The 56058-nt window shown below is 45.4% G+C and carries 63 protein-coding genes, 9 tRNA genes, 5 rRNA genes, 1 pseudogene and 2 other annotated features (2 of these 80 running past the window's edge); all 78 genes and pseudogenes read right to left on the bottom strand.

Annotated elements, in window-relative coordinates; all coding sequences use genetic code 11:
* Window positions 1–218, bottom strand: the 5' portion of a protein-coding gene (locus GNE05_RS00880; RefSeq protein ID WP_007615256.1) for an energy-coupling factor ABC transporter ATP-binding protein. The gene continues 628 nt to the left of window position 1, outside the view; 218 of the gene's 846 nt are visible here — the first part of the coding sequence; its start codon is at window positions 216–218; its stop codon lies beyond the left edge, outside the window.
* Window positions 219–349: 131 nt separating this feature from the next.
* Window positions 350–712 (bottom strand): 50S ribosomal protein L17, encoded by a 363-nt coding sequence (rplQ, locus tag GNE05_RS00875; RefSeq protein ID WP_003156550.1) that lies wholly within the window; start codon window positions 710–712, stop codon window positions 350–352.
* 77 nt (window positions 713–789) lie between these two features.
* Window positions 790–1734, bottom strand: a complete 945-nt coding sequence (locus GNE05_RS00870; RefSeq protein WP_003156549.1) for a DNA-directed RNA polymerase subunit alpha — start codon at window positions 1732–1734, stop codon at window positions 790–792.
* Window positions 1735–1910: 176 nt separating this feature from the next.
* Entirely contained in the window at window positions 1911–2306 is a 396-nt protein-coding gene (gene rpsK / locus GNE05_RS00865; RefSeq protein WP_007410409.1) for a 30S ribosomal protein S11, read from the bottom strand.
* A gap of 20 nt (window positions 2307–2326) precedes the next feature.
* Window positions 2327–2692 carry a 30S ribosomal protein S13 gene (rpsM, locus tag GNE05_RS00860; protein WP_003156545.1) on the bottom strand — a complete coding sequence of 122 codons (366 nt, stop codon included), beginning with the start codon at window positions 2690–2692 and terminating at the stop codon, window positions 2327–2329.
* A 22-nt stretch (window positions 2693–2714) separates the two neighbouring features.
* Window positions 2715–2828 (bottom strand): 50S ribosomal protein L36, encoded by a 114-nt coding sequence (rpmJ, locus tag GNE05_RS00855; protein WP_003156543.1) that lies wholly within the window; start codon window positions 2826–2828, stop codon window positions 2715–2717.
* Window positions 2829–2861: 33 nt separating this feature from the next.
* Entirely contained in the window at window positions 2862–3080 is a 219-nt protein-coding gene (gene infA / locus GNE05_RS00850; protein ID WP_003156508.1) for a translation initiation factor IF-1, read from the bottom strand.
* Window positions 3058–3292: pseudogene (locus GNE05_RS21100) on the bottom strand (KOW domain-containing RNA-binding protein); the annotation flags it as partial. The pseudogene GNE05_RS21100 and the gene infA, both read right to left, overlap by 23 nt.
* 112 nt (window positions 3293–3404) lie before the next feature.
* Window positions 3405–4151 carry a type I methionyl aminopeptidase gene (map, locus tag GNE05_RS00840; protein WP_007410408.1) on the bottom strand — a complete coding sequence of 249 codons (747 nt, stop codon included), beginning with the start codon at window positions 4149–4151 and terminating at the stop codon, window positions 3405–3407.
* On the bottom strand, window positions 4148–4801 hold the full coding sequence (locus GNE05_RS00835; protein WP_007410407.1) for an adenylate kinase: 654 nt from the start codon (window positions 4799–4801) through the stop codon (window positions 4148–4150). The genes map and GNE05_RS00835 overlap by 4 nt, the downstream gene beginning before the upstream one ends.
* Before the next feature lie 51 nt (window positions 4802–4852).
* Window positions 4853–6148 (bottom strand): preprotein translocase subunit SecY, encoded by a 1296-nt coding sequence (gene secY, locus GNE05_RS00830; protein ID WP_007410406.1) that lies wholly within the window; start codon window positions 6146–6148, stop codon window positions 4853–4855.
* Between the two features lies 1 nt (window position 6149).
* Window positions 6150–6590 (bottom strand): 50S ribosomal protein L15, encoded by a 441-nt coding sequence (rplO, locus tag GNE05_RS00825; RefSeq protein WP_003156499.1) that lies wholly within the window; start codon window positions 6588–6590, stop codon window positions 6150–6152.
* 30 nt (window positions 6591–6620) lie between these two features.
* Complete coding sequence (rpmD, locus tag GNE05_RS00820) at window positions 6621–6800, bottom strand: 50S ribosomal protein L30 (protein WP_003156497.1); 180 nt, start codon at window positions 6798–6800, stop codon at window positions 6621–6623.
* A 13-nt stretch (window positions 6801–6813) separates the two neighbouring features.
* Window positions 6814–7314, bottom strand: coding sequence for a 30S ribosomal protein S5 (gene rpsE, locus GNE05_RS00815; RefSeq protein WP_003156493.1), 501 nt, complete (start codon window positions 7312–7314; stop codon window positions 6814–6816).
* 24 nt (window positions 7315–7338) lie between these two features.
* Window positions 7339–7701, bottom strand: a complete 363-nt coding sequence (gene rplR / locus GNE05_RS00810; RefSeq protein ID WP_003156492.1) for a 50S ribosomal protein L18 — start codon at window positions 7699–7701, stop codon at window positions 7339–7341.
* 34 nt (window positions 7702–7735) lie between these two features.
* Complete coding sequence (rplF, locus tag GNE05_RS00805; RefSeq protein WP_003156490.1) at window positions 7736–8275, bottom strand: 50S ribosomal protein L6; 540 nt, start codon at window positions 8273–8275, stop codon at window positions 7736–7738.
* A 30-nt stretch (window positions 8276–8305) separates the two neighbouring features.
* Entirely contained in the window at window positions 8306–8704 is a 399-nt protein-coding gene (gene rpsH / locus GNE05_RS00800) for a 30S ribosomal protein S8 (protein WP_003156489.1), read from the bottom strand.
* Window positions 8705–8735: 31 nt separating this feature from the next.
* Window positions 8736–8921 (bottom strand): 30S ribosomal protein S14, encoded by a 186-nt coding sequence (gene rpsN / locus GNE05_RS00795; protein WP_003156488.1) that lies wholly within the window; start codon window positions 8919–8921, stop codon window positions 8736–8738.
* A 22-nt stretch (window positions 8922–8943) separates the two neighbouring features.
* Window positions 8944–9483, bottom strand: coding sequence for a 50S ribosomal protein L5 (gene rplE, locus GNE05_RS00790; RefSeq protein ID WP_003156487.1), 540 nt, complete (start codon window positions 9481–9483; stop codon window positions 8944–8946).
* Window positions 9484–9509: 26 nt separating this feature from the next.
* Window positions 9510–9821: a 50S ribosomal protein L24 gene (rplX, locus tag GNE05_RS00785; RefSeq protein WP_003156486.1), complete on the bottom strand. Its 312-nt coding sequence runs from the start codon at window positions 9819–9821 to the stop codon at window positions 9510–9512.
* A gap of 36 nt (window positions 9822–9857) precedes the next feature.
* A complete protein-coding gene (rplN, locus tag GNE05_RS00780; RefSeq protein ID WP_007410404.1) occupies window positions 9858–10226 on the bottom strand; it encodes a 50S ribosomal protein L14 in 369 nt (122 codons plus the stop codon).
* 40 nt (window positions 10227–10266) lie between these two features.
* Window positions 10267–10530 (bottom strand): 30S ribosomal protein S17, encoded by a 264-nt coding sequence (rpsQ, locus tag GNE05_RS00775; RefSeq protein WP_003156484.1) that lies wholly within the window; start codon window positions 10528–10530, stop codon window positions 10267–10269.
* Window positions 10531–10552: 22 nt separating this feature from the next.
* Entirely contained in the window at window positions 10553–10753 is a 201-nt protein-coding gene (gene rpmC, locus GNE05_RS00770) for a 50S ribosomal protein L29 (RefSeq protein WP_003156482.1), read from the bottom strand.
* Complete coding sequence (gene rplP / locus GNE05_RS00765; RefSeq protein WP_003156478.1) at window positions 10743–11177, bottom strand: 50S ribosomal protein L16; 435 nt, start codon at window positions 11175–11177, stop codon at window positions 10743–10745. Before rplP ends, rpmC begins: the two co-directional genes overlap by 11 nt.
* A gap of 1 nt (window position 11178) precedes the next feature.
* Window positions 11179–11835, bottom strand: a complete 657-nt coding sequence (gene rpsC / locus GNE05_RS00760) for a 30S ribosomal protein S3 (RefSeq protein WP_003156476.1) — start codon at window positions 11833–11835, stop codon at window positions 11179–11181.
* A gap of 3 nt (window positions 11836–11838) precedes the next feature.
* Entirely contained in the window at window positions 11839–12180 is a 342-nt protein-coding gene (gene rplV / locus GNE05_RS00755; RefSeq protein ID WP_003156475.1) for a 50S ribosomal protein L22, read from the bottom strand.
* Between the two features lie 16 nt (window positions 12181–12196).
* Entirely contained in the window at window positions 12197–12475 is a 279-nt protein-coding gene (rpsS, locus tag GNE05_RS00750; RefSeq protein WP_003156472.1) for a 30S ribosomal protein S19, read from the bottom strand.
* Window positions 12476–12532: 57 nt separating this feature from the next.
* The gene (gene rplB / locus GNE05_RS00745; protein ID WP_003156470.1) at window positions 12533–13366 is read right to left on the bottom strand and encodes a 50S ribosomal protein L2; all 834 of its coding nucleotides are present in this window, start codon (window positions 13364–13366) and stop codon (window positions 12533–12535) included.
* Between the two features lie 31 nt (window positions 13367–13397).
* Window positions 13398–13685 (bottom strand): 50S ribosomal protein L23, encoded by a 288-nt coding sequence (gene rplW, locus GNE05_RS00740; RefSeq protein WP_003156467.1) that lies wholly within the window; start codon window positions 13683–13685, stop codon window positions 13398–13400.
* Window positions 13685–14308, bottom strand: a complete 624-nt coding sequence (rplD, locus tag GNE05_RS00735) for a 50S ribosomal protein L4 (protein ID WP_007615239.1) — start codon at window positions 14306–14308, stop codon at window positions 13685–13687. The genes rplW and rplD overlap by 1 nt, the downstream gene beginning before the upstream one ends.
* Window positions 14309–14335: 27 nt before the next feature.
* Window positions 14336–14965 carry a 50S ribosomal protein L3 gene (rplC, locus tag GNE05_RS00730; RefSeq protein WP_007410402.1) on the bottom strand — a complete coding sequence of 210 codons (630 nt, stop codon included), beginning with the start codon at window positions 14963–14965 and terminating at the stop codon, window positions 14336–14338.
* Window positions 14966–15004: 39 nt separating this feature from the next.
* A complete protein-coding gene (gene rpsJ, locus GNE05_RS00725; RefSeq protein ID WP_003156464.1) occupies window positions 15005–15313 on the bottom strand; it encodes a 30S ribosomal protein S10 in 309 nt (102 codons plus the stop codon).
* A gap of 248 nt (window positions 15314–15561) precedes the next feature.
* Window positions 15562–16527: an alpha/beta fold hydrolase gene (locus GNE05_RS00720; RefSeq protein WP_014416749.1), complete on the bottom strand. Its 966-nt coding sequence runs from the start codon at window positions 16525–16527 to the stop codon at window positions 15562–15564.
* Between the two features lie 103 nt (window positions 16528–16630).
* A complete protein-coding gene (gene tuf, locus GNE05_RS00715; RefSeq protein WP_007410400.1) occupies window positions 16631–17821 on the bottom strand; it encodes an elongation factor Tu in 1191 nt (396 codons plus the stop codon).
* Window positions 17822–17940: 119 nt separating this feature from the next.
* The gene (gene fusA / locus GNE05_RS00710; RefSeq protein WP_007410399.1) at window positions 17941–20019 is read right to left on the bottom strand and encodes an elongation factor G; all 2079 of its coding nucleotides are present in this window, start codon (window positions 20017–20019) and stop codon (window positions 17941–17943) included.
* A gap of 52 nt (window positions 20020–20071) precedes the next feature.
* The gene (gene rpsG / locus GNE05_RS00705) at window positions 20072–20542 is read right to left on the bottom strand and encodes a 30S ribosomal protein S7 (protein ID WP_003156447.1); all 471 of its coding nucleotides are present in this window, start codon (window positions 20540–20542) and stop codon (window positions 20072–20074) included.
* 39 nt (window positions 20543–20581) lie between these two features.
* The gene (gene rpsL / locus GNE05_RS00700) at window positions 20582–20998 is read right to left on the bottom strand and encodes a 30S ribosomal protein S12 (RefSeq protein ID WP_003156445.1); all 417 of its coding nucleotides are present in this window, start codon (window positions 20996–20998) and stop codon (window positions 20582–20584) included.
* 115 nt (window positions 20999–21113) lie between these two features.
* Complete coding sequence (locus GNE05_RS00695; RefSeq protein ID WP_003156443.1) at window positions 21114–21362, bottom strand: 50S ribosomal protein L7ae-like protein; 249 nt, start codon at window positions 21360–21362, stop codon at window positions 21114–21116.
* 168 nt (window positions 21363–21530) lie between these two features.
* Window positions 21531–25130, bottom strand: coding sequence for a DNA-directed RNA polymerase subunit beta' (gene rpoC, locus GNE05_RS00690; protein WP_007410398.1), 3600 nt, complete (start codon window positions 25128–25130; stop codon window positions 21531–21533).
* A 62-nt stretch (window positions 25131–25192) separates the two neighbouring features.
* Window positions 25193–28774, bottom strand: coding sequence for a DNA-directed RNA polymerase subunit beta (gene rpoB / locus GNE05_RS00685; RefSeq protein WP_003156440.1), 3582 nt, complete (start codon window positions 28772–28774; stop codon window positions 25193–25195).
* Window positions 28775–29018: 244 nt separating this feature from the next.
* Complete coding sequence (locus GNE05_RS00680) at window positions 29019–29624, bottom strand: class I SAM-dependent methyltransferase (RefSeq protein ID WP_007410397.1); 606 nt, start codon at window positions 29622–29624, stop codon at window positions 29019–29021.
* A gap of 91 nt (window positions 29625–29715) precedes the next feature.
* Window positions 29716–30087, bottom strand: a complete 372-nt coding sequence (gene rplL, locus GNE05_RS00675) for a 50S ribosomal protein L7/L12 (RefSeq protein ID WP_003156436.1) — start codon at window positions 30085–30087, stop codon at window positions 29716–29718.
* 41 nt (window positions 30088–30128) lie between these two features.
* The gene (gene rplJ, locus GNE05_RS00670; protein ID WP_007410396.1) at window positions 30129–30629 is read right to left on the bottom strand and encodes a 50S ribosomal protein L10; all 501 of its coding nucleotides are present in this window, start codon (window positions 30627–30629) and stop codon (window positions 30129–30131) included.
* Window positions 30630–30692: 63 nt separating this feature from the next.
* Window positions 30693–30835: a sequence feature (ribosomal protein L10 leader region), on the bottom strand.
* 48 nt (window positions 30836–30883) lie between these two features.
* Window positions 30884–31582, bottom strand: coding sequence for a 50S ribosomal protein L1 (gene rplA, locus GNE05_RS00665; RefSeq protein ID WP_003156431.1), 699 nt, complete (start codon window positions 31580–31582; stop codon window positions 30884–30886).
* A 94-nt stretch (window positions 31583–31676) separates the two neighbouring features.
* Window positions 31677–32102: a 50S ribosomal protein L11 gene (gene rplK, locus GNE05_RS00660; RefSeq protein WP_003156430.1), complete on the bottom strand. Its 426-nt coding sequence runs from the start codon at window positions 32100–32102 to the stop codon at window positions 31677–31679.
* A gap of 167 nt (window positions 32103–32269) precedes the next feature.
* Entirely contained in the window at window positions 32270–32803 is a 534-nt protein-coding gene (gene nusG / locus GNE05_RS00655) for a transcription termination/antitermination protein NusG (RefSeq protein WP_003156423.1), read from the bottom strand.
* A 167-nt stretch (window positions 32804–32970) separates the two neighbouring features.
* A complete protein-coding gene (secE, locus tag GNE05_RS00650; RefSeq protein WP_003156422.1) occupies window positions 32971–33150 on the bottom strand; it encodes a preprotein translocase subunit SecE in 180 nt (59 codons plus the stop codon).
* 32 nt (window positions 33151–33182) lie between these two features.
* Window positions 33183–33332 (bottom strand): 50S ribosomal protein L33, encoded by a 150-nt coding sequence (gene rpmG, locus GNE05_RS00645; protein ID WP_003156421.1) that lies wholly within the window; start codon window positions 33330–33332, stop codon window positions 33183–33185.
* An 85-nt stretch (window positions 33333–33417) separates the two neighbouring features.
* Complete coding sequence (gene sigH, locus GNE05_RS00640) at window positions 33418–34074, bottom strand: RNA polymerase sporulation sigma factor SigH (protein WP_003156415.1); 657 nt, start codon at window positions 34072–34074, stop codon at window positions 33418–33420.
* 62 nt (window positions 34075–34136) lie between these two features.
* The gene (gene rae1, locus GNE05_RS00635; RefSeq protein ID WP_003156414.1) at window positions 34137–34649 is read right to left on the bottom strand and encodes a ribosome-dependent mRNA decay endonuclease Rae1/YacP; all 513 of its coding nucleotides are present in this window, start codon (window positions 34647–34649) and stop codon (window positions 34137–34139) included.
* A 6-nt stretch (window positions 34650–34655) separates the two neighbouring features.
* Entirely contained in the window at window positions 34656–35405 is a 750-nt protein-coding gene (gene rlmB, locus GNE05_RS00630; RefSeq protein ID WP_003156413.1) for a 23S rRNA (guanosine(2251)-2'-O)-methyltransferase RlmB, read from the bottom strand.
* A complete protein-coding gene (locus tag GNE05_RS00625) occupies window positions 35389–35820 on the bottom strand; it encodes a Mini-ribonuclease 3 (RefSeq protein ID WP_160182332.1) in 432 nt (143 codons plus the stop codon). The genes rlmB and GNE05_RS00625 overlap by 17 nt, the downstream gene beginning before the upstream one ends.
* A gap of 4 nt (window positions 35821–35824) precedes the next feature.
* Window positions 35825–37225, bottom strand: coding sequence for a cysteine--tRNA ligase (gene cysS, locus GNE05_RS00620; RefSeq protein WP_003156411.1), 1401 nt, complete (start codon window positions 37223–37225; stop codon window positions 35825–35827).
* Window positions 37222–37875, bottom strand: a complete 654-nt coding sequence (gene cysE / locus GNE05_RS00615; RefSeq protein WP_003156410.1) for a serine O-acetyltransferase — start codon at window positions 37873–37875, stop codon at window positions 37222–37224. Before cysE ends, cysS begins: the two co-directional genes overlap by 4 nt.
* A 74-nt stretch (window positions 37876–37949) precedes the next feature.
* Window positions 37950–38183, bottom strand: a binding site (T-box leader).
* Window positions 38184–38185: 2 nt separating this feature from the next.
* Window positions 38186–39637 carry a glutamate--tRNA ligase gene (gene gltX / locus GNE05_RS00610; protein ID WP_160182331.1) on the bottom strand — a complete coding sequence of 484 codons (1452 nt, stop codon included), beginning with the start codon at window positions 39635–39637 and terminating at the stop codon, window positions 38186–38188.
* Window positions 39638–39728: 91 nt separating this feature from the next.
* Window positions 39729–40205: a 2-C-methyl-D-erythritol 2,4-cyclodiphosphate synthase gene (gene ispF, locus GNE05_RS00605; RefSeq protein WP_003156407.1), complete on the bottom strand. Its 477-nt coding sequence runs from the start codon at window positions 40203–40205 to the stop codon at window positions 39729–39731.
* Complete coding sequence (gene ispD / locus GNE05_RS00600) at window positions 40198–40896, bottom strand: 2-C-methyl-D-erythritol 4-phosphate cytidylyltransferase (RefSeq protein ID WP_011996188.1); 699 nt, start codon at window positions 40894–40896, stop codon at window positions 40198–40200. Before ispD ends, ispF begins: the two co-directional genes overlap by 8 nt.
* A 12-nt stretch (window positions 40897–40908) precedes the next feature.
* Window positions 40909–42009, bottom strand: a complete 1101-nt coding sequence (locus GNE05_RS00595) for a PIN/TRAM domain-containing protein (RefSeq protein ID WP_003156403.1) — start codon at window positions 42007–42009, stop codon at window positions 40909–40911.
* Between the two features lie 113 nt (window positions 42010–42122).
* Window positions 42123–43205 carry a DNA integrity scanning diadenylate cyclase DisA gene (gene disA, locus GNE05_RS00590; protein ID WP_007615225.1) on the bottom strand — a complete coding sequence of 361 codons (1083 nt, stop codon included), beginning with the start codon at window positions 43203–43205 and terminating at the stop codon, window positions 42123–42125.
* A 3-nt stretch (window positions 43206–43208) separates the two neighbouring features.
* A complete protein-coding gene (radA, locus tag GNE05_RS00585; protein ID WP_160182330.1) occupies window positions 43209–44588 on the bottom strand; it encodes a DNA repair protein RadA in 1380 nt (459 codons plus the stop codon).
* Window positions 44589–44681: 93 nt separating this feature from the next.
* Window positions 44682–47114: an ATP-dependent protease ATP-binding subunit ClpC gene (gene clpC, locus GNE05_RS00580; protein ID WP_007410388.1), complete on the bottom strand. Its 2433-nt coding sequence runs from the start codon at window positions 47112–47114 to the stop codon at window positions 44682–44684.
* Window positions 47111–48202, bottom strand: coding sequence for a protein-arginine kinase McsB (locus GNE05_RS00575; RefSeq protein WP_003156398.1), 1092 nt, complete (start codon window positions 48200–48202; stop codon window positions 47111–47113). Before GNE05_RS00575 ends, clpC begins: the two co-directional genes overlap by 4 nt.
* On the bottom strand, window positions 48202–48759 hold the full coding sequence (locus tag GNE05_RS00570; RefSeq protein ID WP_007410387.1) for a protein-arginine kinase activator protein McsA: 558 nt from the start codon (window positions 48757–48759) through the stop codon (window positions 48202–48204). Before GNE05_RS00570 ends, GNE05_RS00575 begins: the two co-directional genes overlap by 1 nt.
* Window positions 48760–48772: 13 nt before the next feature.
* Entirely contained in the window at window positions 48773–49237 is a 465-nt protein-coding gene (gene ctsR, locus GNE05_RS00565) for a transcriptional regulator CtsR (RefSeq protein WP_003156396.1), read from the bottom strand.
* 227 nt (window positions 49238–49464) lie between these two features.
* Window positions 49465–49580 (bottom strand): 5S ribosomal RNA (gene rrf, locus GNE05_RS00560).
* Between the two features lie 50 nt (window positions 49581–49630).
* A 23S ribosomal RNA gene (locus GNE05_RS00555) occupies window positions 49631–52560 on the bottom strand.
* A gap of 175 nt (window positions 52561–52735) precedes the next feature.
* Window positions 52736–54285, bottom strand: a 16S ribosomal RNA gene (locus tag GNE05_RS00550).
* 166 nt (window positions 54286–54451) lie between these two features.
* A tRNA-Ala gene (locus GNE05_RS00545) sits at window positions 54452–54527 on the bottom strand.
* A gap of 4 nt (window positions 54528–54531) precedes the next feature.
* A tRNA-Pro gene (locus tag GNE05_RS00540) sits at window positions 54532–54608 on the bottom strand.
* A gap of 15 nt (window positions 54609–54623) precedes the next feature.
* A tRNA-Arg gene (locus GNE05_RS00535) sits at window positions 54624–54700 on the bottom strand.
* A gap of 11 nt (window positions 54701–54711) precedes the next feature.
* Window positions 54712–54797: transfer RNA gene (locus GNE05_RS00530), tRNA-Leu, on the bottom strand.
* A gap of 14 nt (window positions 54798–54811) precedes the next feature.
* A tRNA-Gly gene (locus tag GNE05_RS00525) sits at window positions 54812–54886 on the bottom strand.
* 24 nt (window positions 54887–54910) lie between these two features.
* Window positions 54911–54992 (bottom strand) — tRNA-Leu (locus tag GNE05_RS00520).
* A 6-nt stretch (window positions 54993–54998) separates the two neighbouring features.
* Window positions 54999–55074: transfer RNA gene (locus GNE05_RS00515), tRNA-Lys, on the bottom strand.
* A 36-nt stretch (window positions 55075–55110) separates the two neighbouring features.
* Window positions 55111–55186, bottom strand: a tRNA-Thr gene (locus GNE05_RS00510).
* 5 nt (window positions 55187–55191) lie between these two features.
* A tRNA-Val gene (locus tag GNE05_RS00505) sits at window positions 55192–55267 on the bottom strand.
* 23 nt (window positions 55268–55290) lie between these two features.
* Window positions 55291–55406: ribosomal RNA gene (gene rrf, locus GNE05_RS00500) — 5S ribosomal RNA — on the bottom strand.
* Between the two features lie 50 nt (window positions 55407–55456).
* Window positions 55457–56058: ribosomal RNA gene (locus tag GNE05_RS00495) — 23S ribosomal RNA — on the bottom strand; it runs 2328 nt beyond the window's last position.
* The 16S, 23S and 5S rRNA genes sit together here with 9 tRNA genes alongside, the layout of an rRNA operon.

The raw sequence follows: 56058 nt of genomic DNA, 5'->3' as shown, positions 1-56058 counted from the left end.
AGCTTGATGCCGCCGACTTCAATTTCTCCGGCCTCAGGCAAAATCAGCCCGTTCAACGCTCTGGCCAAAGTCGACTTCCCTGAACCGTTGTGGCCTACGATAGCAAGCCATTCTCCTTCGTATACCTCCAGACTCACACCGTCCAGCGCCGGTCTTTCTGCATCTTTGCGGTATCGGAATAGAATGTCTTTTACGGATATAAGCTGTTTTTGATCCACGGGCGCCTGACCTCCTCTCAGCTATAGCTCTGCTTGTCTGTCTCATGATAAAAAGTTCTGATATCTAAAAAAAGGGCATAGATCCAGTTAGAAACTGTCCCGCCCTTCTTTAGATACACAAAAATATGTGATTAAACCAATTCGATGATTGCCATTGGTGCACCGTCACCACGGCGAGGACCAAGCTTCATAATACGTGTGTATCCGCCTTGGCGCTCCTCGTAACGAGTTGCAATGTCAGAGAATAATTTTTGAAGTGCATCTTGGTTATTTTCTTCATTAGCAACCTCGTTGCGAATGTATGCAGCAGCTTGACGACGAGCATGCAAGTCACCGCGCTTACCAAGAGTGATCATCTTTTCAACAACAGAGCGAAGTTCTTTCGCACGTGTTTCAGTTGTTTCAATTCTTTCGTTGATGATCAAATCTGTTGTAAGATCACGAAGCATAGCTTTACGCTGTGAACTCGTACGTCCTAGTTTTCTGTATGACATGTGATGTCCCCTCCTTTAATGGAATGCTGTTTCTAAATAAAAAACACACGAAAATCCTAGTTCACATGGAAACTAGATCAATCGTCTTTGCGAAGGCCGAGTCCAAGTTCTTCTAGTTTCGCTTTCACTTCTTCAAGCGATTTGCGTCCCAGGTTGCGAACTTTCATCATATCTTCTTCCGTCTTGTTCGCAAGTTCTTGAACCGTGTTAATGCCCGCACGCTTCAAGCAGTTGTAAGAACGGACAGAAAGGTCAAGTTCCTCAATCGTCATTTCAAGAACTTTTTCTTTTTGGTCCTCTTCTTTTTCAACCATGATTTCAGCATGCTGAGCTTCGTCAGTTAAACCGACGAATATATTAAGGTGTTCAGTTAAAATCTTTGAACCGAGAGCAATTGCTTCCTTCGGTCCAGTGCTTCCGTCAGTCCAAACATCAAGTGTAAGTTTGTCATAGTTTGCAACCTGGCCTACACGAGTGTTTTCTACCTGATAAGATAAACGAGAAACTGGCGTAAAGATTGAATCGATCGGAATCACGCCGATAGGCTGATCGTCTCTTTTGTTCGAATCAGCAGGTGTATACCCACGTCCTCTTTGTGCAGTAAGGCGAACTCGGAAACTCGCATTCTCACCAAGAGTCGCGATATGAAGATCCGGATTAAGGATTTCAACATCGCTGTCGTGTGTAATATCAGCTGCTGTGACAGTTCCTTCGCCCTGTACATCAATTTCAAGCGTCTTCTCTTCATCAGAGTAGATTTTCAATGCAAGCTTTTTAATGTGCAAGATTATCGTTGTAACATCTTCCACAACGCCTTCGATTGTCGAGAATTCGTGCAGTACACCATCTATCTGGATCGATGTTACAGCGGCACCAGGGAGTGAGGATAAGAGGATACGACGTAAGGAGTTACCCAGAGTTGTACCATATCCACGCTCAAGCGGCTCTACGACAAACTTACCAAATTTGGCATCGTCGCTGATTTCAACCGTTTCGATTTTTGGTTTTTCAATCTCGATCATTACTTAAAACCCTCCTTCAAAACGTCGAAACCTCGAATAGAATCATATGAGATTCCATCCGAAATTCCCCATTGTTTAGTCCCGTATGTGCTCAGGCAACGAGTCGGTGCATTCGTTTCATAAATAACTGTATCATAACCCATTATTGACAGGGACACAAAATCTATACAAACAAATTACACGCGGCGACGTTTTGGTGGACGGCATCCATTATGAGGAACAGGAGTTACGTCTCTGATAGCTGTAACTTCAAGTCCGGCAGCTTGTAAAGCACGGATTGCAGCTTCACGGCCAGAACCTGGTCCTTTAACAGTTACTTCAAGAGTTTTAAGTCCGTGTTCGATTGAACCTTTAGCAGCTGTTTCAGCAGCCATTTGCGCAGCAAAAGGAGTAGATTTACGAGAACCTCTGAATCCTAGAGCTCCGGCACTAGACCAAGAAAGAGCATTACCATGAGTATCAGTGATCGTAACGATCGTGTTGTTGAAAGTTGAACGAATATGAGCGATTCCTGACTCAATATTCTTTTTCACGCGACGTTTACGCGTGTTTTGTTTACGAGCAGCAGCCATTGTTTAGGTACCTCCCTTACTTATTTTTTCTTGTTAGCTACAGTACGACGCGGACCTTTACGAGTACGCGCATTGTTTTTAGAGTTTTGTCCGCGAACAGGCAAACCTCTGCGATGGCGGATTCCGCGGTAGCTTCCGATTTCGATCAGACGCTTGATGTTAAGAGAAACTTCACGGCGAAGGTCACCTTCTACTTTCAGTTTGTCAATAACATCACGGATTTTACCAAGTTCTTCTTCAGTAAGATCACGCACACGAGTATCTTCAGAAACACCAGCCTCTTTCAAGACTTGCTGAGCCGTTGTGCGGCCAATTCCGAAGACATATGTTAAAGAAATAACAACACGTTTGTCACGTGGGATATCTACACCAGCAATACGAGCCATTCTCTGGGCACCTCCTTATTAATTATCCTTGTTTTTGTTTATGCTTTGGATTTTCACAGATCACCATTACTTTTCCTTTTCTGCGAATAACTTTACATTTCTCGCAGATTGGTTTAACTGATGGTCTCACTTTCATGTGTTTCCAACCTCCTTCAGTTTCCGGAGTGCTTTATTTGTAACGGTACGTAATCCTGCCACGAGTTAAGTCATATGGAGATAATTCTACCGTAACTTTGTCTCCAGGTAAAATGCGAATGAAGTGCATGCGGATTTTACCAGATACGTGAGCCAAAACCGTATGGCCATTTTCGAGTTCAACTTTGAACATCGCGTTTGGCAGTGTTTCGACAATCGTACCTTCCACTTCAATTACATCGTCTTTCGCCATTCAAGTGTTCTCCCTTCTTCAAATCAGTAACTTGCTCTCTGACAAATTTCAAAAGAGAAAATCTCAGTTATCCGTTTGTCACACGCCCTGTTTCGTTTATACTGTTCTGAACTTCCGGAGATACGCAATCATAAAGGGTGAATGATTGATATTCTTTTTCTAAGGAGAATGAAATGTACGCTTTTCTCCGTCTGCTTTAGTACACGATGATGAATCTTCATTCCGATGACAGCAGCTAGCCGTTTTTTCTTCCGACCAAATGTAAACCTACAATCTGCCCAGGTGCGGAATGAAAAACATATGTCATGGAATTCATTTCATCATCTAGACTTTTGTCAGTATATCAAAACCCGTTTCCGTAATCGCAATCGTATGTTCAAAATGAGCACACTTTTTCCCATCTACCGTTACAACCGTCCAGTTATCAGCCAATGTTTTCACATATCGGCTGCCAGCGTTAACCATCGGTTCTATAGCGAGAACCATACCAGGCTTCAGCCTAGGTCCTTTGTTTGGCGGACCGTAATGAGGAATTTGCGGATCCTCATGCAAGTCTTGACCAACACCATGTCCGACATACTCCCTAACAACTGAAAACTGCTCATTTTCGACATACGTTTGTATTGCGTGGGAAATATTCGACAAACGTTCACCTGGTTTTGCTTCCTTCAAGCCTTTATATAAAGACTCCTCTGTCACTTCCAGCAGTCGTTTATCATCATCACTGATGTTTCCTACCGGATATGTCCAAGCAGAGTCACCATGATAACCATTTAATTTAGCACCGATATCAATGCTGATAATGTCACCGTCACGCAAAACCCTTTTACCGGGAATTCCGTGAACGAGTTCTTCATTAACTGATACACAAATGCTCCCGCGAAACCCATTATACCCCTTAAAAGATGGGATTGCACCCTGCTTCTCAATAAAACGTTCGGCAATTTGATCCAATTCTTTTGTCGAGATTCCTGGTTTAATGTGCTTTTTCATCTCTTCATGAGTCAAAGCCACGATTCGCCCTGCTTCCCGCATGATGCCAAGCTCACGAGGGGTCTTACAGATAATCATTTGCTCAATCCTCCAAGAAGCTCTTTCACATCTTTGTACACGTCGTTAATGTCCTGCTGGCCATTGACGTTGACAAGATACCCTTTCTCAGAATAAAAATCGAGTAAAGGCTGAGTCTGCTTCATGTTGACCTCAAGCCGTTTTGAGACGGTTTCCTCATTATCATCTGCCCGTTGATAAAGGTCTCCTCCGTCTTTATCACAAACACCCGGCGTTTTCGGCGGATTGAAAACCAAATGATAGGTTGTGCCGCAAACACTGCAAATTCTGCGTCCAGTCAAACGTTCCATTAAAGAGTCTTTGTCTACTTTAATGTTAATGACATAATCAATCGGCTTGCCGTATTCCTCAAGAATGTTTTCAAGAGCTTCAGCCTGAGCGACTGTTCGCGGAAATCCGTCCAGAAGAAAACCTCTTTCACAATCATCTTTGCCGAGTCTTTCTTTGACAATGCCGATTGTGACTTCGTCCGGTACGAGCTCGCCTTTATCAATATAAGACTTTGCTTCGAGTCCGAGTGGTGTTTCTTCTTTCATAGCAGCACGGAACATATCTCCCGTTGAGATATGAGGTATCCCATAATCCTCAACAATTCGTTCTCCCTGTGTGCCTTTACCGGCTCCAGGAAGTCCCATTAAGACTAAGTTCATTCGGATTTCCCCCGTCCTCTCTTATTTAGAGGAATGGTTAAAACCAGTCCTCTAATTTTTCATAAATCCTCGGTAATTACGTTTCACTAACTGGCTCTCCAGCTGCTTCATTGTCTCCAAGGCTACCCCGACGACAATTAACAATGATGTTCCGCCAATCTGTGCACTTTGAGGCAATCCAGCGAATTGAATGAAAAAGATAGGAAGAATGGAAATCACGGCTAAGAATATAGAACCCACAAACGTAAGTCGATACAAAATGCTCGTAATTCTATCTTGAGTCATTTTCCCTGGACGAACCCCCGGGATATAGCCACCCTGTTTTTTAAGGTTATCAGCCATTTGTTCAGGGTTTACCTGCACAAAAGCATAGAAGTACGTAAAGGCGATAATTAATGCGACATAAACCGCCATGCCCACCGGATGTGTATTGTCAAAGTTGGCTTGAATCCACTTTGTCACATCGTTTTCTCCGAAAAATGACGCGATAGTACGCGGCGTAATAAGAAACGCAACCGCAAAGATTACCGGAATAACCCCTGCCGGATTCACTTTAAGCGGAAGGTGAGTTGACTGGCCTCCGCCAACAGGTGAACGACCTTGCCCTTTTGCATATTGAATCGCGATTTTGCGTACGGCCTGCTGAATGAAAATAACACCAACAATAACGGCCAAAATCGCAATCACCAGTAAGGCGATTTTTACAATATGAATAAACAGCTGATCGCTGCTGCCGACAAATTGAGTCTCATAAATCTGCCCAACAGTTTTCGGAATACTAGCCACAATCCCCGCGAAGATGATGATCGAAATTCCGTTACCTACTCCATTGGAAGTAATTTGTTCTCCCAGCCACATTAAAAAAGCAGTTCCTCCAGTGAGTACTAAAGCAATAATCAGATATGTCGATATGCCGGATTTTTCAATCAGCATACCGTTTGCCAGGTTATTAAACCCGTAAGACATACCTAATGCCTGGATAAAACCAAGCACAATCGTAAAATATCTCGTGAACTGAGCTAATTTACGGCGGCCGACTTCACCTTGCTTAGACCACTCGGTAAACTTCGGCACAACATCCATCTGCAGCAGCTGAATGATGATTGAAGCAGTGATGTAAGGCGTAATTCCCATCGCAAAAATGGAGAACTGATAAAGCGCACCGCCGCCAAATGTATTAAGGAGATCAAAAACCCCCATCGAACTTTGTGTCTGCAACGCCTGAGCATTTACATATGGCACAGGGATAAACGCACCTATGCGAAAGACGATAAGCATGAGTAATGTAAAAATGATTTTATTCCGAATATCACTCACACGCATAAAGTTGGAGATTGTCTTAAACAAGTTAGATCACCTCAGCTGTACCGCCAGCAGCTTCAACAGCTTCTTTCGCAGAAGCAGAGAATTTATTGGCTTTTACAGTTAATTTTTTCTCTAATTTACCGTTGCCAAGAATCTTTACTCCTGCATTAAGTTTGCTAATAACACCAGTCTCAAGAAGAAGTTCAGGAGTGACTTCCGTTCCTTCCGCAAAACCGTTCAATTTGTCTACGTTCACAATAGCGTATTCCTTACGGTTGATGTTTGTAAAACCGCGTTTAGGAAGACGTTGGAATAAAGGCATTTGTCCCCCCTCGAATCCAGGGCGTACACCGCCGCCAGAACGAGCGTTTTGACCTTTGTGACCTTTACCAGCTGTTTTACCGTTACCAGAACCAATACCACGACCTACGCGATTGCGTACTTTACGTGAACCTTCTGAAGGCTTTAATTCATGAAGTTTCATTAGGACACCTCCTTAGCCTATAATTTATTTTTATTGTTCTTTAACAGAAACTAGATGAGATACTTTATTAATCATACCGCGGATCGCAGCGTTATCTTCATGAACAACAGTTTGGTTTGTTTTCTTTAAACCAAGTGTTCTTACAGTAACGCGCTGATCTTCCGGGCGACCGATTACACTGCGTTTGAGGGTGATTTCTAATTTAGCCATTAATGTTCCCTCCTTATCCTAACAGTTCTTCTACAGATTTTCCACGAAGCTTCGCAACCTCTTCGGCACGTTTAAGCTCACTTAAACCTTGAAGTGTTGCACGGATCATGTTGATCGGTGTGTTAGAACCTAAAGACTTAGAAAGGATATCAGCAACGCCAGCAAGCTCAAGTACCGCACGTACAGGGCCTCCAGCGATAACTCCAGTACCTTCAGAAGCAGGTTTCAACAAGATATTGCCTGCACCGAAACGTCCGATGATTTCGTGTGGAATCGTAGTTCCAACCATTGGTACTTCAATCAAATTCTTTTTCGCATCTTCAACAGCTTTGCGGATTGCTTCAGGTACTTCTTGTGCTTTACCAGTACCGAAACCTACGTGACCGTTTTTGTCACCGACAACGACTAGAGCTGCGAAACGGAAACGACGACCACCTTTAACAACTTTCGCTACGCGGTTAACCGTAACTAAGCGTTCTTCTAACTCTAATTTGCTTGGGTCAATACGACGCATAATCATGTGTCCCTCCTTTTTTTATTAAAATTTCAGTCCGGCTTCACGAGCTGCATCGGCCAGAGCTTTTACACGTCCATGGTATAAGTATCCGCCGCGGTCAAATACTACGTCAGAAACACCTTTCTCAGAAGCGCGTTTCGCAACGAGTTCACCGACTTTAGCAGCAGCAGCGCTGTCACCAGTGCTTTCCACGTTCAAATCTTTATCGAGAGTAGAGGCACTAGCAAGTGTAACGCCATTTACATCATCGATGATTTGAGCATAAATGTGTTTGTTTGAACGGAACACATTCAGACGAGGTCTTTCAGCTGTGCCTGAAAGTTTAGCACGAACACGGGCATGTCTTTTTTGACGAGCAGCATTTTTGCTAGTTTTCGTAATCATCCTTAGGTCACTCCTTTCTTCACTTTAAGCGGTCTTACTTAGCAGATTTACCTTCTTTACGGCGAACAACTTCACCTTCGTAGCGGATTCCTTTACCTTTGTAAGGCTCTGGAGAACGTACAGCGCGGATGTTAGCAGCGATAGCTCCTACACGCTCTTTGTCTGTACCTTTTACAACTACTTTAGTTTGAGAAGGAACTTCGATTTCGATGCCCTCTTCAGGAACGATCTCAACAGGGTGAGAGTATCCAACGTTTAAAACAAGTTTGTTTCCGGATTTAGCCGCACGATAACCGACACCGACTAATTCCAAACCTCTTTCAAATCCTTTAGATACGCCTTCAACCATGTTTCCAAGCAGACTGCGAGTCGTACCATGCAGCGCACGGTGCTCTTTGTGATCAGAAGGACGAGTAACTGTAAGCACGTTGTCCTCAATTTTGATTTCCATATCAGGATGGAAAGTACGAGTTAATTCTCCTTTTGGTCCTTTTACAGCTACAGTGTTGCCTTCGTTCAGCGTTACTGTAACTCCAGAAGGGATCTCAAGCAGTTTTTTACCTACACGAGACATACTAAAACACCTCCATTCTTGTTAAACTTCTTACCAAACGTATGCTAGTACTTCTCCACCAGCTTGTTTTGCACGGGCTTCTTTGTCCGTTAAAACACCTTGTGATGTAGAAATAATCGCGATTCCAAGACCGTTAAGTACGCGAGGTACTTCATTTGATTTAGCGTATACACGCAAACCTGGTTTGCTGATTCTTTTAAGACCAGTGATAACGCGCTCGTTGTTTTGTCCGTATTTCAAGAAAACGCGGATGATACCTTGTTTGCTGTCTTCTACGAACTCAACGTCACGAATGAAACCTTCACGCTTTAAAATGTCAGCAATTTCTCTTTTCAATTTAGAAGCAGGAATTTCAAGCTTCTCATGACGTACCATGTTTGCATTGCGAATACGAGTCAGCATATCTGCAATTGGATCTGTCATAACCATTATATAATTACCTCCTTCCCATTCTTGGGGATTACCAGCTGGCTTTTTTCACGCCAGGAATTTGTCCTTTATATGCAAGCTCACGGAAACAAATACGGCAAAGTTTAAATTTACGAATGACTGAGTGCGGACGTCCGCAGCGTTCACAGCGAGTGTACTCTTGCACTTTAAACTTTGGTGTACGTTGTTGTTTCGCAATCATTGACTTTTTAGCCACGATTTCGCCTCCCTTTCATTGATTATTTCTGGAACGGCATACCTACTTGAGTTAATAGCTCACGAGCCTCTTCGTCAGAGTTAGCAGTCGTTACGATAACGATGTCCATTCCGCGAACCTTTGTTACTTTATCGTAGTCAATTTCAGGGAAGATTAACTGTTCTTTAATACCAAGAGTGTAGTTTCCGCGACCGTCGAAAGATTTCTTAGAAATTCCGCGGAAGTCACGTACACGCGGTAAAGATACAGAAATAAGTTTATCAAGGAAATCATACATGCGCTCTCCGCGAAGAGTTACTTTCGCACCGATAGGCATTCCCTCACGAAGACGGAATCCAGCAATTGATTTCTTCGCACGAGTAACGACAGGTTTTTGACCTGCGATAAACGTTAATTCTTCAACAGCACTGTCGATTGCTTTCGCGTTTTGAACAGCATCACCAACACCCATGTTGATTACGATTTTTTCGATTTTTGGCACCTGCATAACAGAGTCGTAGTTGAACTTCGTCATTAAAGCAGGTGAAATTTCTTTATTGTACTTTTCTTTAAGGCGGTTCATGAGATAGACCTCCCTTCCTTTAAATACTATTTATCTAAGACTTGCCCAGATTTTTTTGCAACACGAACTTTTTTGCCATCTTCCACTTTGTATCCTACGCGAGTCACTTCACCTGTTTTAGGATCGAGCGGCATAACGTTTGATACATGAATTGGCGCCTCTTGATTAGAAATACCGCCTTGAGGGTTTGCTTGAGTTGGTTTAGAGTGCTTCTTCACCATGTTTACGCCCTCAACTAGAACGCGGTCCTTTTTAGGGAAAGCAGCAAGGATCGTACCTTGTTTGCCTTTATCTTTACCAGAGATAACCATTACTTTATCGCCTTTTTTCACATGCATCCTGATCGCACCTCCTTGAGTAAGGCATTTATTTCATTAGATAACTTCTGGAGCCAGAGAAACAATTTTCATGAAGTTGTTTTCACGTAATTCACGGGCAACCGGTCCGAAGATACGAGTTCCACGCGGGCTCTTGTCGTCACGGATGATAACACATGCATTCTCATCGAAGCTGATGTATGATCCGTCAGTTCTGCGTGCTCCGCTTTTTGTGCGAACGATAACAGCTCTTACGACTTCACCTTTTTTGACAACGCCTCCTGGTGTTGCTTGTTTAACCGTGCAAACAATTACATCACCAATGTTAGCCGTTTTACGTCCAGAACCGCCAAGAACTTTAATAGTAAGTACCTCACGCGCACCGGAGTTGTCAGCAACTTTTAAACGAGTCTCTTGTTGAATCATTATTTGTTACCTCCCTTCGGAAAAAGAATTCCGAACTTTATTAGATAATAACAGCTTCTTCGACAACTTCTACTAGACGAAAACGCTTAGTTGCAGATAATGGACGAGTTTCCATGATCTTTACGATGTCTCCGATTTTAGCTTGGTTATTTTCATCATGTGCTTTGAATTTCTTTGAGTATTTTACGCGTTTACCGTAAATAGGATCCTTTTTGTATGTTTCAACAACAACAGTGATGGTTTTATCCATTTTGTCAGAAACAACACGGCCTTGGTAAACTTTGCGTTGGTTACGTTCGCTCATGCTCACGACCTCCCCTCAGTGATTATTTGTTGGCAGCAATTTCTCTTTCACGAATCACAGTTTTCATGCGCGCGATAGCTTTGCGCACTTCACGAATGCGAGCAGTATTTTCAAGTTGTCCTGTCGCTAATTGAAAGCGAAGATTGAAAAGTTCTTCTTTAAGAGACTTTACTTTTTGTTCAATTTCAGCAGTGGTAAGGTCACGAATTTCATTAGCTTTCATTTGATTCACCACCAATTTCTTCACGTTTTACGAACTTCGTTTTAATTGGCAATTTGTGAGATGCAAGACGAAGAGCTTCACGAGCTACCTCTTCAGACACACCAGAAATTTCAAATAAAACTTTGCCCGGTTTTACAACAGCTACCCAGCCTTCAGGAGCCCCTTTACCGGAACCCATCCGTACCTCAAGCGGTTTAGCAGTGTAAGGTTTTGAAGGGAAAATTTTAATCCAAACTTTACCGCCACGTTTCATGTAACGAGTCATCGCAATACGTGCAGCTTCGATTTGGCGGTTCGTGATCCAAGAAGCTTCAAGAGCCTGGATACCGTACTCACCAAAATGTACTTCAGTACCGCCTTTAGCGCGACCGCGCATTTTTCCGCGATGCTCTCTGCGATATTTAACGCGTTTTGGTAATAACATATTATTTTCCTCCTTCCTCAGTTTTCTTCTTAGTAGGAAGAACCTCTCCACGATAGATCCAGACTTTTACACCAAGCTTACCGTAAGTTGTGTCAGCTTCAGATGTTGCATAGTCGATGTCAGCACGTAAAGTGTGCAATGGAACAGTTCCTTCACTGTAGTATTCAGAACGAGCGATATCAGCTCCGCCAAGACGGCCGGAAACCATTGTTTTCACACCTTGTGCTCCAGCACGCATAGTGCGTTGGATTTGTTGTTTCTGCGCACGGCGGAAAGAAATACGGTTTTCTAGTTGACGAGCGATGTTGTCAGCTACAAGCTGAGCATCAAGATCTGCTCTTTTGATTTCAAGAATGTTAATGTGTACACGCTTGCCAGTAAGGCTGTTAAGGGCTTTACGAAGTGCTTCAACTTCAGATCCGCCTTTACCGATTACCATACCAGGCTTAGCAGTGTGGATCGTAATGTTAACGCGGTTTGCTGCGCGCTCGATTTCTACTTTAGAAACAGAAGCGTCAGAAAGGCGTTTGCTAATGAATTCACGAATTTTTAAATCTTCGTGCAGGAAGTCAGCGTAATCTTTACCAGCGTACCACTTAGATTCCCAATCACGAATGACTCCGATACGAAGACCGACTGGATTTACCTTTTGACCCACTACTTATCCCTCCTTCTTTTCTGATACAACGATTGTAATGTGGCTCGTACGTTTGTTGATTTGGCTCGCACGTCCCATAGCACGCGGGCGGAATCTTTTTAACGTTGGGCCTTCGTCAACAAATGCCTGAGAAATAACCAGATTGTTAGCGTCCATCTCGTAGTTGTGCTCAGCATTTGCGATAGCAGATTTTAAAACTTTTTCGATGATCGGAGAAGCAGCTCTCGGAGTTAAGTTCAGGATAGATACTGCTTCGCCTACTTGCTTACCTCGAATCAGGTCCATTACTAGACGTGCTTTACGAGGAGCAATACGGACTGTTCTTGCAACAGCTTTAGCTTGCATTTAAAAGCCTCCTCTCTTAGCGTCTTGTTTTTTTATCGTCACTGGCGTGGCCTTTGTAAGTACGAGTCGGTGCGAATTCGCCCAACTTGTGGCCTACCATGTCTTCAGAAATGAATACAGGCACGTGTTTACGTCCGTCATATACTGCGATAGTGTGACCGATAAATTGTGGGAAAATAGTTGAACGGCGAGACCAAGTTTTTACAACTTGTTTCTTGTCCGTTTCATTTAATTTCTCGATTTTTGTCATCAAGTGTCCATCGACAAATGGTCCTTTTTTCAAGCTGCGAGCCATTTTGGAACCTCCCTTCGTGATTGCACTACGGTCCGAAATGAACCGTAGACAACCCCGTTATTTATTTTTACGACGACGTACGATAAATTTATCAGATTTGTTCTTTTTCTTACGTGTCTTGAATCCAAGAGTCGGTTTGCCCCAAGGAGACATTGGTGATTTACGTCCGATTGGCGCGCGACCTTCACCACCACCGTGCGGGTGATCGTTAGGGTTCATTACAGAACCGCGGACTGTAGGGCGGATGCCTTTCCAGCGAGAGCGTCCTGCTTTACCAACGTTGATCAGTTCGTGCTGCTCGTTACCTACTTGACCGATAGAAGCGCGGCAAGCAGAAAGGATCATGCGAACTTCACCAGAGTTAAGACGTACAAGAACGTATTTGCCTTCTTTACCAAGAACCTGAGCAGATGTACCAGCTGAACGTACAAGCTGTCCGCCTTTACCAGGTTTTAATTCAATGTTATGCACAACTGTACCAACTGGGATGTTGATAAGCGGAAGTGCGTTACCTACTTTGATGTCAGCTTCAGGGCCGGACATGATTTCAGTACCTACTTGAATTCCTTTTGGTGCAAGAATGTAACGTTTTTCTCCGTCTACATAGTTGATTAGTGCAATGTTAGCTGAACGGTTTGGATCGTACTCAACTGTAGCAACGCGTCCAGGTATACCATCTTTATCGCGTTTGAAGTCGATAACACGGTATTGGCGTTTGTGTCCGCCACCTTGGTGACGTACAGTCAATTTACCTTGGTTGTTACGTCCGCCTTTTTTGTGAAGGGGCGCAAGCAAGGATTTTTCCGGCTGGTCAGTCGTGATTTCAGCAAAATCTGAAGTTGTCATGCCACGACGTCCGTTAGAGGTCGGTTTATACTTTTTAATCGCCATTTTGAATTTCCCTCCTTCTTTTTACAGATAATTAAGCTTCAAAAATTTCGATTTCTTTGCTGTCTGCAGTAAGTTTTACGATCGCTTTTCTGCGACGGCTAGTCATACCAGTGTAGCGGCCGACACGTTTTGATTTCCCTTTGTAGTTCATGATGTTGACTTTGTCAACTTTCACTCCAAAGATACTTTCAACTGCATCTTTCACTTCTGTTTTATTAGCTCTTACATCAACTTCAAAAGTATATTTTTTTTCAGTCATTAAATCAGCAGAACGTTCAGTAATGACGGGGCGCTTAAGAACATCACGAGGATCTTTCATTATGCAAGCACCTCCTCTACTTTTTCAACCGCAGCTTTTGTAATCAGAAGCTTCTCGTGGTTGACAACGTCTAACACGTTGATTCCGTTAGCTTGAACAACTGTAACTCCAGGGATGTTGCGTGCAGAAAGAGATACTGCTTCGTTTGCATCCGCAGTTACGATTAAAGCTTTTTTCTCAACAGATAATCCTTTAAGGATAGCTGCCATTTCTTTTGTTTTAACCGTATCAAGAGTAAGATCTTCAAGAACAATAATGTTGTTGTCGTTCACTTTAGAAGACAATACTGATTTGATTGCCAAGCGGCGAACTTTTTTAGGTAATTTGTAAGAATAGCTGCGTGGTGTTGGGCCGAATACGACACCACCTCCGCGCCATTGCGGTGAACGGATTGAACCTTGACGGGCACGACCTGTACCTTTTTGACGCCATGGTTTGCGACCTCCGCCGCGTACTTCAGAACGATTTTTTACTTTGTGAGATCCTTGACGTAAGGAAGCTCTTTGCATAAGAATAGCGTCGAATACTACGCTCTCATTTGGCTCAATTCCAAATACAGACGCGTTTAATTCGATATCACCAGCAGTAGAACCGTTTTGGTTGTATAATGCTACTTTTGGCATGATCAATTTCCTCCTTTCCTAAGAGACTTATTTAGATTTAACAGCACTTTTAACAGTGATTAAAGTTTTTCTCGCACCAGGTACGTTACCTTTAATCAAAAGAAGATTGCGCTCAGCATCTACTTTTACGATTTCAAGGTTTTGGACAGTGATTTGATCTCCGCCCATGCGTCCAGGTAATAGTTTACCTTTGAATACACGGTTAGGATCTACAGGTCCCATTGAACCAGGACGACGGTGGTAGCGTGAACCGTGAGACATAGGTCCGCGAGATTGTCCGTGGCGCTTGATTGCACCTTGGAAACCTTTACCTTTAGATACTCCTGTTACATCTACGATTTCTCCTGCAGAGAAAATTTCAACCTTGACTTCCTGACCAATTTCATACGCATCCATATCCACGCCGCGTAATTCTTTAACGAAGCGCTTAGGAGCAGTTTCCGCTTTTGCAACGTGTCCTTTTTCCGGTTTGTTTGAAAGCTTTTCACGCTTATCGTCAAAACCAAGCTGGATCGCTTCATAGCCATCATTTTCAGCTGTTTTCTTTTGAAGAACAACGTTTGGAGCTGCTTCAATAACAGTTACCGGGATAAGATCACCGTTCTCTGCGAATACTTGCGTCATACCAATTTTTCTTCCTAAGATTCCTTTGGTCATTCGTCACACCTCCTATTAAGATCATTCTATATTTTAGAATTAAAGTTTGATTTCGATATCGACACCAGATGGTAAGTCTAATCGCATGAGAGCATCAACAGTTTGTGGTGTTGGGTTCACAATGTCGATTAAACGTTTATGTGTACGCATTTCAAATTGCTCACGAGAATCTTTGTATTTGTGCACCGCACGAAGGATTGTGTAAACTGATTTTTCAGTTGGCAACGGAATCGGACCAGATACGCTGGCACCAGAACGTTTTGCCGTTTCAACAATCTTCTCTGCAGATTGATCAAGGATTCTATGATCATATGCTTTTAAACGAATACGAATTTTTTGTTTTGCCATTATTTTCCCTCCTTTTCGCCTACATCACGTTAGACAGTTCTCCGTGAGAAAAACCTGATCACCTTGCCATGGCAAAGCGGCCGGGTGTGTCAGCAACCTCTCACTTCATCGCAGTCAAAGACCAACATACACTATTATACAGAAAATAGACGTATGTTGCAAGGTTTATTTAAAGAACCTTGTGGTTTTCACACTTTGATTATTATACAGGTGATACCATGATTAATCAAGGATATGCCTGTTTTCTTTCAGAGATGGAACGATGCGAACCGGCTGACAACTTCGGCAAAGCGATCCGGCTCCTCCAAGTGAGGCGAATGGGCTGAGTTCTCAAACCAATGCCATTCTTTATACGGCACATCAACCTTCTGATAATATTCATAAGACGTCGTCCCCGGGACCGTCAAATCGTATCTCCCTGACATAAAACAGCACGGTATTATAATAGAAGAAACTGATTCCCCGGCATCAAAGAAAATGAGATCCTCCCACAGGTGTTTCAGGCTGAACATTTGACCCCGCACGGCTAAGAAGCTCCCTCTCACACCGTACGGTTCACCAAACAGCATTCGCCCCCCTGCTTTAAGAGCGCCGATCGGATGATGGGTAAAGCCCCCTCCCCTCATCTCGATACAAAGCAGAAACAACGTTCGCTGCAGCTGTTTCTCCCATGGAGGCGCTCCGATAAAGCTCAGCGTCTTTTCCAGCAGGAAATGTTTGCGTTGCCTGCTCCATTCCATCATCAGCCGGTAAGCTTCCGTTTCTTCCTTTTGAATATTAACCACCTGACTGATACCGATATACCCATAATACAAATCAGGCCTTTCTTGAAGAACATGAAGCGCCAGAACTGAACCCCACGAATAGCCGGCGATATATATTTTTTGCCTGCTGAATTGCTTGCATAAGCGTTCGGTCAAATGAATGGCGTCAGCTGTCAGCTGATCCAAAGTCATAGATGAACCCGGAATTTCCTTTGAATAAGAGAGACCCGCCCCTCTCTGATCCCAGTTCACAACGGTGAAATACTTTTCCAGCTTATTCTGATATTTTCTCGCATAGCCGATTTGAGGCGTGCCGGGACCGCCGTGCAAAAATAAAAGCAGCGGATTACTCCTGTCATCACCATTAATCATAATGGTTTGTTCACTGCCATTAATCAGCAATTGCTGAAGCATTGAAATACGATTGGTTTTCTTGAAGTTATCGATCATCGCTCTGCTCCTAAAATTTGTATACGTTCTATTATACATGGAATCAGCGGGGAAACAAAAAAACGAGGCCCCATAAGGGACCCCGCATTAATGAACGAGTCGATTACTCAGTGATTGTAGAAACAACGCCTGAACCAACTGTACGTCCGCCTTCACGAATAGAGAAACGAGTTCCTTCTTCGATAGCGATTGTAGAGATAAGTTCAACGATCATTTCAGTGTTATCTCCAGGCATAACCATTTCTACGCCTTCTGGAAGATTGATGATACCAGTTACGTCAGTTGTACGGAAGTAGAACTGAGGACGGTAGTTAGAGAAGAATGGAGTATGACGTCCACCCTCTTCTTTAGAAAGAACGTAAACTTCAGCTTTGAATTTGCTGTGTGGAGTGATTGTACCTGGTTTAGCAAGTACTTGTCCACGTTGGATGTCTTCACGAGCTACACCGCGAAGAAGTGCACCGATGTTGTCTCCAGCTTCAGCGTAGTCAAGAAGCTTACGGAACATTTCAACACCTGTAACAGTTGTTTTGCTGTTCTCTTCTTGAAGACCGATGATTTCAACTTCGTCACCGACTTTAACTTGTCCGCGTTCTACACGGCCAGTAGCAACTGTACCACGACCAGTGATTGAGAATACGTCCTCAACTGGCATCATGAATGGTTTGTCAGTGTCGCGTTCTGGAGTTGGGATGTACTCATCAACTGCAGCCATAAGTTCAAGAATTTTTTCTTCGTACTCAGCGTCACCTTCAAGAGCTTTAAGAGCAGAACCTTTAACAACTGGTACATCATCACCAGGGAAGTCGTATTCGCTAAGAAGATCGCGAACTTCCATTTCAACAAGCTCAAGAAGCTCTTCGTCGTCTACCATGTCGCATTTGTTAAGGAATACTACGATGTATGGTACACCAACGTTTTTAGAAAGAAGGATGTGCTCACGAGTTTGTGGCATTGGGCCATCAGCAGCAGATACTACAAGGATAGCTCCGTCCATTTGCGCAGCACCAGTGATCATGTTTTTAACATAGTCAGCGTGTCCTGGGCAGTCAACGTGTGCATAGTGACGAGTGTCAGTTTCGTACTCAACGTGTGCAGTAGAGATTGTGATACCGCGCTCACGTTCTTCTGGAGCACCATCAATTTGATCGTACGCCATAGCTGTACCTTTACCAGATTTCTTATGAAGTACTGTTGAGATAGCAGCAGTTAATGTTGTTTTACCATGGTCAACGTGTCCAATTGTACCGATATTGGCATGTGATTTGGAACGGTCGAATTTTTCTTTAGCCATTCTAAAATCCTCCTTAAGAGCTTTTAATTAGTAATGTATAGAGTGATAGAAAGTGAAAGCAAGCTTTCACTTCCTCATCTTACAATAGTAGTTATACTTGAGTTAAGTGGCAAAATCAATTATTCGCCTTTATTTTTTTTGATAATTTCTTCAGCGATGCTCTTCGGCACTTCTTCGTAGTGATCCATGAACATTGTGAACGTACCGCGTCCTTGCGTGTTAGAACGAAGGGCAGTAGCGTAACCGAACATTTCAGCAAGAGGTACCATCGCACGCACAACTTGAGCGTTACCGCGAGCTTCCATACCTTCTACGCGTCCGCGACGAGAAGTAACATCACCCATGATGTCTCCCATGTATTCTTCAGGAATAACAACTTCAACTTTCATGATTGGTTCAAGAAGAACTGGGTTACATTTGCTGACTGCATTTTTCAATGCCATAGAAGCAGCGACTTTAAACGCCATTTCGTTTGAGTCAACATCATGGTAAGATCCATCAAAAAGTTTCGCCTTGATGTCGATTAGCGGGAATCCGGCTAGGACACCATTTTCAAGAGAGTCTTCAAGACCTGCTTGTACGGCTGGGATGTATTCACGAGGAACAACACCACCGACGATTGCGTTTTCGAATTCAAAGCCAGCGCCTTCTTCGTTCGGTTCAAATTCGATCCAAACGTGACCGAACTGACCGCGTCCGCCTGATTGACGTACGAATTTACCTTCAACTTTTGCACCGGTACGGAATGTCTCACGGTACGCAACTTGAGGAGCACCAACGTTAGCTTCAACTTTGAACTCACGCTTCATACGATCAACAATGATATCAAGGTGAAGCTCACCCATACCAGAGATGATTGTTTGACCCGTTTCAGGGTTTGTTTGTGTACGGAATGTAGGATCTTCTTCAGCAAGTTTCGCTAAAGCGATACCCATTTTATCTTGGTCAGCTTTTGATTTAGGCTCAATCGCTACGTCGATAACAGGCTCTGGGAATTCCATTGATTCAAGGATTACAAGATCCTTCTCATCACATAGAGTATCTCCAGTAGAAGTATCTTTTAGACCTACAGCAGCTGCGATGTCTCCAGCGTAAACAGTAGAGATCTCTTCACGGCTGTTAGCGTGCATTTGAAGGATACGTCCTACGCGCTCACGCTTGCCTTTTGTAGAGTTCTTTACATATGAACCGGAATCAAGTGTACCGGAATATACGCGGAAGAATGTCAGCTTACCGACATAAGGGTCAGTCATAACTTTAAATGCAAGTGCAGAGAATGGCTCTTCATCAGAAGAATGACGAACGATCTCTTCATCTGTGTCAGGACGTACACCTTTGATTGCAGCAACATCAGTTGGCGCAGGAAGGTAGTCAAGAACAGCATCAAGTACAAGCTGAACACCTTTGTTTTTGAAAGCAGATCCAACAAGTACAGGGTAGAATTCAACATTCAGTGTACCTTTACGGATAGCAGCTTTCAGTTCAGGGATAGTGATTTCTTCACCTTCAAGGTACTTTTCCATAAGCTCTTCATCAAGCTCAGCTACAGCTTCAATCAGGCTGCTGCGAAGCTCTTCAGCTTGCTCTTTGTACTCTTCAGGGATTTCTTTCGCATCTGAACGAGTTCCAAGGTCATCTTCGTAGAAATACGCAACGTTTTCTACTAAGTCGATGATACCTTCGAAGTTGTCTTCAGCGCCGATCGGCAATTGAATTGCGTGAGCGTTAGCTTGAAGACGGTCTCTTAAAGTGCCTACAGAGTAAAGGAAGTCTGCGCCGATTTTGTCCATTTTGTTGACAAATACAACGCGCGGCACTCCGTAAGTTGTTGCTTGGCGCCATACTGTTTCTGTCTGAGGCTCAACACCTGATTGAGCATCAAGTACGGCAACCGCACCATCAAGTACACGGAGTGAACGTTCAACTTCAACTGTGAAGTCTACGTGTCCCGGTGTATCGATGATGTTTACACGGTAACCTTTCCACTGTGCAGTCGTTGCTGCAGAAGTGATTGTGATACCGCGTTCTTGTTCCTGCTCCATCCAGTCCATTTGCGAAGCACCTTCGTGAGTTTCGCCAATTTTGTGGATACGGCCTGTGTAGAACAAGATCCGTTCTGTAGTAGTCGTTTTACCGGCATCGATGTGAGCCATGATCCCGATATTACGAGTTTTTTCTAAGGAGAACTCTCTTGCCATTGGGTAATTTCTCCTTCCTTATTAGGGAATTATTATTTTGATTATATGAATCCTACCAGCGGTAGTGAGCAAATGCTTTGTTCGCTTCTGCCATCTTGTGAGTGTCTTCACGTTTCTTAACGGCAGCACCAGTGTTGTTAGCTGCATCAAGAATTTCGTTAGCCAGGCGCTCTTCCATTGTTTTTTCTCCGCGAAGACGCGCATAGTTAACCAACCAGCGAAGACCAAGAGTTGTACGGCGTTCAGGACGAACTTCTACAGGCACTTGGTAGTTAGCTCCACCTACACGGCGTGCTTTTACTTCAAGTACAGGCATGATGTTTTTCAATGCTTGTTCGAAAACCTCCATTGCATCATTGCCAGTACGTTCTTTAATGATATCGAATGACTTGTATAGGATTGTTTGAGATTTACCTTTTTTACCGTCGATCATCATTTTGTTGATCAGGCGGGATACCAGCTTAGAGTTGTAAAGCGGATCAGGTAAAACATCTCTTTTTGCTACAGGACCTTTACGTGGCATCTGAATATCCTCCCTTCATAGTTTTAATGATTTATTTGATTACTTTGCTTTAGGACGTTTCGTACCGTATTTAGAACGGCCTTGCGCACGGTTTTCAACTCCGGCAGTATCAAGCGCGCCACGAACGATGTGGTAGCGTACCCCCGGTAAGTCTTTTACACGTCCGCCGCGGATCAGTACAACGCTGTGCTCTTGCAGGTTGTGACCGATACCAGGAATGTAGGCAGTAACCTCGATTCCGTTAGTCAAACGAACACGAGCATATTTACGAAGTGCTGAGTTCGGTTTTTTCGGTGTCATTGTACCCACACGAGTACATACCCCGCGTTTTTGTGGAGAAGATACGTTAGTGTGCTCTTTTTTAAAGCTGTTGTATCCTTTGTTTAGTGCAGGTGACTTAGAGTTTTCAACTTTGCTCACGCGTCCCTTGCGAATTAGCTGATTAATTGTAGGCATGTTGTGTTCCTCCCTTCATTACGTTTTATAACCCACATACCCAGGTGGTTCATCATTAGGCAAAAAACAATGTCTTTACACAAGATTGATATCTTATATAAAAACAAAAAGTACGCTATAACATAATGGCAACAGCTGCTGCTCCCACTTCAATTCCGCAGGCTTTGCCGAGCTTTTTCATGGAATCCACCATACAGACAGCGGTATTTTGGTTCTTTGCAAGCTGGATAACGCCAGCTGTAAGAACTGAATCCGCGTCTTTTGCCACGACGACTTCCTTCACTGAACCTCGTTTTAGAGCTTTCACTGTTTGCTTCGTACCAATAATAATTGATTTGGCCTGTGATACTTTATCATAAGACATAAACATATCCTCCAAAGTAACAGGTTTTATTTCGAGCACCTTGGTTATATTATCACTCTGCGGGACGGATGTCAACAACGTATGACAATTTTTAGTGCAGTCCACCGCCAGAATAATTGTAATACTGAGGAAAAGCTGTCGAAACAGCCTTTCCTGCAGCAGTTTCTATTATTCAGCCGGAACCATATCTTCCGAAGGCTGAACGTTTGAAACAGGTTTTACTTTTCTGTAATTCATCATACCGGTACCGGCCGGAACCAGTTTACCGATGATAACATTCTCTTTCAGGCCGAGAAGTTCATCGCGCTTGCCTTTAATCGCAGCATCTGTAAGAACGCGTGTTGTTTCTTGGAATGATGCGGCAGACAAGAATGAATCCGTCTCGAGTGAAGCTTTTGTGATACCGAGAAGAACAGGACGGCCTGTAGCAGGTCGATTGCCTTCAAGCAGCACTTTTTTGTTCGCTTCTGTGAATTGGTGAATATCAAGCAATGTGCCAGGGAGAACATCAGTATCTCCGGCATCGATCACACGGACTTTGCGAAGCATCTGGCGAACCATTACTTCTACGTGTTTATCGCCGATTTCAACCCCCTGCATACGGTAAACCTTCTGAACCTCATGCAGAAGATATTCCTGAACCGTTGTCAGGTCAGTGACTTTAAGAAGTTCTTTCGGATCGATTGAACCTTCTGTCAGCACTTGACCGCGGGTAATCTGATCACCCTCAGCCACTTTCAGGCGTGAGTTGTAAGGTGCCGTGTATGAACGTGTCTCAACAGCGCCCTGAACAACAATCTCCTGCTGTTTGTCGCGGACTTCATTGATTTCGGCAATTGTACCGTCAATCTCAGAAATCGTCGCTTGACCTTTCGGATTACGCGCTTCGAAAAGCTCTTGGATACGCGGAAGACCTTGTGTGATATCGTCTCCGGCAACCCCGCCTGTGTGGAACGTACGCATTGTTAACTGTGTTCCAGGCTCACCGATAGATTGAGCGGCGATAATACCTACTGCTTCGCCGACTTCAACATCAGTTCCGGTTGCAAGGTTACGTCCGTAGCATCGTTTACATACACCATGAGGAGTGTTACATGTGAACGCGGAACGGATCCACACTTCTTCGATTCCGGCTTCAACGATTTCCAGCGCTTTATCTTCATCGATCAATTCATTTTCGTTAATGAGCACAGCACCCGTTTCAGGATGTTTGATCTGTTTTCTGGCGAAACGTCCGATCAGACGCTCTTCCAGACGCTCGATGATTTCCGTGCCTTCTTTGAGCGGTTTTGCAAGAATACCGCGGTCTGTTCCGCAATCTGTTTCACGAATGATAACATCCTGCGCAACATCAACAAGACGGCGTGTAAGGTAACCTGAGTCAGCTGTTTTCAGGGCGGTATCGGCAAGACCTTTACGCGCACCGTGAGTGGAGATAAAGTACTCCAATACTGTCAGACCTTCACGGAAACTTGATTTAATCGGCAATTCAATGATTCGTCCAGCCGGGTTGGCCATCAGACCGCGCATACCCGCAAGCTGTGTAAAGTTAGATGCGTTACCACGGGCTCCTGAGTCACTCATCATGTAGATCGGGTTGACTTCGTCTAATGATTTCATCAGTTTGCCTTGGATAACATCTTTCGCTGAACTCCAAATTGAAATGACTCTTTCATAACGTTCTTCTTCGGTGATTAAACCGCGTCTGAACTGTTTCAGGACATTATCAACTTTGCTTTGTGCTTCTTCAAGGATTTCCTGTTTGTCATCGAGAACGACGATATCAGAAACCCCTACTGTGATGCCGGCTTTCGTTGAATATCTGAAACCGAGATTTTTCATGCGGTCAAGCATTTTAGACGTTTCCGTGATATGGAATCGTTTAAAGATTTCCGCGATGATTTTACCGAGAATGCCTTTTTTAAACGGTGCGTTGATCGGCTGCTCAGCAATCACAGCTTTTACGTCAGCACCTTTATCTAAGAAGAAACGGTCAGGTGTCTTCTCTTCAATGTTGCTCTTCGTTGGTTCATTCATGTAAGGGAATGATTCCGGAAGAATTTCATTGAAGACGAGCTTACCGACAGTTGTAATTAACAATTTTGAACGCTGTTCTTCAGTAAATGTCACATTCTTAAGGGAGTTCGCTGCAACAGCAACTCTCGTATGAAGGTGAACATAACCGTTTTGATAAGCAAGAAGCGCTTCGTCCGTATTTTTGAAAACCATACCCTCGCCGACTGCTCCGGCGCGCTCAAGCGTCAGGTAGTAGTTTCCTAATACCATATCCTGAGACGGCGTAACAACCGGTTTACCATCTTTAGGGTTCAAGATGTTTTGGGCCGCAAGCATCAGAATGCGCGCCTCAGCTTGAGCCTCAGCTGATAAAGGTACGTGAACCGCCATTTGGTCACCGTCAAAGTCAGCGTTATAAGCTGTACATACTAACGGGTGAAGACGGATGGCGCGTCCTTCAACAAGCGTCGGTTCGAAAGCCTGGATACCTAATCTGTGAAGAGTAGGGGCACGGTTCAGTAAGACCGGATGCTCCTTAATGACAGATTCAAGTACATCCCATACTTCAGGCTGCACGCGTTCGATTTTGCGTTTTGCGCTCTTGATATTGTGAGCAAGGCCTTTTTCAACAAGCTCTTTCATGACGAAAGGCTTGAAGAGCTCAAGCGCCATTTCCTTCGGCAAACCGCACTGATACATTTTCAAATGCGGACCTACGACGATAACGGAACGGCCTGAGTAGTCTACACGTTTACCGAGAAGGTTCTGACGGAAACGCCCTTGTTTCCCTTTCAGCATGTGAGAAAGAGATTTAAGCGGACGGTTACCCGGTCCGGTAACCGGACGGCCGCGGCGTCCGTTGTCAATCAGAGCATCGACTGCTTCCTGAAGCATACGTTTTTCGTTCTGAACGATGATGCTTGGCGCGCCGAGGTCTAACAGACGTTTTAAACGGTTATTACGGTTGATGACACGACGGTAAAGGTCGTTCAGGTCAGACGTTGCGAAACGTCCGCCGTCAAGCTGAACCATCGGTCTTAATTCAGGCGGAATAACCGGAAGCACGTCGAGGATCATCCAAGACGGCTTGTTTCCTGAATTACGGAAGGCTTCAAGCACTTCAAGGCGTTTGATCGCACGTGTACGGCGCTGTCCTTGAGAAGTCTTCAGCTCTTCTTTTAACATATCAACTTCTTTGACAAGGTCGATGTCCTGCAGAAGTTTATTAATGGCTTCCGCACCCATAGAGGCTTGGAATTTGTTTCCGTACTTATCCAGATACGCACGGTATTCCTTTTCAGATAAAAGCTGTTTCTTTTCGAGCGGTGTATTGGCCGGGTCAGTTACGACGTAAGAAGCAAAGTAAATAACTTCTTCCAGCGCACGCGGTGACATATCCAAAACAAGACCCATACGGCTCGGAATACCTTTGAAATACCAAATGTGAGAAACCGGGGCAGCCAGTTCAATATGCCCCATTCTCTCACGACGGACCTTAGCCCGCGTTACTTCAACTCCGCAACGGTCACAAACTACGCCTTTATAACGAACCCGCTTGTACTTGCCGCAATGACATTCCCAGTCCTTAGTCGGTCCGAAAATGCGTTCGCAGAACAGGCCGTCCTTTTCAGGTTTCAATGTACGATAGTTTATCGTTTCAGGCTTTTTCACTTCACCAAAAGACCATGAACGGATTTTATCCGGTGAAGCAAGACCGATGTTCATATACTCAAAATTGTTCACATCTAGCAAGGGGCCTACCTCCCTTTTTATCTTCGGATTAACCGATGTCACTTGCCTTTATCAATCAGAGACTACTCTTTCGTTACTGCGTCACGTTCAACGTCTGGAGATGCTGTTTCTTCCGGCGCTTCATCACCTGATAATGCAAGGCCGTCAGCTTGTTTCGCATCTTCCTCGTCTTCTAGATCTCTCATTTCTATTTCTTCTTCATCGCCTGAAAGGATTTTTACGTCCATACCTAAGCTTTGAAGCTCTTTGATCAATACTTTGAATGATTCCGGAACACCAGGCTCTGGAACATTGTCGCCTTTGACGATGGCTTCATATGTTTTCACACGTCCGACCACGTCATCGGACTTCACAGTCAGGATTTCTTGAAGCGTGTAAGCTGCGCCGTAAGCTTCAAGCGCCCAAACCTCCATCTCACCGAAACGCTGTCCGCCGAATTGGGCTTTACCGCCGAGAGGCTGCTGCGTAACAAGTGAGTAAGGACCTGTAGAACGGGCATGAAGTTTATCATCAACCATGTGCGCCAGTTTGATCATGTACATGATTCCGACAGATACACGGTTGTCAAACGGTTCTCCCGTACGGCCGTCATAAAGAACTGTTTTAGCGTCTCTTGACATGCCTGCTTCTTCAAGTGTTTCCCACACATCTTCTTCACGCGCGCCGTCAAATACAGGTGACGCGATGTGAATGCCGAGGTAGCGGGCAGCCATACCCATGTGAAGTTCTAATACCTGACCGATATTCATACGTGATGGTACACCCAGCGGGTTAAGCATGATATCGATCGGCGTGCCGTCAGGAAGGTAAGGCATATCTTCTTCAGGAAGAATCTTCGAGATAACCCCTTTGTTTCCGTGACGTCCGGCCATTTTATCACCTTCAGAAATCTTACGTTTCTGAACGATATATACGCGTACAAGCTGGTTCACTCCCGGAGGAAGTTCGTCGCCGTCTTCACGGTTGAAGACTTTTACGTCGTGGATAATTCCGCCGCCGCCGTGAGGCACACGGAGAGAAGTATCACGGACTTCACGCGCTTTTTCTCCAAAGATCGCATGCAGAAGGCGTTCTTCAGCCGTAAGCTCAGTTACACCTTTAGGCGTTACTTTACCTACGAGAAGGTCTCCGTCGTTGACTTCCGCACCGATACGGATAATTCCGCGGTCATCAAGATTGCGAAGCGCGTCTTCCCCTACGTTTGGAATATCGCGGGTGATCTCTTCCGGCCCAAGCTTTGTATCACGTGCTTCTGATTCATATTCTTCAATGTGAATAGATGTGTATACATCATCTTTCACAAGGCGTTCACTCATGATGATGGCATCCTCATAGTTGTAACCATCCCATGTCATGAAGCCGACCATTACGTTGCGGCCGAGAGCAAGTTCACCAAGCTCCATTGAAGGTCCGTCAGCAAGGATTTCTCCTTTGACTACTTCATCGCCGACACTGACGATCGGACGCTGGTTGTAGCACGTACCTTGGTTGGAGCGGACAAATTTCAGCAAGCTGTACTTATCCAGGTTGCCTTTTACTTTTTGGCCGTCAATTTCTTCATAGCGGCGCACCCATACGTTTTTCGCTTCCACCCGTTCAACGATACCAGGGTGTTTACAAATAACGGCTGCACCGGAGTCTTTACCGGATACGTATTCCATACCCGTTCCGACGATCGGAGCTTCCGGCTGCATCAAAGGCACAGCCTGACGCTGCATGTTCGCTCCCATGAGGGCGCGGTTCGAGTCATCGTTTTCCAAGAACGGAATACATGCTGTCGCAGCAGATACAACCTGTTTAGGAGATACGTCCATGTAATCCACGCGGTTGCGGGCTACAACGGTGTTTTCCCCTCTGAAACGCGCTACGATGCTGTCATCCAAGAAAGAACCGTCATCGCTCAGCTTAGCATTCGCTTGGGCTACGACATAGTTATCCTCTTCATCAGCAGTCAGGTAGTCGATTCTAGGCGTTACTTTTCCTGTTTCAGGATCAACGCGGCGGTATGGCGTCTCAATGAAACCAAAGCGGTTTACTTTCGCAAATGATGACAATGAGTTGATCAAACCGATGTTCGGGCCCTCAGGCGTTTCAATCGGACACATACGGCCATAGTGAGAGTAGTGAACGTCACGTACTTCCATACCTGCGCGCTCACGTGTCAAACCGCCCGGTCCGAGAGCTGACAGACGGCGTTTGTGCGTCAATTCAGCAAGCGGGTTCGTCTGATCCATGAATTGAGAAAGCTGTGAGCTTCCGAAGAACTCTTTAATAGACGCAATAACAGGTCTGATGTTAATCAGCTGCTGCGGCGTAATTGTATTCGTGTCTTGAATAGACATTCTTTCACGTACGACACGTTCCATCCGGCTTAAACCGATACGGAATTGGTTTTGCAGGAGCTCACCTACAGAACGCAGACGGCGGTTTCCGAGATGGTCGATATCATCAGTGTCGCCCACTCCGTGCAGGAGGTTGAAGAAGTAGCTGATAGAAGAAATAATATCAGCAGGCGTAATGTTTTTAATCGCCTCTTCGATGTAAGCATTGCCGATCACATTGATCGTCTGCTCTCCTTCTGCATCTGTAGGAGCATAGATTTTAATGGATTGAAGCATCACTTCATCCTCGACAACGCCGCCGTTAGGATAAAGTTTTCTGAAGCCGATTCCATTTTCTAAGTATGGCAGTACTTTATCAAGTGTTCTTCTGTCAAGAATCTGCCCTTTTTCAGCAAGAATTTCACCGGTTTCCGGATCCACCAGTGTTTCTGCAAGGCGCTGGTTAAACAGGCGGTTCTTGATATGAAGCTTTTTATTAATTTTATAGCGTCCTACATTCGCAAGGTCGTATCGCTTCGGATCGAAGAAACGGGAATCCAGCAAGCTTTTTGCGTTTTCTACTGTAGGCGGCTCTCCGGGACGAAGGCGCTCATAGATTTCAAGAAGCGCTTTGTCACTGTTTTCAGTGTTGTCCTTATCCAGTGTATTGCGGAGATATTCGTTCTCACCAATGAGATCGAGAATCTCTTGGTCGGAACCGAAGCCGAGAGCACGCAAAAGAACCGTAACCGGCAACTTACGTGTGCGATCAATGCGGACATACACAACATCTTTCGCATCAGTTTCGTATTCTAACCATGCGCCACGGTTTGGAATGACAGTCGCGGTAAAACCTTTTTTACCGTTCTTGTCTACTTTACCACTGAAATATACACTTGGAGACCGAACAAGCTGAGATACGATAACACGTTCTGCACCGTTGATGATAAAAGTACCGGTATCTGTCATAATAGGGAAATCACCCATGAAGACATCCTGGTCTTTTACCTCTCCAGTTTCTTTGTTAATTAAACGAACCTTCACTCTCAGCGGAGCTGAGTAAGTCACATCACGTTCTTTTGACTCTTCAACGGGATACTTAGGATCTCCTAAACTGTAGTCAATGAACTCTAGAGAGAGGTTACCAGTGAAATCCTCAATTGGTGATATGTCTTGAAACATCTCTCTAAGACCCTCATCAAGAAACCACTGATAAGAAGAGGTTTGAATTTCAATGAGATTTGGTAATTCTAACACTTCGCTAATGCGAGCATAGCTTCTGCGCTGGCGGTGTCGTCCATACTGAACTAGTTGACCTGTCAACTGATTCACCCCTCAAATCATGCGTATTATATGTGTAATAAGCATCTCTTACGATAAAGAAATACTTTTACAAGACAAAAGAAAAAAGGGTTTCTAATTAAGAAAACCACATCCAAAAACAAATACCGATTTTATTAGCATTTCCATGTTTGTATAATTTATACATGCACTATGATTATTTCAGCATATCATGCAAAATATATACATTGGCATTTTACAATATTAACATAGCTGAAAATTCAAGTCAAACTTTTTTTGCTTTTATGATATAATAGCCTTTCTTTTTTTGAACCACAGAAACTTCGTCAAAAAGCTCCTTCAGTTTTTCAATGGCAGAAGGCCCGCCCTGTTTTTTCTGTATAACGATCCACAATTCACCTGAAGCCCTTAAATGCTCAGCGCTTTTTTCAAAAATGGCATGGACAACTTTTTTTCCGGCGCGGATTGGGGGGTTTGTAATAATAGAAGCAAATGTTTGAGCAGAATCAATATTTGAAAATAAATCACTCTGATAAATTCGAACGTTTTTTATTCCGTTTTTTTCTGCATTTTCATTTGACAGCTCTACGGCTCTTTCATTCACGTCAATCATGTGCACGGTCCGGTCTGTAAATTCACCGGCGAGTGACAGACCGATCGGGCCGTAACCGCAGCCTGCATCCAGGAAGTCGCCATCGATCTCCGGCTCTTCAAACGCTTCAATTAAGACACGCGAACCGAAATCAACTTCCTTTTTCGAGAAAACGCCGCTGTCACTTGTGAATGTATAAGATCTGTTCCGCAGTGTAAATGACCATGTCTGTTTATCGCTTTTAACTGAAGGTTTTTCTGAATAATAGTGATCACTCATTATTAGAACCTCCTTTTATAATGGCACTTAAAGAAAAGCAAAGAAAAAGCCCGCCTCATAAAAGCGAGCTTCCCCTACAGGCAAGTGAAGATTACTTAACTTCTACAGAAGCGCCAACTTCTTCAAGTTTAGCTTTAAGCTCTTCAGCTTCTTCTTTCGCAATACCTTCTTTAAGTGGTTTTGGAGTGTTGTCAACAAGTTCTTTAGCTTCTTTCAAGCCAAGACCAGTGATTTCACGAACAACTTTGATAACTTTGATTTTCTGAGAACCTGCACCAGCAAGGATAAGGTCGAATTCGCTTTGCTCTTCAGCAGCGCCGCCAGCAGCAGCTCCGCCAGCTACAGCTACAGGAGCAGCAGCAGTTACGCCAAATTCTTCTTCGATTGCTTTTACTAGGTCGTTCAATTCAAGTACAGTTGCTTCTTTAACGGAAGCAATGATTTCTTCGATATTTAAAGCCATTTGAAATTCCTCCATTTGTTTTATTTTAGGGTAAAATCAGATTAAGCGCCTTGTTCTTCCTTTTGGTCTGCAACTGCTTTAGCTGCAAGTGCAAGGTTGCGAACTGGAGCTTGAAGTACGCTAAGCAACATAGAAAGTAAGCCATCGCGTGAAGGAAGTTCAGCAAGAGCTTTCACTTCTTCAACAGAAGATACTTTTCCTTCGATAACGCCCGCTTTGATTTCCAGAGCTTCGTGATTTTTCGCGAACTCGTTAAGAACTTTTGCCGGAGCGATAACATCTTCAGTACTGAATGCGATCGCATTCGGTCCAGTTAAGACATCATTCAAACCATCAAGTTCAGCTTGTTCAACCGCACGGCGAGTCATTGTGTTTTTGTACACTTTGAACTCTACGTTAGCTTCGCGAAGCTGTTTACGGAGTTCAGTTACTTCAGAAACGTTAAGTCCGCGGTAGTCAACGATGATCGTTGATTTGCTTTCTTTCAGTTTAGAAGCAATCTCTTCAACAACAACTTTTTTTGTATCAATTGCGCTGCTCATGGTTACACCTCCTGTAGATTTTGTGTAACACTTATACCGCTAGGTGATCACGACTGTGACGACGATTTCATATAAAAAGCCTCCATGTGGACATGGAGGCTGTATATACAAGCATACGTAACGTAATAGCTGTGATATATATACACCTCGGCAGGATATTAAGCCTCAACGGCCCCTGCTGTCTACGGTATAAATGACATATTATATTTTACAACATTTTGAATCATATCAGAATGCTGATCTAAAGTCAAATATTATTTTACGTTGAAAGTAGAAGCGTCTACTTTGACACCAGGGCCCATAGTAGAAGTAACGGCAACGTTTTTCACGTAAACACCTTTAGCCGCAGCCGGTTTTGCTTTCAGGATTGTATCATACATTGTTGTGAAGTTCTCAACAAGTTTTTCATCCTCGAAAGATACTTTTCCGATCGGAACATGGATGTTACCAGCTTTGTCAACGCGGTATTCTACTTTACCAGCTTTGATTTCGCCGATTGCTTTTTCCACTTCGAATGTAACAGTTCCTGTTTTAGGGTTTGGCATAAGACCTTTTGGTCCAAGCACACGGCCGATTTTACCGACTTCACCCATCATGTCAGGAGTCGCAACGATTACATCGAATTCGAACCAGCCTTGCTGGATTTTCGCGATGTAATCAGAATCGCCAACGTAGTCTGCACCGGCAGCTTCAGCTTCTTTTGCTTTTTCGCCTTTAGCGAATACAAGCACGCGCTGAGTTTTACCAGTTCCGTTAGGAAGTACAACTGCACCGCGGATTTGCTGATCGTTTTTACGAGGGTCAACCCCTAAACGAAAAGCAACTTCAACTGTAGCGTCGAATTTAGCTGTGTTTGTTTTTTTAGTAAGCGCCACTGCTTCAGCGACGTCGTAAGCTTTCGCACGGTCTACAAGCTTCGCAGCTTCAACGTACTTTTTACCTTTTTTAGCCATTTTAAAATTTCCTCCTTATGTGGTTATAGCGGAATAACCTCCCACGAATAAGGGTTGCGAACTTGTGAAAACTCGCAACCCGACAAGAAACAAATTAATCCTCGATAACGATACCCATACTGCGGGCAGTACCTTCAACCATGCGCATTGCCGCTTCAACGTCTGCTGCGTTTAAGTCAGGCATTTTCGTTTCAGCGATTTCGCGAACCTTATCGCGCTTAACGGTTGCCACTTTATTACGGTTTGGTTCACCAGAACCAGACTCAATTCCAGCTGCTTTTTTAAGCAATACTGCAGCAGGCGGAGTTTTTGTAATAAATGTAAATGAACGGTCTTCGTAAACCGAAATTTCAACAGGAATGATTAAACCAGCTTGGTCAGCTGTACGAGCATTAAACTCCTTACAGAATCCCATGATATTTACACCGGCTTGACCTAGTGCAGGTCCAACTGGCGGCGCTGGGTTAGCTTTTCCAGCAGGAATTTGCAATTTTACAACTTTTACTACTTTTTTAGCCACGAGACACACCTCCTTAAGTCCGTGATGTGGTAATAGGGTAAACCCTCCCACTCAAGGTTTCATTCTTTATATGAATGACGAAATATCAAGCTAGCTGCCTTGGATTAGTCCAAGACGTACCTTTGCTATATTATCATTAATATATAGCAATTTCAAGTTTTTTCACATTACAATTTGTCGATCTGGGTAAATTCCAGTTCAACCGGCGTTTCACGGCCGAACATGTTAACGAATACTTTCACTTTGCTCTTATCATAATCAATCTCTTCAATTGATCCTGTAAAGTTGGCGAAAGGTCCGTCTATGACTTTGACTGTCTCATTCAATTCAAAATCAATGTCGGTTTTCCGCTCATCCATGCCCATGCGTTTTAAGATGGTTTCCGCTTCGCCAGGAAGAAGCGGAGTCGGCTTTGAGCCTGAACCGGCTGATCCGACGAATCCGGTAACGCCCGGCGTGTTGCGGACCACATACCAGGAATCATCAGTCATGACGATTTCAACAAGCACATAACCCGGGAACACTTTCTTTTTGACTACTTTTTTCTTGCCGTTCTTAATATCAGTCTCTTCTTCTTCAGGGACGACAACGCGGAAAATTTTATCCTGCATTCCCATTGATTCCACACGTTTTTCAAGGTTCGCTTTTACTTTGTTTTCATAACCGGAATACGTATGAACAACATACCAATTCTTTTCCATTCTATCAGGACTCTGCAGTCCTTCCCTCCCCGCATTTAAAAATGAAGTGTAAAACAAAAAATAGGCTCAGGGCCTATGAATCCTTTTTTCAACAACACAATAAAAAACCCGCTGAACGGGTTTTGGCAAACGATATTATGATCTATTATAGCACGTATTGCTGATCATTATTCAACTATTAAACGAATTAATTGAGAAATTCCTGTATCAAGGAGGGCAAAAAAGATAACAAAAAAGATAACCGTTGAAATCACCGTGATCGTATAGCGCGTTAACTCTTTGCCTTTAGGCCAGCTAACCTTTTTCATTTCTTTCCCAACATCTTTAAAGAAACTCATCATGCGCATGTAAAAGACCTCCACAATTTAAAAAGCGAACACTATTTTGTTTCTAAATGAGCTGTATGTGAATTGCAAGTGCTGCAGTACTTCTTAACTTCTAACCGCTCAGCCGCTGATGCAGAGCTTTTCATTGTCGTATAATTACGATTTCCGCATGTTTTGCATGCCAGCGTAATCTTTTTTCTCATGTCGTTACACCTTTTCCTAAACATTCATTTATCTTAATAAAATAGCACAGTCAGAAAAATTCTGTCAATATGACACAGAAACCTGCTACAGGCTGATCTCTCTTATTTCTAAATACTTTTCAAGCTTGCGCTTCACGCGCTGCAGGGCATTATCGATTGATTTTACGTGTCGGTTTAAGTCATCTGAAATCTCTTGGTAACTTCTTCCGTCCAAGTACAGAACAAGCACCTTTCTCTCCAGATCGCTCAGCAGTTCTCCCATTTTCATTTCGATATCATCAAATTCTTCCTGATTAATAATCATCTCTTCAGGATTTAACGTTTTAGCGCCTGAAATGACATCAAGCAGTGTTCTGTCAGATTCTTCATCAAAAATAGGTTTGTCTAAAGAAACATAGGAATTTAAAGGAATGTGTTTCTGACGGGTAGCTGTCTTTATTGCGGTAATAATCTGGCGGGTAATGCATAATTCTGCAAAAGCTTTAAATGAAGTGAGCTTGTCCTCTCTAAAGTCTCGGATAGACTTATATAAGCCTATCATCCCTTCCTGTACAATATCTTCTCTGTCGGCCCCTATTAAAAAATAAGACCTTGCTTTCGCCCGTACAAAATTACGGTACTTCGTAATCAAGTAATCTAACGCATCACTATCCCCAACATGAACCTTTTCAATGACCTGCTCGTCCTCCAACTGGCAAAATTGCACTTTGTTGAACTTTCCCTTGCTGTTCTGTAGATTCACTGCGATCCCCCCGGCGCACGTAGATAGAAATATTATACATTAATGGGCGAAAAAGCGTCAACCTAATCCAGACCGCCTCGGCGCCACTTTTCAAACGTTTTCAAAACCTCTTCGGACAGCTCGATTTTACCCGGTGGTTTTTCAGAAGTGATCTTTGAAACCCGCCTTTGAATCCGGCGTTCTATCGTATCCACTTCCCTCAGGAGCTCCCGGGCGGATTTGCGGAGAGCCCCTTGTCCGAAAATCGCCCACTGCTCCGTATAATCGGAGGTTGCGACATGAATCTGTGTCGCAATATTATTCAGCGCCTGGGCAAGCTTCTCGATCCGCTCATCCGCCGTCTCATTCTCCCGTGTGAAAATCACTTCGACTCTGTGATTCGTTTGTTTTTTCTCTATGCCTTTTACCAGGTGTGCGTCAAACACCACAATGACTCTGATTCCCGTGTAGGACTGATATTCCGCCATCTTCTGGATCAGTACATCTCTCGCTTCTTCAAAACTGTTCGCTTTTAAATCCTTTAGCTGCGGCCAAGCTCCAATCATGTTGTATCCGTCTACTAACAGGATGTCCATCTGTCTTCATTCCCCTAAAGGATTGCGCTTCCGGTAGACTTCATACATGAGAAGGCCGGCCGCTACCGACGCATTCAGAGACGTGACTTTTCCGGCCATCGGAAGCTTAATGAGAAAATCACATTTCTCTTTCACAAGCCGGCCCATTCCTCTGCCTTCGCTTCCGATAACGAGCGCCAAAGGCATCTTGCCGTCCATAGAGCGGTAGTCTTCCCGGGCGGATGCATCCGTTCCGACGACCCAAATCCCCCGCTCCTTCATTTCATCAAGTGTCCGGGCAAGGTTGGTCACCTTCACGACGGGAATGTGTTCAATCGCACCGGTCGAAGCTTTTGCGACCGTCGAAGTCAGTCCGACCGCTCTGCGTTTCGGAATCACGATGCCGTGTGCACCGACAGCGTCAGCCGTTCTCATGATGGAACCGAGATTATGAGGGTCTTCCAGCTCGTCCAATATGAGAAAGAAAGGCTGTTCGTTTCTCTCTTCCGCTCTTTTATATAATTCGTCTAATTGTGCATATTCATATGCCGCCACCTGGGCGACAACACCCTGATGCTGCCCCTCAACCATCTGATCGAGTTTTTTCCTCGGTACAAATTGAATGGTGACGCCGCGCTTTTTAGCAAGCTCCATAACTTGCTGCGCCTGTCCTTTTACTGTGTTTTCCGCCATCCATAACTTATACAGCTTGCGATCTGACTTTAACGTCTCAATCACAGCGTTTTTTCCTATGACGTAATCATGTTGCTGACTCATTTGTTTTCCTCCCTGACGTCCCGACTTGTATAGCCTCAGCAATCAGCTGATTCAGTCTTTCTTCTCTTTTCTCAAGAAAAAGGTATCCGAGTAAAGCCTCAAAAGCTGTACTATGGCGGTACGTCTGTACATCTGTGTTTTTAGGCGTCGTCCCTGATTTCGCGTTTCTGCCTCTTCTCAGCACGGCTTCCTCTTCCTCCGTGAAAAAGGATTCGTCCTGAAGGCGGAACAATATGTCTGCCTGTGATTTTGCCGATACAATCCGGCTCGCCTTCTTATGAAGGTCTTTCGGTTTCGTAAAGCCCTGCTTAAGCAGGTGATGCCGGACGTATATTTCAAAAATGGCATCACCCATATAAGCAAGCGCAAGACCGTTTAACTGCTTTGAATCTTTGATTTGTTCAAATTGAAGCATCCGCTTACTCTCCCCGCTTCCAGCGAGTTCCCTGGGCCGTATCTTCAAGAATGATATTCATGCTTTTCAGCTGATCGCGAATCTGGTCTGACAAAGCAAAATCGCGATTGCGGCGGGCTTCATTTCTCTTCTCAATCAACTCTTCAATCTCTTCGTCGACAAGCTCTTCTTCGCCGAGCGTAAGTCCGAGAACAGATCCGATTCTGTCAAACATGCTGATAAAGGCTTTAATGACGTGATCCGCCGTATTGTCTTCCTGCATGTAGTAATTGGCGAGCTTCGCCAGATCAAACCAAACGGAAATCGCATTCGCCGTATTAAAATCATCATCCATTGCTTCTTCAAACGCAGTGCGGTGCTCTTCAATTTTAGCGAGCCATTCCTCATCATTGTCAGTCAGATTCGTGCTGCTAATCAAACGATGGTTTAAATTACTGTAGGCCGTCTTCAGGCGGTTAAACGCGTTTTTTGTTTTCTCAAGCAGCTCTTCCGAATAGTTGATCGGGTGGCGGTAATGAACGGACAGCATGAAAAATCTCAAAAGCTGCGGGTCATATTGCTTAATGATATCGTGCACCAAAACAAAGTTGCCGAGAGATTTTGACATTTTCTCATTATCGATATTGATATATCCGTTGTGAAGCCAGTATTTTGCGAATGTCTTGCCTGTTAATGCTTCAGATTGGGCGATTTCGTTTTCATGGTGCGGGAATGTCAGGTCCTGACCGCCGGCATGAATATCGATTTCGTCACCCAAATACTTTTTCACCATTGCGGAGCATTCAATATGCCAGCCCGGGCGGCCTTTTCCCCAAGGGCTATCCCATGAAATTTCTCCGTCCTTAGCAGCTTTCCAAAGAGCAAAGTCCAGCGCATCCTCTTTCTTCTCGCCGACACGGATACGCGCGCCTGATCTGAGTTCATCAATTGATTGCTGAGATAGCTTGCCGTAGCCTTCGAAGGCCCTTGTTTTGAAATAGACGTCGCCTTCTGATTCATAAGCGTAGCCTTTTTTAATCAGCTCGCTGACAAATTCAATAATGGCGTCCATGTTTTCCATGACCCGGGGATGAAGATCCGCTTTCCGGCATCCGAGGGCGCCCACGTCTTCAAAATACGCTTTAATGAACCGCTCAGAAACGGTCGGGACGTCCTCGCCGAGCTCGTTGGCCGCCTTAATCAGTTTGTCGTCAACATCGGTGAAATTCGATACGTATTGAACATCGTATCCTTTATACTCCAAATAGTTGCGTACGGTATCATACACAATCGCCGGACGGGCGTTTCCGATATGAATATAGTTGTATACAGTCGGTCCGCACACGTACATTTTTACTTTTCCTTCCTCAAGAGGAACGAATGTTTCCTTTTTCCGTGTCAATGTATTATAAAGTGTAATGGTCATTTTTGGTTGATCCTTTCTTTTTTATCTTCCAGTTCAGCCTGCAGTTCAAAAATCTGCTGCTCCAATGCTCTAAACCGGTCAGCAACCGGATCGGGCAAGTCTTGGTGATTGAGATCGCGTTTGATTTTTCTTCCGTTCTGAATGACGACTTTCCCCGGTATGCCGACAACGGTCGAAAAGTCGGGAACATCACGAAGCACAACGGAGCCGGCCCCTACTTTAGAACCCTGCCCGACCGTAATAGAGCCGAGCACCTTCGCTCCGGTTGCAATTAAAGCATCATCTTTTATGGTCGGATGCCGCTTCCCCTTTTCTTTTCCCGTTCCCCCGAGAGTGACACCTTGGAATACCGTCACGTTATTGCCGATTTCACATGTTTCCCCTATGACGACCCCCATACCGTGGTCAATGAAAAACCTTCTCCCGATGGTCGCGCCGGGATGGATTTCAATTCCGGTAAAGAAACGGGCAATCTGTGATATCAGGCGCGCCAGGAAGAAAAATCTCCGTTTATATAAAGCATGTGCAATCCGATGCGCCCATATAGCATGTAAACCAGAATAAGTTAAAACAACTTCGAAATAGCTTCTTGCTGCCGGATCTTGATCGAACACTGTATCTATGTCTTCTTTTAGCATTTTAAAAAACACATGCTTCCCCCCATTCTCTCCCCGCTCCAGTCTGTTTTTCCGCCTATAAAAAAAGCGCCTCTGCATGTAAACATGACAGAGACGCTTTTACCGCGCGGTTCCACTCTGTTTGAAAAACAAGTCACTGTTTTCCCAACTTAAAAGCCGGTAACGGCGGCAGCCGCCTTTAAATACTGATTTCCGCAGAAATGTTCTTCAAAGGTCTTAAGGGCGCACTTCTAAAACATGACGCATGAATCTCTCTCAGCCGATGAAGATTCTTTCTGTAATGGTCATTGTTTTATACTCTTCCCTGTCAACAATCGTATATTTAAATACTTTTCAGGCGTCTGACGGCTGTTTCTCTGCCGATCAGCTCAATGGCCTGCGGAAGCTCCGGACCGTGTGTCTGACCGGTAACCGCTACACGAATCGGCATGAACAGCTTTTTGCCTTTATGGCCTGTTTCTTTCTGAACAGCTTTGATTGAGGCTTTGATCAGCTCAGGCGTAAATTCTTCAAGCTCTTCAAGCTTCGCAGCAAATACGCTGAGCACTTCAGGCACCTGTTCCTCTTCCAGAACGGCTTTTGCCTCTTGATTATACTCGATCTCATCTTTAAAGAACAAATCAGTCAGCTCGACAATTTCAGCGCCGTAGCTCAATTGCTCATGGTAAAGAGAGATTAATTTACGAACCCATTCCTGCTCCTCGGCAGAAAGCTCAGTGCCGACTTTTCCTGCTTTTTGCAGGTGCGGCAGGGTCAGCTCAACCACTTGATCAAGATCCAGCGCTTTGACGTATTGGTTGTTGACCCATTTCAGTTTATGCATATCAAACAGAGCCGGTGACTTAGACAAACGATTTACATCAAAAATGTCAATGAATTGTTCTCTTGTGAAAAGCTCTTCTTCACCGACGGGAGACCAGCCGAGAAGTCCGATAAAGTTAAACAGCGCTTCAGGCAGGTAACCCAGCTCATCATACTGCTCAATAAACTGGATAATTGATTCATCACGTTTACTTAATTTTTTGCGGCTTTCGTTTACGATAAGCGTCATATGTCCGAAGACAGGAACATCCCAGCCGAATGCCTGGAAAATCATGATCTGTTTCGGTGTATTTGAAATGTGATCCTCACCGCGGAGCACGTGCGTCATTTTCATTAAGTAATCGTCAATCGCGACGGCAAAGTTATACGTCGGTGTTCCGTCTTTTTTGACGATGACAAAGTCGCCGATGCCGTCTGATTCAAAAGAAATCTCGCCTTTTACGATATCGTTAAATGCGATGATTTTCCCTTCCGGCACGCGGAAACGGATGCTCGGCTGTCTGCCTTCGGCTAAAAACTGCTCCTGCTCTTCCTGAGTCAGGTTTCTGTGTTTGCCGGAATAGCGCGGCATTTCCCCGCGGGCGATTTGCTCTTCACGCTCTTTCTCAAGTTCTTCTTCCGTACAGAAACATTTATAAGCAAGCCCTTTTTCAAGAAGCTCTTCATAGTACTTTTTGTAAATGTCGTTACGCTCAGACTGGCGGTACGGGCCGTATTCTCCGCCGATATCCACACTTTCATCCCAGTCCATGCCGAGCCATTTCAAATAGTTGAGCTGGCTTTGCTCTCCGCCTTCAATATTTCGCTTTTTGTCCGTATCCTCAATCCGGATAATAAACTTTCCGCCTTGGCTGCGGGCAAATAAATAGTTAAAAAGCGCTGTTCTGGCGTTACCGATATGCAAATGTCCGGTCGGACTCGGTGCATAACGAACGCGTACTTCATTTCCCATGTTCAAATACTTCCTTTCATCTCGTCTGTAGCCTCTAGCCGAATATATGTATCTATTCTACCACCAAATAGACCGGGCATCAAAACAATGATCAGGCTTTTTGGATCAGAACGGTCGCCTGAGCGGCAATTCCTTCGGCTCTTCCGGTAAACCCGAGCTTTTCTGTCGTCGTCGCTTTTACGTTTACTTGAGAGACGTCCGCCTCAAGGCCTTCCGCTATCCGTTTTCTCATAGCATCAATATGCGGCGCCATTTTCGGCTTTTGCGCAATAATCGTGCAGTCTATATTTCCGAGTACGTATCCTTTTTCTTTAACAATGTTCCAGACATGCTGAAGAAGCTTAAAAGAATCCGCATCCTTGAATTCCGGATCAGTATCCGGGAAATGCTTGCCGATATCTCCTTCACCTGCCGCTCCGAGACACGCGTCTGCGACTGTATGCAGCAATACATCAGCATCTGAATGTCCGAGCAGCCCCTTTTCATAAGGAATTTCAATTCCGCCGATGATGAGAGGACGGCCTTCCGTTAATTGATGCACATCAAATCCTTGTCCGATTCTAAACATTATGATTCCCACTTTCCGCTTTCATGATTGCTTCCGCAAATATCAGGTCATCCGGCGTTGTCAGCTTAATATTGGTATAGCTGCCTTCAACGATACTCACCTGATATCCATCAAGACGCTCGACGAGGCTGGCGTCATCCGTCCCTAAGAAGCCTTTGTTTTCCGCTTCCATATGCGCCGTCTTCAATAAAGAAAGACGAAAAGCTTGCGGCGTTTGAACGGCCCACAAGCTTGAACGATCAAAGGTCTCCGCAACCCGGGAGCCTTCCGCCCGTTTTATCGTGTCTTTCACAGGAACAGCCAGGACAGCCGCTCCCGCCTCCTCTGCTGTTTCAACGAGCTTATCGATATGCTGATGTGTGACAAACGGGCGCGCTCCGTCATGAACAAGGACGACCGATTCCTTATCAATCATTTTCAGTCCTTCGTATACACTGTGCTGACGCTCCGCACCTCCGGTAACAAGCTCAATTTCCGTCTGAATCGGAAATTGGGCCAGCAGCTGGCGAAAATCTTCCCGTTCACTCTCGTTTATCACCAGGATTATTTTCTGACAGGGTGCGTGGCTTTCAAAAACCCGCAGTGTGTGTATAATAACAGGCGCACCTTTTAAGCTGATGAACAGCTTATTTTTCCCGGCCTTCATCCGTTTTCCTTGTCCGGCAGCCGGAATAACGACAACATACTCCATATGAACTCCCTCTTAAAGAGCTTTCTCAAGCAGCTTGGGCTTGGCAAAAATCATTCGTCCCGCCGCTGTCTGCAGTACGCTGGTTACGAGCACATCAATATGTTTACCTATATAATTGCGGCCTTCTTCCACAACAATCATCGTCCCGTCATCCAAGTAAGCCACACCTTGATTATGCTCTTTCCCGTCCTTAATCACCTGCACATTCATCTCTTCGCCCGGAAGCACAACCGGCTTCACCGCGTTTGCAAGGTCATTAATATTCAGTACCGCAACCTTCTGAAGCTCACATACTTTATTTAAATTAAAATCATTCGTCACAACGACGCCGGATGTCAGCTTCGCAAGTTTGACAAGCTTGCTGTCAACCTCCTGAATGTCCTCGAAGTCGCCTTCATAAATTTCAACCGTAATATCCAGTTCCTTTTGAATGCGGTTCAAGATATCCAGTCCGCGGCGTCCTCTGTTACGTTTTAAAACATCTGAAGAATCAGCGATATGCTGTAATTCCTCCAGCACAAATTGAGGAATGACAATGACGCCTTCTAAAAAGCCCGTCTGACAAATATCTGCAATTCTCCCATCAATAATAACACTTGTATCCAAGATTTTCAGCCTTTTATCCTGTTCCTCCTGCTCCTCATCAGCACTTCCCTTTTTCTTCTGCATTCTTGCAGAAATGGAGAAAAGACTGATCAGTTCATCCTTTTTCTTAAATCCGACTTGGAAGCCCAGGTAACCGAGAAAGAAAGCCAGAAAGACCGGAATGATGGTGCTGAATATACGGTACGGAATATTGTCCAGCGGAATCACGTTTACAATGAGATATGCGATGATAAGTCCAAAAACCAATCCGAGACTCCCGAATAACAGATCCGGCACCGGAGCCCTCAGCAAAGAATCTTCAATCCATTTTACCCAATTAATCACATATTCTGTCGTCCATATACTGATGAGAAAAAAGATAATAGCACCAATTGCAGCAGACGTATATGCGTTTGTTATTAAAGGTATGTCCTGTATATTTGACAGTACAAACAATTCAGGTATTAAAAAGATACCGACAACGCCGCCCACAATAATGAAGAACGCCTGAACTATTCGTTTTAACATACCTCCACCTCCTTTTAAGTAGCATTTTTTCAGCAGACTGTCAGAGCCTACAAATTCAGAATAAACAAAAACTAACAATAATATACCCGGATTCCGACAGGTTTAAGCGATTCTTAAAGCTGTCTATCTATATAGTGTTTTTCCTGAAGGCGTTTTAAGCCTTTTTTGATTTTTTTGGCGCGCACTTCGCCGATACCCTCAACATCATCAAGCTCTTCTACAGTGGCTTCCGTTATGCTTGGCAAAAATCCGAACGCCTCAACCACATTTTCAACAATCGGCATCGGCAGACGCGGAATTTTGTTCAGCAGCCTGTATCCTCTCGGGAGCACATAATCATCAATATTGGTAGAAGCCGGATATCCAAGCAGCTTAAACAGAATGGAATCATCAAGCAGGTCATAGCTGGACATATCCTGAAGCTCTTTTAACAGCACGAACGGATCTTTGATTTTTTCTTTGACATAGTCTTTAATGAAAAGTGCCGCCTCTTCTTCCATGTCCGTAATCAGTTCAATCACCTGCAGACGGATTAAGTGGCCTTCCGTTCCGAGTTCTTTAATATACATATTGATTTCATTTTTTATTCGGAGCACCATTTCATATCGATGCATGACGGACAGCACGTCACTGAATGTCACAAGCTCCTCAAACTCTAATGCGTTTAAAGCCGTAATCGTTTTGTCTAAAATGGTTTTATACTTCTCAAGCGTTTGAATGGCCTGATTTGCCTTTGTTAAAATAAATCCTATGTCCTTTAGTGTGTACTTCATGCTGTCCTGATATAACGTAATGACATTTCTGCGCTCAGAAATGGCGATGACGAGACAGCCGGTCTGCTTCGCCACCCGTTCCGCCGTACGGTGCCTCATTCCCGTTTCTGAAGAAGAAATGGTCGCTTCCGGCATAAGCTGCGTATTCGCATAAAGAATTTTCTGGCCGGAATCACTTAAAATAATGGCACCGTCCATTTTGGCCAGCTCGTATAAGTGAGCGGGCGCAAATGATGTATTAATATGAAAACCGCCATCCACGACTTGCTTTACCTTATCATTGTATCCGACAACAATCAGGCCGCCTGTATTTGCCCGAAGTACATTCTCTATCCCGGCTCTGAGCGGGGTGCCCGGTGCAACGAACTGCAGAATTGCAGACAGGTCAAGCTCTTGTTTCGCCCCTTTTTTCTCTTTTTCCATCTATTATGATCCTCCTAATGAAGTACGAAGCGCTTCTGCAACATTTGCTACTCCGACAACCTCAATCCCTTTTGGTATTGTCCACCCGTCTGCATTCGCCACAGGTATGATCATGCGCTTGAAGCCGAGTTTTGCCGCTTCTTTTACGCGCTGTTCGATTCTTGACACCCTGCGGACTTCTCCTGTCAGACCCACTTCACCGATAAAGCAATCTGCGGGATTCGGCGGTGTATCTCTGAAGCTTGAGGCAATGCTGACGGCTACTGCCAAATCAATCGCCGGTTCATCCAGTTTGACCCCGCCGGCGACCTTTAAATACGCATCTTGATTTTGAAGCAAAAGACCCACCCGCTTCTCAAGCACAGCCATAATTAACGACACCCTGTTGTGGTCAATGCCTGTAGCCATGCGGCGCGGGTTTCCAAAACTGGTCGGTGATATGAGCGCCTGAATTTCAACCAGGATCGGTCTCGTTCCTTCCATTGACGCAACGATACTCGAACCTGATGCCCCGGCAGAACGCTCTTCCAAGAATATTTCAGAAGGGTTCAGCACCTCCGTAAGCCCCTCTTCCCGCATTTCAAAGATGCCCATTTCATTTGTGGAGCCGAAACGGTTTTTTACGGCCCGCAAAATACGGAATGTATGGTGCCGCTCTCCTTCAAAGTATAGAACGGTATCGACCATGTGCTCAAGCAATCTCGGCCCTGCGATCGATCCTTCTTTTGTGACGTGCCCGACGATAAAAATAGGTATGCCGTTTGTTTTCGCTATTTTCATCAATTCGGCCGTACACTCTCTTACTTGTGATACACTGCCGGGAGCTGAGGTGATATCACTTTGGTACACGGTCTGAATGGAGTCTACGACAACAAATGCGGGTTTCATCTCTTGTATAGCAGACGAAATATACTCCATATCGGTTTCAGATAAAACATGTAACATTTGGCTGTTGATTCCAAGTCTGTCGGCACGCAGCTTCGTTTGCTTCACGGATTCTTCCCCTGAAATGTAAAGCACGCTGCCGGCCGTATCTGCTAATTGTGCGGATACTTGGAGAAGGAGCGTTGATTTTCCGATGCCGGGATCGCCGCCGATTAATACTAACGAGCCCTTCACAACGCCGCCGCCAAGCACTCTGTTGAATTCTTCGAGCTTTGTGTGAACGCGGGGTTCTTCCGATGTTTCAATTGATGTAATGGGTGATGGTTTCTGGACGGTTTGAACGGAGTGGGAGAAAGCCGCCCGCCGATTCGCCGGCGCTTTTTTTATGGTTTCTTCCACCATTGTATTCCAAGCCCCGCAGCCCGGGCACTTTCCCATCCATTTTGCGGATTCATAACCGCATGAGTGGCAGATGAATTTTGTTTTTGATTTAGCCATATATGTTGTAAGACCTCTTCCTTATCGAATATTTCTCTATATAACAAAGTGAGGCATACACTCGCTTACGTATGCCTCATGTTTGTCACTATATTAGTTCGTTTTAGCAGTTGTTTTTACGACAAATTCGCCGTCCTCAACATCAAGAACAATGTGCTGGCCTTTATCAATATTGCCTCTGAGGAGTTCTTCTGATAACCGGTCCTCCACATGCTTTTGAATCGCTCTTCTTAACGGACGTGCGCCGTATTCCAAATCGACGCCCTCTTCTGCCACTTTTGCTTTTGCAGCATCCGTCAGCTCGATAGAGAGATCTTGTTCTTTCAGACGTTTTGTTAACTGATCAGACATAAGCGACACGATGTCTGTAAGATGTTTTTTCTCAAGGGAGTGGAAGACGATAATTTCGTCAATCCGGTTGATAAACTCAGGTCTGAACGCACGCTTCAGCTCTCCCATGACTTTGTCTTTCATGTCTTTATGGTTTTGTGATTCATCCTGCACATTGAAGCCCACATATTTGTTGCGTTTCAGCTCGCTCGCTCCGACGTTTGACGTCATAATCAGGATCGTGTTGCGGAAATCCACAGTGCGTCCTTTTGAATCAGTCAATCGTCCGTCTTCAAGCACTTGCAGGAGAATGTTAAACACATCAGGGTGCGCTTTTTCAATTTCATCAAGCAATACGACAGAGTAAGGTTTTCTTCTCACTTTTTCTGTCAGCTGGCCGCCTTCATCATAGCCGACATATCCCGGAGGAGAACCGACAAGACGTGAAGTCGAGTGTTTCTCCATGTATTCGGACATATCCACTCTGATCATCGCTTCCTCATCACCGAAAATGGATTCCGCCAGCGCTCTTGCCAGCTCTGTCTTCCCAACGCCTGTAGGGCCTAAGAAGATGAATGAACCAATCGGGCGTTTCGGGTCCTTCAGACCGGCTCTTGCACGTCTGACAGCCTTTGCAACGGCTACAACAGCTTCATCCTGGCCGATGACGCGGGAGTGCAGAATGCTTTCCATATTGAGAAGCTTATCTGTCTCCGTTTGGGCAATTTTAGATACGGGCACCCCGGTCCAGCTGGATACAACCATCGCGATATCCTCTACAGAAACTTCGGAGTTCTCCTGACCTTGTTTTTCTTTCCACGTTTTTTTCGTGTCTTCCACCTGTTCTCTCAGGCGCTGCTCCGTATCACGAAGGGAAGCCGCTTTTTCAAACTCCTGGCTCTGAACAGCAGCGTCTTTTTCCTTGCGAACTTCATCGAGTTTCTGCTCCAGCTCTTTTAAGTTCGGAGGCGTTGTGAAAGAACGGAGACGCACTTTTGAACCGGCTTCATCAATTAAATCGATCGCTTTATCCGGAAGGAAGCGGTCAGAAATATAACGGTCGGACAATTTTACCGCCGCTTCAATCGCTTCATCGGTAATGGATACGCGGTGATGCGCTTCATAGCGGTCACGGAGCCCTTTTAAAATTTGAATGCTTTCATCGGCTGACGGCTGATCCACCTGAATCGGCTGGAAACGGCGCTCCAGAGCCGCGTCTTTTTCGATATATTTACGGTATTCATCAAGCGTTGTCGCACCGATGCATTGAAGCTCTCCGCGGGCCAGTGAAGGTTTTAAGATATTCGATGCGTCAATCGCACCTTCTGCTCCCCCCGCTCCGATCAGTGTATGCAGTTCGTCAATGAATAAAATAATATTGCCGGCCTGACGTATTTCATCCATTACTTTTTTCAAGCGGTCTTCAAATTCTCCGCGGTATTTCGTACCGGCTACAACCGTACCCATGTCTAATGTCATTACGCGTTTATCACGTAAAATTTCCGGCACTTCATTATTGATGATCTGCTGTGCGAGGCCTTCAGCAATCGCAGTTTTACCGACACCCGGTTCTCCGATAAGAACGGGATTATTTTTCGTTCTGCGGCTTAATACCTCAATAACACGCTGAATTTCTTTGCTTCGGCCGATAACCGGATCAAGACTGTCTTCCTTCGCAATCGCAGTTAAATCACGCGCCAGACTGTCCAGCGTCGGCGTGTTTGCATTGCTGTTCGTACCGGATGCAGAAGATCCCGTCTCATTGCTTCCCAGAAGCTGCAGCACTTGCTGTCTCGCCTTATTCAAGCTGACACCGAGATTATTCAGAACTCTCGCGGCCACGCCTTCTCCTTCACGAATCAGTCCGAGAAGTATGTGTTCTGTTCCCACATAAGAATGTCCTAGCTTTCTGGCTTCATCCATGCTGAGCTCAATGACTTTTTTTGCTCTTGGCGTATAATGAATCGTTTGAGACATTTCCTGTCCCCGTCCGATTAAGCTCTCCACTTCTTTCTGAATTTTATCCGAACCGAGTCCGAGTGCTTGGAGTGCTTTAGCTGCAATCCCTTCTCCTTCACGAACCAGACCTAATAAGATATGTTCAGTTCCAATATTGTTATGGCCTAAGCGCAGTGCTTCTTCCTGTGCCAGTGCCAATACCTTTTGAGCTCGCTCTGTAAACCTTCCAAACATCATATCGAATCATCCTCCTGTCTATTTGCACTCATTTCTAAATGCAGCCTTTCCCTGATAAGAGCCGCTCTTCTCGCGTCTCTTTCGTTCGGCCGTAATGCACCGCCCGAATATTGCTGGAGAAAACCCGGCTGTGTCAAAATCATCAGTTCATTAAGTATATTGCTTGATAGCCCTTTGATGATTCCAAGGTCTATCCCCAGCCGAACGTCAGAAAGGCATTTCGCCGTTTCCTTTGATTCAATCATACGGCAGTTGGATAAAACACCGTAAGATCTGAATACCCGGTCCTCCAATTCAATTTTCGAGGTTTGGTAAAGCGCTTCTCGGGCTGAACGTTCCTGCTCAATCAGCTGGGCAGCCACACTGTTTAAATCATCTACAATGTCCTGTTCTGATTTTCCGAGTGTGATTTGATTTGAAATTTGAAAGATATTTCCTAATGCTTCGCTGCCTTCACCGTAAATTCCTCTAACAACTAAGCCTAATTGGTTAATTGCCGGTATAATTCGATTCATTTGCCTAGTTAATACAAGGCCCGGCAAATGCATCATGACTGAAGCCCTTAGTCCCGTCCCTACATTTGTAGGACAGCTTGTTAAGTAACCTCTCTTCTCTCCAAAGGCGTAATCCACTTTCTCCTCAATCCAGTCATCAACCTGGTTTGCCGCTTTTATGGCGTTGAGAAGCTGGAAGCCGGGGAAGAGGCATTGAATTCTGATATGATCTTCTTCATTTAACATAATGCTGACTTCTTCATTTTCAGAAAGCAGACAGCCGCCAAAAGGGGATTCAGTTAAATTCGGGCTGATCAGATGTTTCTCCATCAGAACCCGTTTTTCCAAAGGCTGAGCTTCACTCATTCTGATTAAATGAAATTGACCGATATCAGGCAGTTCTTTTCCTGAAAAATGATCTTCGAATTGCTGAATGATGGATGAGGCTTCTTCATTCGTATACCGGGCGGGAAACTTTATATTTTCAAAGTTTCGGGCCAACCGTATACGGCTGCTGAGTACAATGTCACTTTCAGGTCCCTTTTGCTTCATCCAATTGCTTAGTGCGTCCTGAATAAAATGCTTGAGCGACATTACCCTTGTTCCCCCTCACTGTCTTTACTTTTTAATTTTTGCTCTAACGATCGGATCTGATCCCTGACCTCCGCTGCTCTTTCAAACTCTTCGTGGTGTATTAAAGATTCAAGTTCTTTTTTTAACATTTCCATTTGCCGTCTTACATGCAGGTTTCCGCCTATTCGTTTTGGAATTTTCCCGGCATGCACCGTATTCCCGCTGTGAACTTTTCGCAAGATCGGCGTAATTTGGCTGTAGAACGTATCGTAACATTCCGCACAGCCGAAACGCCCTGTTTTTCTCAGCTGCTGAAACGTCATACCGCATTTCTTACAAGCTGTCCCTTGCTCTGAATAGCCGAACATTTGAGAACCGGTGTTTTGAAATGAAGACTCCATATTCAGCAGCCCTGATAATAAATTATGAATCGAGAACCCTTGGTTTCCACTTATACTGTATGAATCGCTATTTTCTTTTGCACATTGTTCACAAATATGAACTTCTTGTTTTTCTCCATTAACAACTTTCGTAAAGTGAAAAGTGGCCGGTCTCTCATTGCATTCTTGACAAATCAATCTTTTCACCCGCTTACTTTAGTTTTAAAGATGTGAGCATTGCTTTCATCATTCTGGCTCTTAGCTCATCCCGTTCGGGCAAATCAATATATAGAACTGAACGATCCATTACACTCACCATCATTTTAGCTTCTCTTTCCGAAATAACTCCGTCCTCTAACAGTCTGAGAATAATGTCATCAGAGGCTGCCTGGGACAAGTGGGTATGAATCTGCGAAATAATATTATTGATGAGGACGACTTCGTTATTCATTTTAATTTTGATAATACGAATATAACCGCCGCCTCCCCGTTTACTTTCAACAATATATCCTCTTTCACTTGTAAATCTGGTGTTGATGACATAATTTATTTGGGAAGGAACACATTGAAATTTATCAGCGATTTCACTGCGTTTGATCTCTAAAATTTCTTTGCCATTTTGATCTAATACTTGTTTCAAGTACTGTTCAATGATGTCAGAAATATTATGTCCCACTCAACCCCCTCCTTTATTGACTTTGACTATATTTGACTTTAATCTTACTATAAGGTGTTTCGCAAAATTTTTCAACTGTATCGCTCTATCTCTATTATTTCCACTTTGCACAAGCATAAAACCTGCTTTTGCAAAAAGGCATATCGTTACGTTTCTCATATTATATAACGTATGCAAAAAAACACAAAAAAGGCAGCTCATGATGAGCTGCCTTTACCGTAATGATAGCTTGGCGGCGTCCTACTCTCACAGGGGGAAACCCCCGACTACCATCGGCGCTGAAGAGCTTAACTTCCGTGTTCGGCATGGGAACGGGTGTGACCTCTTCGCTATCGCCACCAAACCATTGAGAGTGTTCTCTCAAAACTAGATAACAGTAAGCATACATTCAAATTGGTTAAGTCCTCGATCGATTAGTATCTGTCAGCTCCATGTGTCGCCACACTTCCACCTCAGACCTATCAACCTGATCATCTTTCAGGGATCTTACTTCCTTGCGGAATGGGAAATCTCATCTTGAGGGGGGCTTCATGCTTAGATGCTTTCAGCACTTATCCCGTCCGCACATAGCTACCCAGCGATGCCCTTGGCAGAACAACTGGTACACCAGCGGTGCGTCCATCCCGGTCCTCTCGTACTAAGGACAGCTCCTCTCAAATTTCCTGCGCCCGCGACGGATAGGGACCGAACTGTCTCACGACGTTCTGAACCCAGCTCGCGTACCGCTTTAATGGGCGAACAGCCCAACCCTTGGGACCGACTACAGCCCCAGGATGCGATGAGCCGACATCGAGGTGCCAAACCTCCCCGTCGATGTGGACTCTTGGGGGAGATAAGCCTGTTATCCCCGGGGTAGCTTTTATCCGTTGAGCGATGGCCCTTCCATGCGGAACCACCGGATCACTAAGCCCGACTTTCGTCCCTGCTCGACTTGTAGGTCTCGCAGTCAAGCTCCCTTGTGCCTTTACACTCTGCGAATGATTTCCAACCATTCTGAGGGAACCTTTGGGCGCCTCCGTTACCTTTTAGGAGGCGACCGCCCCAGTCAAACTGCCCACCTGACACTGTCTCCCCGCCCGATAAGGGCGGCGGGTTAGAAGGTCAATACAGCCAGGGTAGTATCCCACCGATGCCTCCACCGAAGCTGGCGCTCCGGTTTCCAAGGCTCCTACCTATCCTGTACAAGCTGTACCAACATTCAATATCAGGCTGCAGTAAAGCTCCACGGGGTCTTTCCGTCCTGTCGCGGGTAACCTGCATCTTCACAGGTACTATAATTTCACCGAGTCTCTCGTTGAGACAGTGCCCAGATCGTTGCGCCTTTCGTGCGGGTCGGAACTTACCCGACAAGGAATTTCGCTACCTTAGGACCGTTATAGTTACGGCCGCCGTTTACTGGGGCTTCAATTCGCACCTTCGCTTACGCTAAGCGCTCCTCTTAACCTTCCAGCACCGGGCAGGCGTCAGCCCCTATACTTCGCCTTACGGCTTCGCAGAGACCTGTGTTTTTGCTAAACAGTCGCCTGGGCCTATTCACTGCGGCTCTCTCGGGCTTGCACCCTAACAGAGCACCCCTTCTCCCGAAGTTACGGGGTCATTTTGCCGAGTTCCTTAACGAGAGTTCTCTCGATCACCTTAGGATTCTCTCCTCGCCTACCTGTGTCGGTTTGCGGTACGGGCACCTCTCACCTCGCTAGAGGCTTTTCTTGGCAGTGTGGAATCAGGAACTTCGCTACTATAATTCGCTCGCCATCACAGCTCAGCCTTCACGGGAAACGGATTTGCCTATTTCCCAGCCTAACTGCTTGGACGCGGATATCCAATACCGCGCTTACCCTATCCTCCTGCGTCCCCCCATTGCTCAAATGGTGAGGAGGTGGTACAGGAATATCAACCTGTTATCCATCGCCTACGCCTTTCGGCCTCGGCTTAGGTCCCGACTAACCCTGAGCGGACGAGCCTTCCTCAGGAAACCTTAGGCATTCGGTGGAGGGGATTCTCACCCCTCTTTCGCTACTCATACCGGCATTCTCACTTCTAAGCGCTCCACAAGTCCTTCCGGTCTTGCTTCACAGCCCTTAGAACGCTCTCCTACCACTGTTCGAAGAACAGTCCGCAGCTTCGGTGATACGTTTAGCCCCGGTACATTTTCGGCGCAGAGTCACTCGACCAGTGAGCTATTACGCACTCTTTAAATGGTGGCTGCTTCTAAGCCAACATCCTGGTTGTCTAAGCAACTCCACATCCTTTTCCACTTAACGTATACTTTGGGACCTTAGCTGGCGGTCTGGGCTGTTTCCCTTTCGACTACGGATCTTATCACTCGCAGTCTGACTCCCAAGGATAAGTCATCGGCATTCGGAGTTTGACTGAATTCGGTAACCCGGTAGGGGCCCCTAGTCCAATCAGTGCTCTACCTCCGAGACTCTTACCTTGAGGCTAGCCCTAAAGCTATTTCGGAGAGAACCAGCTATCTCCAGGTTCGATTGGCATTTCACCCCTACCCACACCTCATCCCCGCACTTTTCAACGTGCGTGGGTTCGGGCCTCCATTCAGTGTTACCTGAACTTCACCCTGGACATGGGTAGATCACCTGGTTTCGGGTCTACGACCACGTACTCAATTCGCCCTATTCAGACTCGCTTTCGCTGCGGCTCCGCATCTTCTGCTTAACCTTGCACGGGATCGTAACTCGCCGGTTCATTCTACAAAAGGCACGCCATCACCCGTTAACGGGCTCTGACTACTTGTAGGCACACGGTTTCAGGATCTCTTTCACTCCCCTTCCGGGGTGCTTTTCACCTTTCCCTCACGGTACTGGTTCACTATCGGTCACTAGGGAGTATTTAGCCTTGGGAGATGGTCCTCCCGGATTCCGACGGAATTTCACGTGTTCCGCCGTACTCAGGATCCACTCAGGAGAGAACGAAGTTTTGACTACAGGGCTGTTACCTCCTATGGCGGGCCTTTCCAGACCTCTTCATCTACCTCGTTCCTTTGTAACTCCGTACAGAGTGTCCTACAACCCCAAGAGGCAAGCCTCTTGGTTTGGGCTGGTCCCGTTTCGCTCGCCGCTACTCAGGGAATCGCATTTGCTTTCTCTTCCTCCGGGTACTTAGATGTTTCAGTTCCCCGGGTCTGCCTTCTCATATCCTATGTATTCAGATATGGATACCACTCCATTACGAGTGGTGGGTTTCCCCATTCGGAAATCTCCGGATCAAAGCTTGCTTACAGCTCCCCGAAGCATATCGGTGTTCGTCCCGTCCTTCATCGGCTCCTAGTGCCAAGGCATCCACCGTGCGCCCTTTCTAACTTAACCGTTAAAAAGAATCACTACGTGATATCTTGCATTACTAATTGAATGTGAATTACTTCTGTTATCTAGTTTTCAAAGAACAACATCTCGAAGAATCGAATGATCCTTCAAAACTAAACAAGACAGGGAACGTTCTGTTTATAAGACCCAAGGTCTTATATTCCGTTAAAATCCTTAGAAAGGAGGTGATCCAGCCGCACCTTCCGATACGGCTACCTTGTTACGACTTCACCCCAATCATCTGTCCCACCTTCGGCGGCTGGCTCCTAAAAGGTTACCTCACCGACTTCGGGTGTTACAAACTCTCGTGGTGTGACGGGCGGTGTGTACAAGGCCCGGGAACGTATTCACCGCGGCATGCTGATCCGCGATTACTAGCGATTCCAGCTTCACGCAGTCGAGTTGCAGACTGCGATCCGAACTGAGAACAGATTTGTGGGATTGGCTTAACCTCGCGGTTTCGCTGCCCTTTGTTCTGTCCATTGTAGCACGTGTGTAGCCCAGGTCATAAGGGGCATGATGATTTGACGTCATCCCCACCTTCCTCCGGTTTGTCACCGGCAGTCACCTTAGAGTGCCCAACTGAATGCTGGCAACTAAGATCAAGGGTTGCGCTCGTTGCGGGACTTAACCCAACATCTCACGACACGAGCTGACGACAACCATGCACCACCTGTCACTCTGCCCCCGAAGGGGACGTCCTATCTCTAGGATTGTCAGAGGATGTCAAGACCTGGTAAGGTTCTTCGCGTTGCTTCGAATTAAACCACATGCTCCACCGCTTGTGCGGGCCCCCGTCAATTCCTTTGAGTTTCAGTCTTGCGACCGTACTCCCCAGGCGGAGTGCTTAATGCGTTAGCTGCAGCACTAAGGGGCGGAAACCCCCTAACACTTAGCACTCATCGTTTACGGCGTGGACTACCAGGGTATCTAATCCTGTTCGCTCCCCACGCTTTCGCTCCTCAGCGTCAGTTACAGACCAGAGAGTCGCCTTCGCCACTGGTGTTCCTCCACATCTCTACGCATTTCACCGCTACACGTGGAATTCCACTCTCCTCTTCTGCACTCAAGTTCCCCAGTTTCCAATGACCCTCCCCGGTTGAGCCGGGGGCTTTCACATCAGACTTAAGAAACCGCCTGCGAGCCCTTTACGCCCAATAATTCCGGACAACGCTTGCCACCTACGTATTACCGCGGCTGCTGGCACGTAGTTAGCCGTGGCTTTCTGGTTAGGTACCGTCAAGGTGCCGCCCTATTTGAACGGCACTTGTTCTTCCCTAACAACAGAGCTTTACGATCCGAAAACCTTCATCACTCACGCGGCGTTGCTCCGTCAGACTTTCGTCCATTGCGGAAGATTCCCTACTGCTGCCTCCCGTAGGAGTCTGGGCCGTGTCTCAGTCCCAGTGTGGCCGATCACCCTCTCAGGTCGGCTACGCATCGTTGCCTTGGTGAGCCGTTACCTCACCAACTAGCTAATGCGCCGCGGGTCCATCTGTAAGTGGTAGCCGAAGCCACCTTTTATGTCTGAACCATGCGGTTCAAACAACCATCCGGTATTAGCCCCGGTTTCCCGGAGTTATCCCAGTCTTACAGGCAGGTTACCCACGTGTTACTCACCCGTCCGCCGCTAACATCAGGGAGCAAGCTCCCATCTGTCCGCTCGACTTGCATGTATTAGGCACGCCGCCAGCGTTCGTCCTGAGCCAGGATCAAACTCTCCGATAAAGTAGTTTGACTGACTACGCACATCGCTGTGCGATTTATTTAAAACTTTGAATTAACAGGTACGTTTTGTCTTGTTTAGTTTTCAAAGATCATTTTTGTTCACTTTCTCAAGCAACTTTTTAAGTATATAATAAGTTTCTCTTAAAGTCAACATGTTTTTTATAAATGGTGGAGCCTAGCGGGATCGAACCGCTGACCTCCTGCGTGCAAAGCAGGCGCTCTCCCAGCTGAGCTAAGGCCCCGAAGTGGTCGGGAAGACAGGATTCGAACCTGCGACCCCATGGTCCCAAACCATGTGCTCTACCAAGCTGAGCTACTTCCCGATTTCAAAAATATTATGGCGCGCCCGAGAGGAGTCGAACCCCTAACCTTTTGATCCGTAGTCAAACGCTCTATCCAATTGAGCTACGGGCGCATAATAATGAATGCCGAGGGCCGGACTTGAACCGGCACGGTAGTCACCTACCGCAGGATTTTAAGTCCTGTGTGTCTGCCAATTCCACCACCCCGGCGTGGATGGTATAGTTGGAGCGGAAGACGGGATTCGAACCCGCGACCCCCACCTTGGCAAGGTGGTGTTCTACCACTGAACTACTTCCGCATACAGGATATCTATCCTGTATAATGCGGGTGAAGGGACTTGAACCCCCACGTCATAAGACACTAGATCCTAAGTCTAGCGCGTCTGCCAATTCCGCCACACCCGCGTAACATGGTGAGCCATGAAGGACTCGAACCTTCGACCCTCTGATTAAAAGTCAGATGCTCTACCAACTGAGCTAATGGCTCTTTTTAAAAGACTTATGTTATTATCTTGTCCAAAAATGGTGCCGGCCAGAGGACTTGAACCCCCAACCTACTGATTACAAGTCAGTTGCTCTACCAATTGAGCTAGGCCGGCAAATATGGTGGAGGATGACGGGCTCGAACCGCCGACCCTCTGCTTGTAAGGCAGATGCTCTCCCAGCTGAGCTAATCCTCCATATATTACACTTACGTGTAATGGCTTGGCGGCGTCCTACTCTCACAGGGGGAAACCCCCGACTACCATCGGCGCTGAAGAGCTTAACTTCCGTGTTCGGCATGGGAACGGGTGTGACCTCTTCGCTATCGCCACCAAACCATTGAGAGTGTTCTCTCAAAACTAGATAACAGTAAGCATACATTCAAATTGGTTAAGTCCTCGATCGATTAGTATCTGTCAGCTCCATGTGTCGCCACACTTCCACCTCAGACCTATCAACCTGATCATCTTTCAGGGATCTTACTTCCTTGCGGAATGGGAAATCTCATCTTGAGGGGGGCTTCATGCTTAGATGCTTTCAGCACTTATCCCGTCCGCACATAGCTACCCAGCGATGCCCTTGGCAGAACAACTGGTACACCAGCGGTGCGTCCATCCCGGTCCTCTCGTACTAAGGACAGCTCCTCTCAAATTTCCTGCGCCCGCGACGGATAGGGACCGAACTGTCTCACGACGTTCTGAACCCAGCTCGCGTACCGCTTTAATGGGCGAACAGCCCAACCCTTGGGACCGACTACAGCCCCAGGATGCGATGAGCCGACATCGAGGTGCCAAACCTCCCCGTCGATGTGGACTCTTGGGGGAGATAAGCCTGTTATCCCCGGGGTAGCTTTTATCCGTTGAGCGATGGCCCTTCCATGCGGAACCACCGGATCACTAAGCCCGACTTTCGTCCCTGCTCGACTTGTAGGTCTCGCAGTCAAGCTCCCTTGTGCCTTTACACTCTGCGAATGATTTCCAACCATTCT

The sequence above is a fragment of the Bacillus sp. AM1(2019) genome (genome assembly GCF_009906915.1).
Classification (GTDB): Bacteria; Bacillota; Bacilli; order Bacillales; family Bacillaceae; genus Bacillus; species Bacillus velezensis.
The sequence above is the reverse complement of the archived record's forward strand: the minus strand, read 5'-3'. Positions and strand labels throughout refer to the sequence as shown.

Excerpts from the sequence above, each read along its gene's own strand:
- rplE (WP_003156487.1), bottom strand. The coding sequence starts at position 9,483 with ATGAACCGCCTTAAAGAAAAGTACAATAAAGAAATTTCACCTGCTTTA.
- GNE05_RS00695 (WP_003156443.1), bottom strand. The coding sequence starts at position 21,362 with ATGTCTTATGATAAAGTATCACAGGCCAAATCAATTATTATTGGTACG.
- rpsJ (WP_003156464.1), bottom strand. The coding sequence starts at position 15,313 with ATGGCAAAACAAAAAATTCGTATTCGTTTAAAAGCATATGATCATAGA.
- ispF (WP_003156407.1), bottom strand. The coding sequence starts at position 40,205 with ATGTTTAGAATCGGACAAGGATTTGATGTGCATCAATTAACGGAAGGC.
- rpsE (WP_003156493.1), bottom strand. The coding sequence starts at position 7,314 with ATGCGTCGTATTGACCCAAGCAAATTAGAGTTAGAAGAACGCTTAGTT.
- rplD (WP_007615239.1), bottom strand. The coding sequence starts at position 14,308 with ATGCCAAAAGTAGCATTATACAACCAAAACGGTTCTACTGCTGGTGAT.
- rpmC (WP_003156482.1), bottom strand. The coding sequence starts at position 10,753 with ATGAAAGCTAATGAAATTCGTGACCTTACCACTGCTGAAATTGAACAA.
- rpsL (WP_003156445.1), bottom strand. The coding sequence starts at position 20,998 with ATGCCTACAATTAATCAGCTAATTCGCAAGGGACGCGTGAGCAAAGTT.
- rae1 (WP_003156414.1), bottom strand. The coding sequence starts at position 34,649 with ATGGACATCCTGTTAGTAGACGGATACAACATGATTGGAGCTTGGCCG.
- nusG (WP_003156423.1), bottom strand. The coding sequence starts at position 32,803 with ATGGAAAAGAATTGGTATGTTGTTCATACGTATTCCGGTTATGAAAAC.
- rpsK (WP_007410409.1), bottom strand. The coding sequence starts at position 2,306 with ATGGCTGCTGCTCGTAAACAAAACACGCGTAAACGTCGCGTGAAAAAG.
- rlmB (WP_003156413.1), bottom strand. The coding sequence starts at position 35,405 with ATGAGTCAGCAACATGATTACGTCATAGGAAAAAACGCTGTGATTGAG.
- rpmD (WP_003156497.1), bottom strand. The coding sequence starts at position 6,800 with ATGGCTAAATTAGAAATCACCCTCAAACGCAGTGTAATCGGTCGCCCG.
- rpmJ (WP_003156543.1), bottom strand. The coding sequence starts at position 2,828 with ATGAAAGTGAGACCATCAGTTAAACCAATCTGCGAGAAATGTAAAGTT.
- ispD (WP_011996188.1), bottom strand. The coding sequence starts at position 40,896 with ATGGAGTATGTTGTCGTTATTCCGGCTGCCGGACAAGGAAAACGGATG.
- gltX (WP_160182331.1), bottom strand. The coding sequence starts at position 39,637 with ATGGGAAATGAAGTACGCGTTCGTTATGCACCGAGTCCGACCGGACAT.
- GNE05_RS00835 (WP_007410407.1), bottom strand. The coding sequence starts at position 4,801 with ATGAACTTAGTCTTAATGGGACTTCCTGGAGCCGGTAAAGGCACACAG.
- fusA (WP_007410399.1), bottom strand. The coding sequence starts at position 20,019 with ATGGCAAGAGAGTTCTCCTTAGAAAAAACTCGTAATATCGGGATCATG.
- GNE05_RS00625 (WP_160182332.1), bottom strand. The coding sequence starts at position 35,820 with ATGCTTCAATTTGAACAAATCAAAGATTCAAAGCAGTTAAACGGTCTT.
- rplW (WP_003156467.1), bottom strand. The coding sequence starts at position 13,685 with ATGAAAGATCCTCGTGATGTTCTTAAGCGCCCCGTCATTACTGAACGT.
- GNE05_RS00720 (WP_014416749.1), bottom strand. The coding sequence starts at position 16,527 with ATGATCGATAACTTCAAGAAAACCAATCGTATTTCAATGCTTCAGCAA.
- radA (WP_160182330.1), bottom strand. The coding sequence starts at position 44,588 with ATGGCTAAATCAAAAACAAAATTCATCTGCCACTCATGCGGTTATGAA.
- rpmG (WP_003156421.1), bottom strand. The coding sequence starts at position 33,332 with ATGAGAAAAAAGATTACGCTGGCATGCAAAACATGCGGAAATCGTAAT.
- rpsM (WP_003156545.1), bottom strand. The coding sequence starts at position 2,692 with ATGGCTCGTATTGCTGGTGTAGATATCCCACGTGACAAACGTGTTGTT.
- rplC (WP_007410402.1), bottom strand. The coding sequence starts at position 14,965 with ATGACCAAAGGAATCTTAGGAAGAAAAATTGGTATGACGCAAGTATTC.
- rplX (WP_003156486.1), bottom strand. The coding sequence starts at position 9,821 with ATGCATGTGAAAAAAGGCGATAAAGTAATGGTTATCTCTGGTAAAGAT.
- rpsG (WP_003156447.1), bottom strand. The coding sequence starts at position 20,542 with ATGCCACGTAAAGGTCCTGTAGCAAAAAGAGATGTTTTACCTGATCCG.
- GNE05_RS00595 (WP_003156403.1), bottom strand. The coding sequence starts at position 42,009 with ATGTTAAAACGAATAGTTCAGGCGTTCTTCATTATTGTGGGCGGCGTT.
- map (WP_007410408.1), bottom strand. The coding sequence starts at position 4,151 with ATGATTATCTGTAAGACCCCTCGTGAGCTTGGCATCATGCGGGAAGCA.
- rplF (WP_003156490.1), bottom strand. The coding sequence starts at position 8,275 with ATGTCTCGTGTAGGTAAAAAACTGCTTGAGATCCCTTCTGGAGTTACA.
- cysS (WP_003156411.1), bottom strand. The coding sequence starts at position 37,225 with ATGACCATTACACTTTATAATACATTGACACGGAAAAAGGAAACATTC.
- tuf (WP_007410400.1), bottom strand. The coding sequence starts at position 17,821 with ATGGCTAAAGAAAAATTCGACCGTTCCAAATCACATGCCAATATCGGT.
- GNE05_RS00870 (WP_003156549.1), bottom strand. The coding sequence starts at position 1,734 with ATGATCGAGATTGAAAAACCAAAAATCGAAACGGTTGAAATCAGCGAC.
- clpC (WP_007410388.1), bottom strand. The coding sequence starts at position 47,114 with ATGATGTTTGGAAGGTTTACAGAGCGAGCTCAAAAGGTATTGGCACTG.
- rplB (WP_003156470.1), bottom strand. The coding sequence starts at position 13,366 with ATGGCGATTAAAAAGTATAAACCGACCTCTAACGGACGTCGTGGCATG.
- rplJ (WP_007410396.1), bottom strand. The coding sequence starts at position 30,629 with ATGAGCAGCGCAATTGATACAAAAAAAGTTGTTGTTGAAGAGATTGCT.
- rplQ (WP_003156550.1), bottom strand. The coding sequence starts at position 712 with ATGTCATACAGAAAACTAGGACGTACGAGTTCACAGCGTAAAGCTATG.
- secE (WP_003156422.1), bottom strand. The coding sequence starts at position 33,150 with ATGCGCATGATGAGTTTCTTTAAAGATGTTGGGAAAGAAATGAAAAAG.
- rplP (WP_003156478.1), bottom strand. The coding sequence starts at position 11,177 with ATGTTATTACCAAAACGCGTTAAATATCGCAGAGAGCATCGCGGAAAA.
- infA (WP_003156508.1), bottom strand. The coding sequence starts at position 3,080 with ATGGCGAAAGACGATGTAATTGAAGTGGAAGGTACGATTGTCGAAACA.
- rplA (WP_003156431.1), bottom strand. The coding sequence starts at position 31,582 with ATGGCTAAAAAAGGTAAAAAGTACGTTGAAGCTGCGAAGCTTGTAGAC.
- rpsQ (WP_003156484.1), bottom strand. The coding sequence starts at position 10,530 with ATGAGCGAACGTAACCAACGCAAAGTTTACCAAGGCCGTGTTGTTTCT.
- GNE05_RS00680 (WP_007410397.1), bottom strand. The coding sequence starts at position 29,624 with ATGAGTGATCACTATTATTCAGAAAAACCTTCAGTTAAAAGCGATAAA.
- rplN (WP_007410404.1), bottom strand. The coding sequence starts at position 10,226 with ATGATTCAACAAGAGACTCGTTTAAAAGTTGCTGACAACTCCGGTGCG.
- rplL (WP_003156436.1), bottom strand. The coding sequence starts at position 30,087 with ATGGCTTTAAATATCGAAGAAATCATTGCTTCCGTTAAAGAAGCAACT.
- rplV (WP_003156475.1), bottom strand. The coding sequence starts at position 12,180 with ATGCAAGCTAAAGCTGTTGCAAGAACAGTCCGTATTGCTCCTCGTAAA.
- rplO (WP_003156499.1), bottom strand. The coding sequence starts at position 6,590 with ATGAAACTTCATGAATTAAAGCCTTCAGAAGGTTCACGTAAAGTACGC.
- rpsH (WP_003156489.1), bottom strand. The coding sequence starts at position 8,704 with ATGGTTATGACAGATCCAATTGCAGATATGCTGACTCGTATTCGCAAT.
- rplR (WP_003156492.1), bottom strand. The coding sequence starts at position 7,701 with ATGATTACGAAAACTAGCAAAAATGCTGCTCGTCAAAAAAGACATGCC.
- disA (WP_007615225.1), bottom strand. The coding sequence starts at position 43,205 with ATGGAAAAAGAGAAAAAAGGGGCGAAACAAGAGCTTGACCTGTCTGCA.
- rpsS (WP_003156472.1), bottom strand. The coding sequence starts at position 12,475 with ATGGCTCGCAGCTTGAAAAAAGGACCATTTGTCGATGGACACTTGATG.
- GNE05_RS00575 (WP_003156398.1), bottom strand. The coding sequence starts at position 48,202 with ATGTCGCTCAAGCATTTTATTCAGGACGCACTAAGCAATTGGATGAAG.